52 protein-coding genes and 1 tRNA gene (2 of these 53 running past the window's edge) are annotated in these 57,175 nt (G+C 51.6%); 28 read left to right on the top strand and 25 right to left on the bottom strand.

The features are described from left to right. On the top strand, nt 1–976 hold the 3' portion of the coding sequence (locus PsAD46_RS22730) for an efflux RND transporter periplasmic adaptor subunit (RefSeq protein ID WP_063292752.1). It extends 116 nt beyond the left edge of the window; only the last 976 of its 1,092 coding nucleotides appear in the window; its start codon lies beyond the left edge, outside the window; the stop codon is at nt 974–976. Nucleotides 977–1,000: 24 nt separating this feature from the next. After that, nucleotides 1,001–4,138: an efflux RND transporter permease subunit gene (locus PsAD46_RS22725; RefSeq protein WP_063307933.1), complete on the top strand. Its 3,138-nt coding sequence runs from the start codon at nt 1,001–1,003 to the stop codon at nt 4,136–4,138. Between the two features lie 283 nt (nt 4,139–4,421). Here PsAD46_RS22725 and PsAD46_RS22720 read toward each other — a convergent pair whose 3' ends face one another. Then, nucleotides 4,422–5,444 carry a P1 family peptidase gene (locus tag PsAD46_RS22720; RefSeq protein WP_063292750.1) on the bottom strand — a complete coding sequence of 341 codons (1,023 nt, stop codon included), beginning with the start codon at nt 5,442–5,444 and terminating at the stop codon, nt 4,422–4,424. 188 nt (nt 5,445–5,632) lie between these two features. Continuing rightward, the gene (locus tag PsAD46_RS22715) at nt 5,633–6,082 is read right to left on the bottom strand and encodes a flavin reductase (RefSeq protein ID WP_244271768.1); all 450 of its coding nucleotides are present in this window, start codon (nt 6,080–6,082) and stop codon (nt 5,633–5,635) included. Between the two features lie 715 nt (nt 6,083–6,797). Between PsAD46_RS22715 and PsAD46_RS22710 the strand changes: the two genes are divergently transcribed. From PsAD46_RS22710 to PsAD46_RS22660, 11 genes are all read left to right on the top strand, one after another. Next, entirely contained in the window at nt 6,798–7,733 is a 936-nt protein-coding gene (locus tag PsAD46_RS22710; protein ID WP_057462563.1) for a branched-chain amino acid ABC transporter permease, read from the top strand. After that, nucleotides 7,733–9,067, top strand: a complete 1,335-nt coding sequence (gene livM / locus PsAD46_RS22705) for a high-affinity branched-chain amino acid ABC transporter permease LivM (RefSeq protein ID WP_057462562.1) — start codon at nt 7,733–7,735, stop codon at nt 9,065–9,067. Before PsAD46_RS22710 ends, livM begins: the two co-directional genes overlap by 1 nt. Then, nucleotides 9,064–9,912 carry an ABC transporter ATP-binding protein gene (locus tag PsAD46_RS22700; protein WP_057462561.1) on the top strand — a complete coding sequence of 283 codons (849 nt, stop codon included), beginning with the start codon at nt 9,064–9,066 and terminating at the stop codon, nt 9,910–9,912. Before livM ends, PsAD46_RS22700 begins: the two co-directional genes overlap by 4 nt. Next, nucleotides 9,909–10,640, top strand: a complete 732-nt coding sequence (locus PsAD46_RS22695; RefSeq protein WP_057462560.1) for an ABC transporter ATP-binding protein — start codon at nt 9,909–9,911, stop codon at nt 10,638–10,640. The genes PsAD46_RS22700 and PsAD46_RS22695 overlap by 4 nt, the downstream gene beginning before the upstream one ends. A gap of 12 nt (nt 10,641–10,652) precedes the next feature. Beyond that, nucleotides 10,653–11,012 (top strand): DUF6867 family protein, encoded by a 360-nt coding sequence (locus tag PsAD46_RS22690; protein WP_057462559.1) that lies wholly within the window; start codon nt 10,653–10,655, stop codon nt 11,010–11,012. A gap of 205 nt (nt 11,013–11,217) precedes the next feature. Then, on the top strand, nt 11,218–12,318 hold the full coding sequence (locus PsAD46_RS22685; protein WP_057462558.1) for a branched-chain amino acid ABC transporter substrate-binding protein: 1,101 nt from the start codon (nt 11,218–11,220) through the stop codon (nt 12,316–12,318). 365 nt (nt 12,319–12,683) lie between these two features. Then, nucleotides 12,684–12,989, top strand: a complete 306-nt coding sequence (locus tag PsAD46_RS28470; RefSeq protein ID WP_208981980.1) for a lysozyme inhibitor LprI family protein — start codon at nt 12,684–12,686, stop codon at nt 12,987–12,989. A 6-nt stretch (nt 12,990–12,995) separates the two neighbouring features. After that, nucleotides 12,996–13,550 carry a hypothetical protein gene (locus PsAD46_RS22675; protein WP_063289560.1) on the top strand — a complete coding sequence of 185 codons (555 nt, stop codon included), beginning with the start codon at nt 12,996–12,998 and terminating at the stop codon, nt 13,548–13,550. A 156-nt stretch (nt 13,551–13,706) separates the two neighbouring features. After that, nucleotides 13,707–14,177 (top strand): SRPBCC family protein, encoded by a 471-nt coding sequence (locus tag PsAD46_RS22670; RefSeq protein WP_208981979.1) that lies wholly within the window; start codon nt 13,707–13,709, stop codon nt 14,175–14,177. A 312-nt stretch (nt 14,178–14,489) separates the two neighbouring features. Then, complete coding sequence (locus PsAD46_RS22665) at nt 14,490–14,933, top strand: AprI/Inh family metalloprotease inhibitor (RefSeq protein WP_063307930.1); 444 nt, start codon at nt 14,490–14,492, stop codon at nt 14,931–14,933. 50 nt (nt 14,934–14,983) lie between these two features. Beyond that, entirely contained in the window at nt 14,984–15,589 is a 606-nt protein-coding gene (locus PsAD46_RS22660) for an AprI/Inh family metalloprotease inhibitor (protein WP_063307929.1), read from the top strand. An 11-nt stretch (nt 15,590–15,600) separates the two neighbouring features. Here PsAD46_RS22660 and PsAD46_RS22655 read toward each other — a convergent pair whose 3' ends face one another. After that, nucleotides 15,601–16,458, bottom strand: a complete 858-nt coding sequence (locus PsAD46_RS22655) for a LysR family transcriptional regulator (RefSeq protein WP_063307928.1) — start codon at nt 16,456–16,458, stop codon at nt 15,601–15,603. A gap of 95 nt (nt 16,459–16,553) precedes the next feature. Here PsAD46_RS22655 and PsAD46_RS22650 point away from each other — a divergent pair, with 95 nt between their 5' ends. Continuing rightward, nucleotides 16,554–16,934: a tautomerase family protein gene (locus tag PsAD46_RS22650; protein WP_063307927.1), complete on the top strand. Its 381-nt coding sequence runs from the start codon at nt 16,554–16,556 to the stop codon at nt 16,932–16,934. 78 nt (nt 16,935–17,012) lie between these two features. Here PsAD46_RS22650 and PsAD46_RS22645 read toward each other — a convergent pair whose 3' ends face one another. From PsAD46_RS22645 to PsAD46_RS22625, 5 genes are all read right to left on the bottom strand, one after another. After that, nucleotides 17,013–17,342: a hypothetical protein gene (locus PsAD46_RS22645; protein WP_057462552.1), complete on the bottom strand. Its 330-nt coding sequence runs from the start codon at nt 17,340–17,342 to the stop codon at nt 17,013–17,015. Nucleotides 17,343–17,415: 73 nt separating this feature from the next. After that, nucleotides 17,416–18,657 (bottom strand): VWA domain-containing protein, encoded by a 1,242-nt coding sequence (locus tag PsAD46_RS22640; RefSeq protein ID WP_063307926.1) that lies wholly within the window; start codon nt 18,655–18,657, stop codon nt 17,416–17,418. Between the two features lie 9 nt (nt 18,658–18,666). Continuing rightward, nucleotides 18,667–19,626: a MoxR family ATPase gene (locus tag PsAD46_RS22635; RefSeq protein WP_063307925.1), complete on the bottom strand. Its 960-nt coding sequence runs from the start codon at nt 19,624–19,626 to the stop codon at nt 18,667–18,669. Between the two features lie 115 nt (nt 19,627–19,741). Beyond that, nucleotides 19,742–20,545, bottom strand: a complete 804-nt coding sequence (locus tag PsAD46_RS22630; protein ID WP_063298006.1) for a methyltransferase — start codon at nt 20,543–20,545, stop codon at nt 19,742–19,744. A 91-nt stretch (nt 20,546–20,636) separates the two neighbouring features. Further along, nucleotides 20,637–20,861, bottom strand: coding sequence for a DUF2007 domain-containing protein (locus tag PsAD46_RS22625; RefSeq protein ID WP_057462549.1), 225 nt, complete (start codon nt 20,859–20,861; stop codon nt 20,637–20,639). A gap of 195 nt (nt 20,862–21,056) precedes the next feature. Here PsAD46_RS22625 and PsAD46_RS22620 point away from each other — a divergent pair, with 195 nt between their 5' ends. Continuing rightward, nucleotides 21,057–22,070, top strand: a complete 1,014-nt coding sequence (locus PsAD46_RS22620; RefSeq protein ID WP_063307924.1) for a polyprenyl synthetase family protein — start codon at nt 21,057–21,059, stop codon at nt 22,068–22,070. Nucleotides 22,071–22,286: 216 nt separating this feature from the next. On the opposite strand, the gene PsAD46_RS22615 is transcribed toward PsAD46_RS22620, so the two are convergent. The 4 genes from PsAD46_RS22615 to PsAD46_RS22600 all read right to left on the bottom strand — a co-directional run bounded on the left by PsAD46_RS22615 (nt 22,287) and on the right by PsAD46_RS22600 (nt 27,310). Then, nucleotides 22,287–22,607, bottom strand: coding sequence for a hypothetical protein (locus tag PsAD46_RS22615; protein WP_208981978.1), 321 nt, complete (start codon nt 22,605–22,607; stop codon nt 22,287–22,289). 113 nt (nt 22,608–22,720) lie between these two features. Continuing rightward, on the bottom strand, nt 22,721–24,181 hold the full coding sequence (locus PsAD46_RS22610; RefSeq protein WP_063307923.1) for a catalase: 1,461 nt from the start codon (nt 24,179–24,181) through the stop codon (nt 22,721–22,723). Nucleotides 24,182–24,585: 404 nt separating this feature from the next. Then, nucleotides 24,586–25,467, bottom strand: coding sequence for a 4-(cytidine 5'-diphospho)-2-C-methyl-D-erythritol kinase (locus PsAD46_RS22605; RefSeq protein WP_063307975.1), 882 nt, complete (start codon nt 25,465–25,467; stop codon nt 24,586–24,588). A gap of 22 nt (nt 25,468–25,489) precedes the next feature. Beyond that, on the bottom strand, nt 25,490–27,310 hold the full coding sequence (locus PsAD46_RS22600) for a tetratricopeptide repeat protein (RefSeq protein WP_063307922.1): 1,821 nt from the start codon (nt 27,308–27,310) through the stop codon (nt 25,490–25,492). Nucleotides 27,311–27,636: 326 nt separating this feature from the next. Here PsAD46_RS22600 and ppdK point away from each other — a divergent pair, with 326 nt between their 5' ends. Together ppdK and PsAD46_RS22590 are read left to right on the top strand one after the other, a co-directional pair. Next, nucleotides 27,637–30,309: a pyruvate, phosphate dikinase gene (ppdK, locus tag PsAD46_RS22595; RefSeq protein ID WP_063307921.1), complete on the top strand. Its 2,673-nt coding sequence runs from the start codon at nt 27,637–27,639 to the stop codon at nt 30,307–30,309. 8 nt (nt 30,310–30,317) lie between these two features. Next, entirely contained in the window at nt 30,318–31,298 is a 981-nt protein-coding gene (locus PsAD46_RS22590) for a methylmalonyl Co-A mutase-associated GTPase MeaB (RefSeq protein ID WP_208981976.1), read from the top strand. Nucleotides 31,299–31,331: 33 nt separating this feature from the next. Here the strand turns inward: PsAD46_RS22590 and PsAD46_RS22585 are convergent, their stop codons facing one another. The 3 genes from PsAD46_RS22585 to map all read right to left on the bottom strand — a co-directional run bounded on the left by PsAD46_RS22585 (nt 31,332) and on the right by map (nt 35,509). Next, nucleotides 31,332–33,620 carry a bifunctional diguanylate cyclase/phosphodiesterase gene (locus tag PsAD46_RS22585; protein WP_208981975.1) on the bottom strand — a complete coding sequence of 763 codons (2,289 nt, stop codon included), beginning with the start codon at nt 33,618–33,620 and terminating at the stop codon, nt 31,332–31,334. Nucleotides 33,621–33,813: 193 nt separating this feature from the next. Next, the gene (radC, locus tag PsAD46_RS22580) at nt 33,814–34,641 is read right to left on the bottom strand and encodes a DNA repair protein RadC (RefSeq protein WP_063307919.1); all 828 of its coding nucleotides are present in this window, start codon (nt 34,639–34,641) and stop codon (nt 33,814–33,816) included. Nucleotides 34,642–34,663: 22 nt separating this feature from the next. Further along, complete coding sequence (gene map, locus PsAD46_RS22575; protein ID WP_063292731.1) at nt 34,664–35,509, bottom strand: type I methionyl aminopeptidase; 846 nt, start codon at nt 35,507–35,509, stop codon at nt 34,664–34,666. 378 nt (nt 35,510–35,887) lie between these two features. Here map and PsAD46_RS22570 point away from each other — a divergent pair. Continuing rightward, nucleotides 35,888–35,972: transfer RNA gene (locus PsAD46_RS22570), tRNA-Leu, on the top strand. A gap of 459 nt (nt 35,973–36,431) precedes the next feature. Here the strand turns inward: PsAD46_RS22570 and PsAD46_RS22565 are convergent. Beyond that, nucleotides 36,432–37,175: a murein L,D-transpeptidase family protein gene (locus PsAD46_RS22565; protein WP_082831066.1), complete on the bottom strand. Its 744-nt coding sequence runs from the start codon at nt 37,173–37,175 to the stop codon at nt 36,432–36,434. 350 nt (nt 37,176–37,525) lie between these two features. On the opposite strand from PsAD46_RS22565, the gene PsAD46_RS22560 reads away from it, so the two are divergent. Beyond that, nucleotides 37,526–38,428 carry a LysR family transcriptional regulator gene (locus PsAD46_RS22560; RefSeq protein WP_063292730.1) on the top strand — a complete coding sequence of 301 codons (903 nt, stop codon included), beginning with the start codon at nt 37,526–37,528 and terminating at the stop codon, nt 38,426–38,428. Nucleotides 38,429–38,504: 76 nt separating this feature from the next. Here PsAD46_RS22560 and PsAD46_RS22555 read toward each other — a convergent pair whose 3' ends face one another. Beyond that, nucleotides 38,505–40,283 carry an OFA family MFS transporter gene (locus PsAD46_RS22555; RefSeq protein WP_063292729.1) on the bottom strand — a complete coding sequence of 593 codons (1,779 nt, stop codon included), beginning with the start codon at nt 40,281–40,283 and terminating at the stop codon, nt 38,505–38,507. Nucleotides 40,284–40,775: 492 nt separating this feature from the next. Continuing rightward, complete coding sequence (locus PsAD46_RS22550) at nt 40,776–42,293, bottom strand: DUF3360 family protein (protein WP_208981974.1); 1,518 nt, start codon at nt 42,291–42,293, stop codon at nt 40,776–40,778. A 1,027-nt stretch (nt 42,294–43,320) separates the two neighbouring features. Between PsAD46_RS22550 and PsAD46_RS22545 the strand changes: the two genes are divergently transcribed. The 3 genes from PsAD46_RS22545 to sfsA all read left to right on the top strand — a co-directional run bounded on the left by PsAD46_RS22545 (nt 43,321) and on the right by sfsA (nt 47,212). Then, on the top strand, nt 43,321–44,736 hold the full coding sequence (locus PsAD46_RS22545) for a TrkH family potassium uptake protein (protein ID WP_082830723.1): 1,416 nt from the start codon (nt 43,321–43,323) through the stop codon (nt 44,734–44,736). Between the two features lie 234 nt (nt 44,737–44,970). Beyond that, nucleotides 44,971–46,422 carry a TrkH family potassium uptake protein gene (locus PsAD46_RS22540; protein ID WP_063307918.1) on the top strand — a complete coding sequence of 484 codons (1,452 nt, stop codon included), beginning with the start codon at nt 44,971–44,973 and terminating at the stop codon, nt 46,420–46,422. Between the two features lie 85 nt (nt 46,423–46,507). Next, on the top strand, nt 46,508–47,212 hold the full coding sequence (gene sfsA, locus PsAD46_RS22535; RefSeq protein ID WP_063307917.1) for a DNA/RNA nuclease SfsA: 705 nt from the start codon (nt 46,508–46,510) through the stop codon (nt 47,210–47,212). Nucleotides 47,213–47,910: 698 nt separating this feature from the next. On the opposite strand, the gene gpt is transcribed toward sfsA, so the two are convergent. From gpt to PsAD46_RS22515, 4 genes are all read right to left on the bottom strand, one after another. Then, nucleotides 47,911–48,414, bottom strand: a complete 504-nt coding sequence (gene gpt, locus PsAD46_RS22530) for a xanthine phosphoribosyltransferase (RefSeq protein ID WP_057462537.1) — start codon at nt 48,412–48,414, stop codon at nt 47,911–47,913. 10 nt (nt 48,415–48,424) lie between these two features. Next, entirely contained in the window at nt 48,425–49,165 is a 741-nt protein-coding gene (locus tag PsAD46_RS22525) for a competence/damage-inducible protein A (RefSeq protein ID WP_063307916.1), read from the bottom strand. A gap of 148 nt (nt 49,166–49,313) precedes the next feature. Then, nucleotides 49,314–50,513 (bottom strand): FAD-dependent oxidoreductase, encoded by a 1,200-nt coding sequence (locus tag PsAD46_RS22520; RefSeq protein ID WP_063307915.1) that lies wholly within the window; start codon nt 50,511–50,513, stop codon nt 49,314–49,316. Between the two features lie 98 nt (nt 50,514–50,611). Continuing rightward, nucleotides 50,612–50,857, bottom strand: a complete 246-nt coding sequence (locus PsAD46_RS22515; RefSeq protein ID WP_063307973.1) for a zinc-finger domain-containing protein — start codon at nt 50,855–50,857, stop codon at nt 50,612–50,614. A 290-nt stretch (nt 50,858–51,147) separates the two neighbouring features. On the opposite strand from PsAD46_RS22515, the gene PsAD46_RS22510 reads away from it, so the two are divergent. The 6 genes from PsAD46_RS22510 to PsAD46_RS22485 all read left to right on the top strand — a co-directional run bounded on the left by PsAD46_RS22510 (nt 51,148) and on the right by PsAD46_RS22485 (nt 55,279). Then, nucleotides 51,148–51,900 carry an alpha/beta hydrolase gene (locus tag PsAD46_RS22510; protein WP_063289538.1) on the top strand — a complete coding sequence of 251 codons (753 nt, stop codon included), beginning with the start codon at nt 51,148–51,150 and terminating at the stop codon, nt 51,898–51,900. Next, on the top strand, nt 51,897–52,769 hold the full coding sequence (locus PsAD46_RS22505) for an alpha/beta hydrolase (RefSeq protein ID WP_063307914.1): 873 nt from the start codon (nt 51,897–51,899) through the stop codon (nt 52,767–52,769). The genes PsAD46_RS22510 and PsAD46_RS22505 overlap by 4 nt, the downstream gene beginning before the upstream one ends. Nucleotides 52,770–52,974: 205 nt before the next feature. Further along, nucleotides 52,975–53,823, top strand: a complete 849-nt coding sequence (gene cysE, locus PsAD46_RS22500) for a serine O-acetyltransferase (protein WP_063289536.1) — start codon at nt 52,975–52,977, stop codon at nt 53,821–53,823. An 82-nt stretch (nt 53,824–53,905) separates the two neighbouring features. Beyond that, entirely contained in the window at nt 53,906–54,121 is a 216-nt protein-coding gene (locus PsAD46_RS22495) for a DUF3126 family protein (RefSeq protein ID WP_063289535.1), read from the top strand. Between the two features lie 260 nt (nt 54,122–54,381). Further along, nucleotides 54,382–54,696, top strand: coding sequence for a hypothetical protein (locus tag PsAD46_RS22490; RefSeq protein WP_063289534.1), 315 nt, complete (start codon nt 54,382–54,384; stop codon nt 54,694–54,696). A 55-nt stretch (nt 54,697–54,751) separates the two neighbouring features. Beyond that, nucleotides 54,752–55,279 (top strand): gamma carbonic anhydrase family protein, encoded by a 528-nt coding sequence (locus tag PsAD46_RS22485; RefSeq protein ID WP_063307913.1) that lies wholly within the window; start codon nt 54,752–54,754, stop codon nt 55,277–55,279. Between the two features lie 78 nt (nt 55,280–55,357). Here PsAD46_RS22485 and PsAD46_RS22480 read toward each other — a convergent pair whose 3' ends face one another. The 3 genes from PsAD46_RS22480 to PsAD46_RS22470 all read right to left on the bottom strand — a co-directional run. Further along, the gene (locus tag PsAD46_RS22480) at nt 55,358–55,978 is read right to left on the bottom strand and encodes a transglutaminase-like cysteine peptidase (protein WP_063300844.1); all 621 of its coding nucleotides are present in this window, start codon (nt 55,976–55,978) and stop codon (nt 55,358–55,360) included. A gap of 367 nt (nt 55,979–56,345) precedes the next feature. Beyond that, nucleotides 56,346–56,981: a PilZ domain-containing protein gene (locus PsAD46_RS22475; RefSeq protein WP_063307912.1), complete on the bottom strand. Its 636-nt coding sequence runs from the start codon at nt 56,979–56,981 to the stop codon at nt 56,346–56,348. Between the two features lie 104 nt (nt 56,982–57,085). Continuing rightward, on the bottom strand, nt 57,086–57,175 hold the final stretch of the coding sequence (locus PsAD46_RS22470; RefSeq protein WP_057462525.1) for a PAS domain-containing protein. Its footprint extends 600 nt past the window's final position; 90 of the gene's 690 nt are visible here — the last part of the coding sequence; the start codon falls outside the window, past its right edge; its stop codon occupies nt 57,086–57,088.

Below are 57,175 nucleotides of genomic sequence, written 5' to 3'. Positions count from 1 at the left end.
AACGGTTGCTCCTCGTCCTGCTCGTGTCATGGTCGTTTCTGAGATTGATGATCTCTTTACGCGTAACTTCACTGGTCGTGTCGATGCGGTTCAGACCGTCGATCTGGCCTTTCGTGTGTCTGGTCAGCTTGTTGAAATGCCAATCATTGAAGGGCAGCGTATTGCAAAAGGCGATCTGATTGCGGCGCTTGACCCAACTGACTACGAAAACACTGTTCGTGAAGCTCAGGTCAACTTTGAACAAAAGAAGAAAGACCTGAAGCGCTTTGAAACGCTGAAAGACAAGCAGGTTATTTCTGAAGGTCAGTACGACAATGCAAAAACAGCATTTGATCTTGCCGAAGTGACCCTTGATAAAGCCAAGCAAAACCTTGGTTATACGAAGATCGTTGCGCCTTACGATGCAATCGTGACCTCTCGTTCGCTTGATAATTATGCGATCATCAGTGCTGGTACCAGCATTGCCCGGTTGCAGGATGTGAGTGAAGTTCGCATCGATATCAACGTGCCTGAAACACTGTTTGCTCAGGCGACTGAATCTTCTGTTCTAAAGATGACTGCTGAGTTCCCTTCCCATCCGGGTAAGGTATTCCCATTGGAATATCGTGAGCACAGCACAGAAGCAGACAAGGTTGCTCAGACCTATCGTGTGACTTTGGCGATGAATAACGATGATGGCTACAACATCATTCCTGGCATGACTGCGAGCGTAAAAGTTAAGCTCAATGGTCTTGATAAGTCTCAGACCACCGCCTTCTTCGTGCCGACATCTGCAGTTGGCTCTTCTCCTGACAAGAGCCCGTATGTGTGGGTTGTTGATGAAAGCGAAAAGCGTGTTGGTCGTCGTAAAGTTTTGCTCGGAACTGTGCTTGGCAGCTTCATTCCGGTGCTTTCCGGCTTGAAAGACGGCGAGATGATCGTAACGGCTGGTGTGAGCCACCTGAGCGAAAATCAGCTGATCGTGCCTAAGCTGTAAGAGTAGCGTCTAGGAGTTATTGATATGGATATTGCACGCTACTCGATCGAGAAGCCGGTCAATGTCTGGATGGTTGTTCTGATTGCTCTGCTTGGGGGCATTTGGGCTCTGGGCGGCATTGGACGACTGGAAGATCCGGCATTTACCATTAAAGAAGCGCAGGTGATCACCTCCTATCCGGGTGCCAGCGCTGCTGAAGTTGAGGAAGAAGTTACTGAACGGCTGGAAAGTGCCATTCAGCAGATGCCTCAGCTGAAAGAAGTTCGCAGTACCTCTGAACCGGGTCTCTCCCGTATTCAGGTGGAAATGAAAGACACCTATGATGGCACTGAACTGCCGCAGGTGTGGGATGAGCTGCGTCGTAAAGTAAACGATGAAGTGGCAGACCTGCCAAATGGTGTTCGCACTCCCGTTGTCTATGACAGCTTCGGTGATGTGTTCGGCATGTACTATGCTCTGACGGCTGATGGATACTCCAACCGGGATATCCGTAAGACCGTGAAAGAGCTGCGCCGTGAACTGCTGACTGTCGATAACGTTGCTAAGGTTTCTATTCTTGGTGAGCCTGAGGACGAGATCATCATTGCGATGGATCAGGACCGGTTGGCGCAGCTGGGAATTACCATTGCAGACGTGCAGAATGTGCTGAATGCGGAAAACGCTATCCAGGCTAACGGTACGACCGTATCCGGTGATCTGCGCATTCGTATCTCGACAGTTTCTGCCTTTGACAGTTACCGTAGTATTCAGGATCTTGTGATCGGTAATCCGGGTTCTACAGCGATGGTTCGTTTGTCTGATGTGGCGACGCTTTCTGTGCAAGAGCCTGAAAATCCGAAGGTTCTGGTTCGTCATAACGGCCAGCGCGCGGTTACCCTTGGCGTTGCTGCTGTTGAAGACACAAACGTTGTGGCCGTTGGGCAAGACGTTGAAGCGCATCTGAATGACTTGCGTGCGAACCTGCCTGTTGGCATGGAAGTCATCCCTATCTACGAACAGCACAAAGTGGTTGATCAGGCCGTTGGTTCCTTTGTTTGGAACCTTGTAATGTCTGTTTCCATCGTGATTGTGGTGCTCGGCATCTTCATGGGCTGGCGTGCTGCTGTGGTGGTTGGCTCGGTTCTGTTGCTGACCGTTTTGTCAACGGTCCTGATTATGAAGCTGGGCAGTATTGAGCTTGAGCGTATTTCGCTTGGTGCGCTTGTTATTGCCATGGGTATGTTGGTGGACAACGCCATTGTTGTTGCCGAAGGTATGATGATCAACATGCAACGCGGTATGCGGCCTATCAAAGCTGCGTCGACCGTTGTTGAGCAGACGAAGTGGCCACTTCTGGGTGCGACTGTCATCGGCATCATGGCATTCTCTGGTATTGGTCTTTCCAGTGACAGTACCGGTGAGTTCATGTTCTCGCTGTTTGCTGTGGTTGGCATCTCCCTGTTGATGTCCTGGTTGTTTGCGATCCTTGTTACGCCGCTGTTTGGTAAGTACTTCTTCAAGATGGCTGCCATCTCCGGTGATGAGCATGATCCTTACCGCGGCTTCATGTACACCATGTTCCGTAAGATCCTGGTGCTGACGCTGAAACTGCGTTGGTTGTCTCTGGCAGCTCTGATCGGTGTGACTGTGGTTTGCTTCTGGTCTTTCCAGTTTGTTGCAAACTCCTTCTTCCCGAATTCTGCGACTCCGCTGTTTTACGTGAACTACTGGTTGCCGCATGGTACCGACATTCACGCGACTGCGCGTGATATGGAGAAGCTGGAAAACGAGATCCTGTCTTTGCCAGGTGTCGTTTCAACCAACTCCTTCATTGGTCAGGGTGCAACCCGCTTTATGCTGACTTACTCAGCTCAGGACGGTAGCTCCAACTATGGTCAGGTGATTGTCCGGACTGAAAACACTGATGTTATTAATGATCTTGCATTGAAGATCCGTGCGTTCGGTGTTGCCGAGTTGCCTCAGGGACAAGTGTACACCGAGCGTCTGGTGTTCGGTCCGCCGTCTGGTGCTGATGTTCAGGCTCGTATCACTGGTCCGGATGCTGACGTTCTGCGTGCTATCTCTGAAGAGATGATCCAGATCTTCAAGGATCCTCAGTACCGCTTGAGTGATGTTCGTACCGATTGGCGCGAACGTGAGCTGGTGATGCATCCGAAGTTTGATGAGCAGCGAGCTCGTATTGCTGGCATCACGAGACAGGACCTTTCTACTGCGGTTCAGTTTACCTCTGATGGTATCCGTGCAGGCGACTATCGTGATCTGGATGAAGACATTCCGATCATCGTGAAACGTAAGCGCGGCGAAGGTGAGACTGCGTCCGAAGCCCTTATAAACACACTGGTTTGGAGTTCTCAGCAGCGCAAGTATGTGCCGATTGATCAGGTGACTTCCGGCATCTCTACTGAAGCTGAGGATACTTTGATCCGTCGTCGGGATCGTGTGAAGACGTTGAGTGTGCTTGGGGCGAGTGCTCCGGATGAGTTGGCGTCGGTTGCTCATGCTCGAATTCGGGGTGCGATTGAGAGTGTTCCGCTTCCTGATGGGTATTCCATGGAATGGGGTGGTGAGTATGAGAACTCTCAGGATGCGAATGCGTCGCTGGGTAGTAAGGTACCTGTTACCTTCCTCGTAATGATTGTTATCTCCATCCTGTTGTTCTCTAAGGTGCGGGAACCACTCATCATCTGGCTGATTGTACCGATGTCTATCAACGGTGTTGTGATTGGTTTGCTTGGGACAGGTATGCCGCTTGACTTCATGGCGATCCTTGGTGTGTTGTCGCTGTCAGGTATGTTGATCAAGAATGCGATCGTGCTTCTGGAAGAGATCGACCTGCAGTTGGAGCATGGTGGAGACCGGTTTGAAGCTGTTGTCAGCGCAAGTGTTTCTCGTTTGCGTCCGGTGTCTATGGCAGCGATCACAACGATCCTTGGTATGGCTCCGCTGATTGTTGATCCGATGTTCGCGAGTATGTCTGTGACTATTATGGGTGGTCTGACGTTTGCGACGCTGCTGACATTGCTGGCTGTTCCGCTGCTGTTCATCATCTTCTACCGCATCCATCCAGGTGAGGGTGCAGGGAAAGGTAAGGCAGAGAACTCTTTGAAAGAGCTGGAAGAAAAACCTTCCGTTGATCAGAAGGCTGAGCCGGAACCGGCTTAAGAAAAGGCCTTCCCGGTTACCTAAAACCGGGAAGGCCCATGAGATAAGCAAGGGGCGGCGTATATTTACCGCACACTCCGTCCTTTGCTCCCCCGCGTCGCCTCTGCCCCCAACACCAGAGGCGGCGCATCTTTTTTGCCTTCACGGCACTCCCCACAACAACTTGATCAGGCAGTTTGCGCGAATTTGCGTTGTTTTGCGCAATTCAGCGTTTTTGTGCGTTGGTTCGCGTTGCTATGTGGATCTTTACCTTAACGGAAATTGCGGAATACGGAATTCAAATCTACCGTGATCCGTGTTGACACTTCCAAGTTGGTACAGTGTCACCCGGGTACTTTGAGGCTGAGTAGACTCCGCGGGCGATGGCACGGGAGACTGTCTGAGCTGCGTATGCGCCCAGTTCCAGCAATTCGACCATTGGTTCCTGCATTTTTCGTTTGCCGGTAGAAATCACGAAGAGCAGGTCGCCGTCCATTGGGGTGTGTGCTGGCCAGAGGGCGCGGGCGTAGCCGTCGTGGGCGGCTGTGGCAATGCGTTTGGCTTCTGACTTGGTCAGGATCAGGTCCGTTGCGACAACACCGATGGTGGTGTTTGTGTTCGGGGATAAGTCGATTGTGCCAAGCGTGAACTTGGTTTGCACGGTGCGGTCCATGCCAGGCATTTCAGTTGGCCAGCCCAGTCCGCCGAATTCTTCGTTCTGTTCGCTTGGAGCTGCCCAGAAGTAGGGCGTGTCGCCAATTGTGGTGCGGCCCAGTGCGTTGACGGCGATTAGCGCGCCGACGGTGCCGCCGCGGGGGAGGGCGAGGGAGGCTGAGCCCAATCCGCCTTTCAGATCAGCGGTGGTTGCTCCGAAACCTGCGCCTGCAGTGCCGAGTTCGAATTCGTCGGCTGCATTGTCGACGGCCTCGATGCCCATTTCGCGATAGATTGGATTTCTGCCCCACGATTTATCCCCTCCGTTGAGAAGGTCGAATAGAATGGCTGTGGGGGTAATTGGTATGACAGCACTGCCAACACTGAAACCTTTGCCGAGCTCTGCCAGCCGAACCTGTGCACCGCTGCCTGCATCCAGTCCGAATGCTGAGCCGCCTGACAAGACGAGCGCGTCAATGGCATTGACGGTTTGCTCCGGCTCCAGCAAGGCAACGTCACGTGTGCCGGGGGCTCCGCCCATGATGGCGACTGAGGCAACGGCTTGCTCGTCGGGAATGAGAACGGTGACACCTGATTTGGTCTTTTCGCAATGAGCGTTGCCGACCTTCAATCCCGGAACATCGGTGATCAGGTTGCGCGGTGTTGGGGACATGGTGTTTCCCTAATTTATTATTAAAACGTACAGGAAGCGCCTTAGCGATGAAAAAACGCAGGGCACTCTAACTAATTGTCTTTATGCATATCTTGGTTTGAAAATCTGTAGGCCCTTTCGGGCAAAGATATGTCCGAAGTCCCTGTTTCAAGATAAATCTATTCCGAAAACTGGAATAGGGAACACCCTTAGACTGAATGGTAATTTCGGTCGAGGTAGATCAGAGCGGGTGCAAATTCACCCAGACGTGCAGCGACCACTTCACCAAATAGAACTGAATGGGTGCCGACTTCTGTTACTTCTTTGATATGGCAATCGAAACTGACACGTGCACTTTCCAGAACAGGACTTCCTGTTGCCAGAGTGCCCCAGCTTCCTTTTGCAAAGCGCTCTTCCATTGGCAGGTCGCCCTGGCCAGCGAAGACGTTCGACAAGTCTGTATGATCATGAATGAGTGTGTTGATACAGAACACGCCGTTGTCTTTGACGATCTGATTCACCTTTGCGCTGCGGTTGAGGCAGACAAGCAAGGTGGCGGGATCATCAGAGACGGAACACACAGATGAAACGGTTGCGCCAATGCGCCCTGCAGGGCCAGCACTGGCCAGCAAATGAACAGAAGCGCCTAAACGACTCATTGCCTCTCTAAATTCATGCGAGGCGAGACTTTTATTCGTATTTTCAGTTGGCGCCATGGTTAAAGCTGTCGTCATCCAGTTCGTTCCAAGATATTCCCACAGGTATGATCTGTGTTTCACACTGTACAATATTCATTAGTACTTTTCAGTCGCCCAAAAACGACAGGTATTTGAAATAGAGTAGTTATAGCCATTTGCTGAGAAAAGCTAGTTCTACTGCGAAAAACTGATTAATATACCAAAGGCTATATTCTAGTTTTAGACGCACATTTTGCTGTTCCGGAATTTTCATTGAAAATTGAAGGCCCAACAAGGTCTTCACGCACGGGCAAATTGGAAATCTTCAAAAAATCCTGGGTACCATCTTGCAGTTTTTGTCCGGATATGGTCAGTATACAACAGCTGTGATATATTACAGAATAGGGAAGAGGCTTTCTACGGATGAGGAAAATTCACGTATGGGTTGTGGTGCTCTGGTCTCAGAGACTGTCCTAGTGGATTGTCGGGAGTAGGAATAAGTCCAGATTTTGGATTGTATGAAATAAAAATGCGCCTGACGCGTATAAAGAATAGGAAAATTCCAAAATACGGACTTATAAGTATGGGTAATATACTTACAGGTCGGCTTACCATAAAATATTTGGGGTCTGAATTCGGAGGCATTCAGACTGGACAGCAACTAAAAGCTGATCTCATGCGGGGAACAAAATAAAACATGGATTACTTTCTCCAACAACTTATCAATGGTGTGACGCTGGGGTCCATTTATGGTCTCATTGCCATTGGCTATACAATGGTCTATGGCATTATCGGCATGATTAACTTCGCCCATGGCGATATCTTCATGGTCGGATCTTTCGTTGCACTTATTCTAATTGTTGCACTTGGCATTACAGCCGCTACACCGGTGCTTCTTTTGATTTTGGCTCTGGCCCTCGTTCTTGTTGTGGCCATGGCTTTGACTGCTGTTTGGGGGTGGACAGTAGAGCGCATTGCCTATCGGCCTTTGCGCGGATCATTCCGTCTTGCACCGCTGATTACTGCAATTGGTGCATCAATTGCTCTTCAGAACTTCGTGCAGGTTTCTCAAGGTGCCAAGAATAAGCCATTGCAACCTCTCTTTTCCGGCAGCTTTCAGCTGACTGATGGTGGTGCAGATGGTTCTGGCTTTATCGTAAACCTGTCTTACATCCAGATCTTGATTGTTGTGACGACGGTCATTTTGATGGGTGGCTTTACTTATCTCATCAACAACACCAATCTGGGCCGCTCTCAGCGTGCTTGTGAGCAGGACCGGAAGATGGCGTCCTTGCTGGGTGTGAATGTTGACCGCACAATCTCTCTTACCTTTGTGATGGGTGCGTCTCTGGCTTCGGTCGCAGGTCTGATGTTCCTGCTGTATTACGGTGTGGTAGATTTTTACATCGGCTTCCTGGCTGGTGTGAAGGCCTTTACCGCTGCGGTTCTGGGAGGAATCGGATCGCTGCCGGGTGCAATGCTGGGTGGATTGCTGATCGGGCTTATCGAGACGTTCTGGTCTGGCTACTTCTCCGTTGAGTACAAAGATGTTGCCGCGTTTTCGATTCTGGCGATTGTTCTGATCTTTATGCCGGAAGGACTTCTCGGCCAACCTGAGGTGGAGAAGGTCTGATGCAAGCGAGAAAAAAAGACAGCTTGCTTGTTGCAAGTGTAAAAGACAGTTTGGGTGCTGCGGTTATTACGTTCGCCCTTGCCTGTGTCATGGTTGGTTTGCGCGTTGATGTGGCGTCAGGCCGCGGCGCGGAGCTGTTTCTGGAACACCGCTGGTTAGCGGTTGCAGTTGCAGTACTTGTTGTGTTCGCTGGCCGTCTCGCCATGAACATCTTCTTCTGGAAACGGGAAGACCCGCCGTCTCTCAACCTCTCTGGCCTATTGCCAAAAGGTGGATTGGGAGGAGGCTCCTCTAATGTGCTTAAATATGGCCTGGTCGTTTTGGCTGTTGCGCTTCCATTTGCGCTGATGTTCTGGCTCGGTGCCCGTGGGTCGCGTCAATATATCGACCTTGCTATTTTGGTGATGACCTATGTGATGTTGGGCTGGGGCCTGAACATTGTGGTTGGTTTGGCTGGATTGCTGGATCTGGGCTATGTGGCGTTTTATGCGGTTGGAGCTTACTCCTATGCATTGCTCGCGCATTACTTTGGCTTTTCCTTCTGGCTCTGCCTGCCGCTTGCCGGTATTCTGGCAGCGTTCTGGGGTGTCATTCTCGGTTTCCCGGTTTTGAGGCTTCGAGGTGACTACCTTGCCATTGTGACGCTTGCGTTTGGTGAGATCATTCGTGTTGTGCTGCTGAACTGGTATCAGTTTACAGGCGGACCAGATGGTCTTTCCGGTATTCCACGCCCAAGCTTCTTCGGGTTGGAATTTACCCGTGGTGAAGGCGGGTTTGCGAGCTTCTTTGGTCTGGATTACAGCAGTATTCACCGTATCATCTTCCTGTACTACCTCATCTTTGCAATGGCCTTGTTCACGAACTTCGTGACCATGCGCTTGCGCCGGATGCCGATTGGTCGTGCATGGGAAGCTTTGCGTGAAGATGAGATTGCCTGCCGGGCTCTTGGTATCAACACAACGAATACCAAACTGACAGCCTTTGCTCTTGGTGCGATGTTCGCTGGCTTTGCAGGGTCCTTCTTTGCAACGCGTCAGGGCTTCATCTCTCCTGAGAGTTTCACCTTCCTTGAATCTGCGATCATTCTTGCGATTGTGGTTTTGGGTGGTCTTGGCTCACAGATTGGCGTGGTGATTGCAGCGATTGTGATGATTGGTGGCTTTGAATTCTTCCGTGAGTTTGAAGAATACCGCATGCTTGTCTTCGGTATGATCATGGTGGTTATCATGGTTTGGAAACCGCGTGGATTGATCTCAAGCAGAACGCCAAGTGTGGCGCTTTCCAGAAACGCTAAGGGCATCTCTGCCGATCTCGTTCAGGAGGGCCACGGATGAGCACCTGGGACAACAACCCTGTTCTGAAGGTTGAGCACCTGACCATGCGCTTCGGCGGATTGACGGCGATCAACGACCTGAGCTTCAACATTGGGCGTGGTGACATTACTGCGCTGATCGGGCCAAATGGTGCGGGTAAAACCACAGTGTTTAACTGCATCACCGGTTTTTATAAGCCGACTGAAGGCCGTCTTGTCATGAACCGCTCCAATGGTGAAAAGCACCTTTTGGAACGGATGGCAGACTTCAAAATTACGGCGGACGCGAAAGTTGCCCGTACGTTCCAGAACATCCGTCTGTTTGGCGGTATGACCATTCTGGAAAACCTGATGGTGGCACAGCACAATCCGCTGATGGTTGCTTCCAACTGGACCATTGGTGGTCTGCTGGGGCTTGGTGGTTACAAAAAGTCCAATGTGGACGCGATTGAAACTGCCAAGTACTGGCTGGAGCGCATTGATCTGATTGATCGTGCGGATGCACCTGCGGCTGATCTTTCCTACGGCGATCAGCGCCGGCTGGAGATTGCCCGTGCCATGTGTACCGGCCCTGAACTTCTTTGTCTGGACGAACCAGCTGCTGGTTTGAACCCGAAAGAAAGTCTGGAGCTGAACAATCTGCTTCAATACATCCGCAAAGAGCATGACACTTCGGTTGTTCTGATTGAGCACGACATGTCTGTTGTTATGGAAATCTCCGACCACGTTGTGGTGCTGGATTACGGCGTGAAGATTTCTGATGGCTCTCCTGAGTTCGTCAAAAACGATCCGCATGTGATCGCGGCGTATCTGGGGGTTGAGGATGATGAAGTCGATCAGGTTGAAGAGGAGGTGGGCATAGCATGAACGCTCAACAACCACTCCTGAGCATTCGCGGAGTTAAAACCTTCTACGGCAAGATTCAGGCACTGCATGGTGTTGATCTTGATGTGTATGAAGGTGAGATCGTGACGCTGATTGGTGCGAACGGTGCAGGGAAGTCTACTCTGATGATGACCGTTTGCGGCACGCCGCAGGCTCGTAACGGGTCTGTGACGTATTGCGGTGAGGACATCACCTACAAGCCAACCTACGAGATTATGCGCACCGGTATTGCTCAGTCACCAGAAGGTCGCCGTATCTTCCCACGCATGACGGTTTTAGAGAACCTGATGATGGGCGGTATGGTTGCCGGGAATGAGCATTTTGAGGAAGATCTGCGCCGTGCGTTTGAGCTGTTTCCGCGTTTGAAAGAACGTCAGCAGCAGCGCGGTGGGACTCTGTCGGGCGGTGAACAGCAGATGCTGGCGATTGCCCGTGCCTTGATGAGCCGTCCGCGTCTTCTGTTGCTGGATGAACCGTCTCTGGGGCTTGCTCCGATTATCGTGTCGCAGATTTTTGATGCGATCCGTGAGCTGAACCGGGCTGACGGTTTGACCGTATTCCTTGTTGAGCAGAATGCGTATCACGCACTCAAGCTGGCTCATCGGGGATACGTGATGGTCAACGGTACAATCACCATGACCGGCACCGGTAAGGAGCTTTTGTCTCGTGAAGAGGTGAAGGCAGCTTATCTTGAAGGCGGCGCGCACTAAGGAGGCGAAGAGATGGGTATTCTTTATGGCAGCTCGATGCCTGCCTTTATCATGCTGGTTGTTGTTTTAGGCGGTCTGGCTGCTGCTGCGACGGGGCGTTCTATTGCGACCACGTGGCGGCCTTTGCCGATCCTGTTCTGGTTCATCTTCCTGTTGTCATTGGCCATGCGATTCTTGTCGTTTGCGCTGTTTGAAGAGCCTCTGCTTTCCATTCAGTACCTGGTGGTGGATTACGCCATTCTCATCGGGATTGCGCTGGCGAGTTATCGCATGACACGGACTAAGCAGATGGTGACGCAGTACAGCTGGCTTTATGACAAAACAGGTCCCTTTGGCTGGAAGCTGAAGCCAGGCCAGCAAGATAATTACTAATTCGCAAAATTACTTAGATAATTGTTGCGCATTCGGTCAGTTCTGGGTCACACTGGTGACTGGCTAGGCATCCAGATGATGAGTACGGAGAGGTCTCATTGTCGGAAGCATTGAGCAGGCGAGGGGTTTGCCTGCTCTGGTGGGAGACGATTGCGTTTCCCGCTCAATTTCAATTGAGAAATGCACCTGACTCGGGGAGTTTTTTATGAAAAAGTATCTTTTGGCAAGCGTTGCCGGTGTTGCTGCTATGGCAATCTCTGGCGCAGCTATGGCTGAAATCACTATTGCTACTGCAGGCCCAATGACTGGTCAGTACGCATCGTTTGGTGCGCAGATGAAAGCTGGTGCTGAACAGGCTGTTGCTGACATCAATGCTGCTGGCGGTGTGAACGGCGAGATGCTTGTTTTGGAAGTTGGCGATGATGCATGTGACCCTAAGCAGGCTGTTGCTGTTGCCAACCAGATGGTTGGTAAGAACGTAGCCTTCATGGCTGGTCACTTCTGCTCCGGTTCTTCCATCCCAGCTTCTCAGGTATATGCTGAAGAGGGTATCATCCAGATCACTCCAGCATCGACCAACCCGAAGTACACTGACGAGCGTCCAGGACCTGGTACCTACCGTGTGTGTGGCCGTGATGACCAGCAGGGCAGAGTTGCCGGTACGACGCTTGCGACTGAGTTCGGCGGTCAGAACATTGCTGTGATCCACGACAAGACTGCTTACGGTAAAGGTCTTGCTGATGCGACTAAGGCTGTGATGAACGCTGCGGGTAAGCAGGAAGCGCTTTATGAAGCTTATACCGCTGGTGAAAAAGATTACACCGCGCTGGTTTCCAAGCTGAAGTCTGAAAAAGTCGACGTTCTTTACGTTGGTGGTTACCACACTGAAGCTGGTCTGATGAAGCGTCAGATGGTTGATCAGGGCATGGACACCATTCTGGTTTCCGGTGATGCTCTTGTGACTGATGAGTATTGGTCCATCACTGGCCCGGCTGGTGAAGGCACACTGATGACCTTCCCGCCGGACCCACGTAACAACGCTGAAGCTGCTGCTGTTGTGGCTGCTCTTGAAGCTGCTGGCAAAACCACTGAAGGCTACGCACTTTACACCTATGCTGCGATCCAGACATGGGCGAAAGCTGCGGCTGAAGCTGGTTCTACCGACTATGATGCAGTTGTAGAGAAGCTGAACGCTGGCAAGTTCGACACCGTTCTTGGTGAGCTGTCCTTCAACGAGAAGGGCGATGTGTCTCTGCCAGGTTACGTTTGGTACGAGTGGAAAGACGGTTCCTACGGTTACCGCTAAGATTTAAAGCCTGAGTTTATTCAGGTTTTGTGAGGGTTCCGGGGCGATGCTCCGGGACCCTTTTTTGTTGGAGTTTAGGGAGGTTGGAAGAGCCCTATTAAGGTTGAATGCGCTCTGTTCTTATTGGCTACTTCTGGCTTAAGGTTCCGCGCGTACACTGGCGCCTTGTTTATTGAAGGTGCCCAATGATCATTCGATGTTTGGTGTTGATTGCATTTCTTTGTTCTTCCGGCGCAGCTGCCGCGCAGGGGTCTAACACGCCGCGACCTGAAGAAATAAAGGCGTTTCATGAGTGCCTGCGAAAAGGGGGGCTTGTGTTCAACGACAGAGTTCAGTGCATTGGAAAGGACTTTGAAACTTGCGCCATGAAGTTGCAAGACCAGACCAGCATGGGTATGCGAGAATGCTACTCGCGCGAAACAGCCCTTTGGGAAAAGATGATTTTGAATTCTGAGAAGGAGTTGAGGCGGAATGAGAACAAGCCCACGAAGACCATGCTTGTTGAAGCTGGTCGGAACTGGAAGGCCTTTCGCAACAACACCTGCAATATTCCGTATGCCATGAACCCGAAGGGAACGCTTGCTCCTGTTCTGGGCATGGAATGCTACAACCGTTTAACCGCGCTTTGGGCGCTACAGCTTTCTGAATTTGCGACACCATTAGGGAACTAGGACCATATGAGATTATGGGTATGTGTGATTGTCTTTTCAGTTTTTGGGGTTGGCTCCGTAGAGGCGGCCCAGCAGGTTGACCTGCCACTTTGTAAAGCAGGGGATGGCAAGACGCCTGTCCCGCGTTGGGAGGTGACTGCAATGCCTGTTGACGTGCCTGCCGGCGAAGAGGCGAGGCCGTTTGCTTACAGTGTCACCGCTCCACCACCTGCCTATCATGGTCTGATGGGGCATCTAAGGGTGAAGCTGGGCAATCTGGATGAACAGTATTGTTCTGCTTTGCGTGAGGAGCTTACCCAGATCAAGACCAGTACTGGGCAGTCTACACCACTGGTTATCGAATGGCTGGTTGATGACAATGGCCCGCAGGACGCAGTGCGCTCCCTGGACTTTTACGAGCTGCCTGAGTTTGTGCAGGATGGATGCTGGCTGGATGGTGTCTATCAATTTGTTGCGCTTGGTCACTCAGGTGTGGAAGCCGACCAGTACATGCTGAATCTGGTCCCTCTTGAGGCAATCCAGGAATCCGGATCCTTTTGTCGCCCTGTCCAGGAAGGGTGATCTGCGTTTCAGTCCTGTGCAACTTCCCTAAAGCGTACTTGCGTTTATCGAAGCCCATTTTCGCCTATTTTTACTCGTGAACCGAGTTTCCCTTTTGAGAAAAGCGAGTAGGATTGGTTATCTCTTACGCGATGGCATAAAGGGGCTGTGAGCCAGATGATTACCCATGACACGATAGAGATCAGTGCTGTGCTGGAGGCATCTGCTGCGGATGTGTTCTCAGCATGGGAAGAGCCGAAGGCCCGGATGGTGTGGGGAGTGCCTTCCGATGATGAAGCCATTGAGTTTCTTGAAAATGATTTTCGCGTTGGTGGTCTAGATATTCATCAGTGCGGTCAAAAGGGCGATTTACGGTTTCGCGTTGAGACACGCTATCATGATATCAGAGCTCCGGATTGCTTGCTGTTTACAGAGCTGGTTTCAACCAGTGATATGCTGTTGAGCGTCTCTTTGATCGCTGTTGTCATGGAAGAACAAGGAGGTGCTACCGAGCTTCGCGTGACCATACAGGTGACGTCGATGGTCGGCGCGGACATGATTGAAGCAACGCGCGGAGGCTGGCAGGCTTCTCTGGCTCAGCTGGCGGGGTATCTGGAGAGCTCAAAGCGCGAGAACTCGGAGGTGTGATTGCCTCAGGAAGATGCTTTCTGTGGCCCTGTCAAAGAAGGGTGATATCCCGCTCGCAGTATTATGGTGCACCTTCTTTGTAATTATCTGAAATGCAGTATGTATTCATAGTGTTGACTGTTGTGATGCGTATGAGGAACTCACTTTAATAGTGAATACTTCAGAGTTTGCCCTGTTCAAATCACCTTCAGATTTACTAGGTTAAATTATCAATTTAATTCAATTTTACTATATTGGGAAAATTGGTGGAGTGGGTGCAGGCAGCAAGTGTGGGGCGTTTGAGTGCTTGTCTGTGCATGATCAGAGGTATTCATGCGGTTCAAAACCTTCATTATTTCAATAGGTTTTGCAGTGGCAGGCTGTGTGCCGAACTATGTCGGCGACGCTCCTGATCTCACTGAGGCGGCGGTTAAAAATTCTAACGCAAAACCGACAGTTGTGAGCGCTCAGAAAACGGCTGAAGAGCTGGCAACTGTTGTTGTGCTTGCAGGCAAATGGTCTGTGATGCGCGGTGAGGGGCAAAACCCGTGCGCACTTCAACTGAAAATAGCACAGTTTGGTGGAAATTATGCAGCAAGTTCTGTGTGTTCCGGTACGCCAAATGTATGGGCGTGGAATGTGAGGCAGGACGCTCTGGTTCTGTTCGATCACAGAAATGAAGTGATCGGGTCCTTTCATGAAAGCGGGAATGGCCGCTGGGAGGAAGCGCAAGAAGGTGGGGCCCCTGCGCTTGGTCTTGTTCGCCTGGGAAACTGACAAGACGATAGATTACAGAGATTTGGGGCGTATTCTTTGGGGGGAATGAAATGAAGAGGTTTATTGTTGTCGGGAGTTTGCTGGCGCTTGCAGGTTGTCAAAGTGCCGGGGGAGGTGCTGGACCCTATGCTGCGCCTACGCCTGCTGCGCAACCGCCTGCCAATGCTGCTTCCAACCAGAGTGTTGTCGCGCAGGAACAGACTACGCAAAGTAATATGGAAACTAAGGCAGATGGCACTGTTGTCACAAAGACGACAAGCAGTTCAGCTCAGGCGACTGTTGATCCAGGTACTGCGACGGCGTTTCTGGCTGGTGTGGTTGCAGCTGCAGCTCTTGGAAAGAAAGAGGAACGCAGTTCGCAGCCTATTGTGCAGGTGAAGGATATGGTTGGTGGCTGGACCGTTTATCTCAACTCTGATGAGCGCGTCTGTGAGCTGACACTTGGCACAGAACCTAAGGATGATGGGTACTCTGCCAGTTTCAATCACTGCATGGATGGGGATCTGTTCTTTGTGTCCAACTGGCGCATGAAAGGGCAGGAGCTCGTTTTGTTTGACAACTTCTCCCGCGCCAAAGGCAGTATGCGCATGACAGAATGGAACCGCTGGGAAGGCCAACTGGCAAGCAACAGCAAACCAATCACCATCGCGCGGTAATTGAACCTGGCTTAGTCTGGCACTGCGCTTTTGAGGGCAGTGGTGAGTGCGGTGACCGCTTCGTTCGGTTTTCCGCTGCGAACTCTTGTATGCAGCATGATTGGCAGGGCGGGCAGATCAGGTAGGCCGAGCTTTTCTCCCACATCAATTGCGCCAATTGGCAGCATACGGCGGGTGAGGGCTGCTACGCCCAAACCGGCCATGACGGCGGCTGATACAGCAGTTACGCCGCCGCCAATGAAGACCTCCCTCCATGGAATATCGGCCTGATCGAGCAGGTGTCCGGCCATGATGCGCACGCCGCAGGGTTCCGGCATGGTGGCAACGGGTAGGGGCTCGTTGGCGCGAGGCTGCCAGTCTTGCGAGGCAAACCAGCCGAACTTCTCATTTGCGATCAGCTTGCCATCTTCTCTGCTTTCGTGCTGGCGCACAATCACTGTGTCGAGTTCCTGCCGGTCAAAGCTTTTTAGCAGGTCGCCTGAGGAGCCAATCCGTATTTCAATCAGGAGTTCTGGATCCTGTGCGTTCATGCGGGCGATCAGCATTGGAAGTTCTGGTCCTGCAACATGATCACTGATGCCGATGGTCAATCGCTGACGGGCATTGGTGAGGGAGGCCAGTGCATGGTCGTGTTGTTTTAAAAGTTCCCGCGCATGTTCTAGAAACGTCACGCCTTGTGCAGACAGCTGCACGTAGCGAGGGGTTCGCTCTATGAGCTGGCAACCTAACCGCTTCTCCAGCCGTTTCAGCTTCAGGCTTACAGTTGATTGGGTCGTCTGCATGGTCTCAGCAGCCTGAGTGAAACTGCCAAGTTCTGCAATTTTAACAAATGTGCGCACTGCGTCGAGATCAAGAGAGCGATCAGTCATTTATAGCTTCAATATCTGATATAGTTAGTCATTGTATATTCAAATATTAAAGTCGCGTCTAGAGTTGCCTCAGCGAACCAGAGGAGGAAACGCTGATGCCACTTGTTCATATCTCATTGCGGTCAGGAAAATCTGATGTTTACCGGCAGGCGATTTTTGATGGTGTTTATCATGCCATGCGTGATGCGCTTGAGACGCCAGAGGATAACCAGTTTATGGCGATTACAGAGCATACCAGTGCCAATTTTCGGTTTGGCGGCTCATATCTTGATATTGCCCGCAGTGAGGATCTGGTTTTTATCCAGATTACGCTCAACAACACCCGCAGCTCCGCGCAGAAGAAGGCTCTGTTTCAACGCATTGCCGAGCTGCTTGGAGATAAGCCTCAAATCCGGTCAGAGGATGTCTTTATAAATTTGATTGAGGTGGAAAAGGAGAACTGGTCGCTTGGCAACGGCATTGCTCAATACGCGTGACACCATTGCCTTTCATGGTGAATTTGAAAGCCAATGAAGGAGGTGACAACGCTGAGAGGCGTCTGATGCGTGGGTGTATCAGACCTGCTTGTCCATGATTTCTGCTGGAAGGTGGGCCATCCATTTGCGGCGGATTGCTTTTTCCAGATCGAGATCATTGCGGTCTGCATAAAGCAGAAGGTGGGCCAGCAGGTCTGCTGCTTCATCTTCCTTTTGCATATGTAGTTCTTTTGGAGTTGCTGAACCGGAACGGCCGCGGCGGGTGGCCTTCAAATGGGCTGCCGTCAGCTCTCCGAGCTCTTCCTGAAGTTTCGCAAGATACCAGATCTCGTCACGGTTGATGTTGAACCGTTTGGCGTAGATTGCTGATACTGTTTTTACAATGTGCAGAAGTACTTTGAATGTCATCGGATCTGACAGAAAGGTTGGGCTTTCTGCGTGGTCTCACGCAGGCGAGCCGAAGGTTTGAGCAGGATGTGTGCTAGAGGAATCTCTTGGTGGCATCATATGAACTATTTATGCGCTTGTCATTCAAGGCGAGGCAAAGATCTTTGACTGCATCCATGGAATGGATTGCCCGAAACTCATCGGTATGCGGCAGTATTGCCTGAATTCCGCGTGCTTTGGCCTCAAACTTGTCGTAGCGCAGCAGCGGATTGAGCCAGATGAGCCGTCTGCAAGATCTGTGGAGACGGTCCATCTCAACGGACAATTCATCATAAGCTTCCCGTTCCAGCCCATCCGTGATGAGCAGGACGATTGGTCCGCCGTGGCAGACACGTCTGAGCCAGGTGCGGTTGAAGGTTTGCAGCGAGCTGGCAATGCGGGTGCCGCCAGACCAATCCTCGACCTCATCCGTACAGGCAGCGAGGGCCTCATCAGGGTCTTTCATACGCAGGGCACGGGTGATGTTGGTTAGCCGTGTGCCAAACAGGAAGGTGTGGGTTTTGCGCTTTTCTGACAGAGCATGCAGGAAGTGCAGCATGATGCGTGAATACTGACTCATACTACCGGAGATATCGCAGAGGGCGACCACGGGCGGATGAACCTGCGCGGGCGCTTTGTGCTTGAGATCTATGATGGAGCCGCCCGCCTTGAGCGTGGCGCGCATGGTTCTTCTGGCATCCACCTGTTTGCCCAGAGTGTGCGAATGGACGGGTTTGAAGCGACGGGAACGGACCTGATCTGCTGGCATGGTGAGGCGGGCGAGGGATCTGCGTGCTTCCGCGATCTCCTCAGCTGACATCTGGGCGAAGTCCTTCTTTTGCAGGACTTCCTTTTCTGAGACGGTAAAACGGGCGTCTACCTCCACCAGTGGTTTGGTTTCTTTGGCCTCGCGCTGCTTGTTGGCCTCAAAGGCATTGGCGACGCGGGATTGTGCAGCGCGTGGCTTTTCAGGCTCTCGTTGTCCGGCAGGGGCGACCGGAGACAGCAGCGCCAGCATCTTTTCAACGAGGCCCTTGCTTTGCCAGTAAAGGCGGAAGGCTTCGTCGAAGACCGGTTGCTGGTCGCGTTTGTGGACGAAGACGGAATGCAGGGTCCAATAGAGGTCCTGCTTGTTCTCAATGCCGTTGATGGTGACTGCGCTCACTGCATCCACCACAGAAGATGGGCCAGCAGGCAGGCCCGCTTTGCGCAGGGTTCTGGCAAAGTGGACGATGTTTTCGGTGATGCGCCCGTGTGGGGGGCGCTGAGATGGAGCGGGGGTGAGCGTGTCCTGCATCAGGCAAGGCTATGCTGTTGGGGCAGGCATGCTGCCAGCAATGGTGGCCTGTGAGTTGGCTTCCATGCGGATTTCATCGAGGATCGCACGGGTTCTGGAGCCTTTGATGCGGTCGATGTCCTCCTGATACTTGAGCAGGACGCCGAGTGTGTCTGACACCATTTCCGGATCAAGCGCGACCTCTTGCAGTTCTGTGAGGGCGGTGGCCCAATCCAGGGTTTCAGCGACGCCTGGCTTTTTGAAGAGGGCATCATCCTCTCGCAGCTTTTGCACGAAGGCAACGACCTGAGCGGAGAGAACTGCGGCGGCTGTTGGCAGTTTGGTCTGCACGATTTGCAGCTCGCGCTCTGCTGTTGGGTAATCAACCCAGTGGTAGAGACAGCGGCGCTTCAGAGCATCATGAATCTCGCGGGTGCGGTTGGTGGTGATGATGGTGATCGGTGGTTCATCAGAGGTGATGGTGCCCAGCTCCGGTATGGTCACCTGACTGTCCGCCAGCACTTCCAGCAGGAAGGCCTCAAAGGCTTCGTCGGTGCGGTCCAGTTCGTCGATCAGGAAGATAGGTGCGCCCAACTCTGTGGTTTCCAGCGCCTGTAGTACCGGGCGCTTGATCAGGAAGCGAGGGCTGTAGAGCGCTGTGTTGAGGTTCTCACGGTTCACGCTGCCGGAGGCTTCTGCCATGCGGATTTCGACCATCTGGGCGGCATAGTTCCACTCGTAAACGGCAGAGGACACGTCCAACCCTTCATAACACTGCAAGCGGACAAGCGGGCGGTTGAGCGTGGCTGAGAGGACTTTGGCGATCTCGGTTTTGCCAACGCCTGCCTCGCCTTCGAGGAAGAGGGGGCGTTTCATGCGCAAGGACAGGTGCAGCACGGTTGCGAGTGCGCGATCTGCCAGATACCCGCCAGAACTTAAGAGCGTGAGGGTTTCTTCAATGGAGTTTGGTAGATCAACCTTGCTGCTCATAAATAGTCTGCTCCCGCCTAGTCATCTGCTGCGCTTTGATTTGCGCCTTACGATCATAATAGGGAGAAAAACGTATATTGAAAGCGGATTGTTCTGCGCAGGTTAGCTGTGTTGCTCAACGGTTTGTGAGGCCAAGGCCCATGCCATCGCGCATGACGGTGGTGGCTTGCCGGGTGAAGGTGCCGCCTGCTTCTTCATGCAGGGTGAAGCCCGGCAGAATCTGGAGCGGGGCTTTGCTGGCAGCCACTGCGCGGACAATGATGCGGGTGGCTGGTGCGTCGGCTGTTGGGCGGATCGGGATGATATCGATGGCACCGAAACGGCGTTGCATGGGGTCAAGCAGGTCCTGCAGACCATCTGCTCTGAAGATGATGGAGAGCGTTCCGCCGTCCTTAAGTAAATCTTTCGCGGTTTTGATCCAAGGCTCAATGCCGCGTTCATCCAGCGCGTGGGCTGGCGCACGGTCTGACTTTGGGGTGACGCGAAAGCGGGCGCTGTCGTAGTAAGGCGGGTTCATGATTACATGATCCGCGATGGAAGACCCAAGGCCGCTTTGGTGGCGAATGCTGCCCTTTGCGGTGAGGTTGGATTCTAGAATGGAGACGCGTTCAGCAAAACTTCCGTTTTCCGGCAGGGACAGGCCTTTGCGGGCCAGTGCTGCGGTGACGGGGTCAACCTCCACGCCGACGGCTTTGATGTTTGGCAGGCGGTGGGCGGCGCAAAAAGCTGCAGTGCCGACGCCGGTGCCCAGATCGTAAAGCGTGCCTGTGGTGCTTTGCGGAAGGGATGCGGCCAGATAGACGGCATCAAGCCCGGCTCTATGACGGCCTTTTGCAGGTTGCTCAACCATGACTTTGCCGCCGAGGAACTTGTCCCTGGTGGTTTGCTGCTGAGATTGAGGTGTTTCAGGGTTGGTCATGGCGGCGCCGGATCAAGAAAAGTCGCAATAACGCACTGATACAGGCTGCCGGTTTTCATGCAATCCCTATTGTTTATCTAAAGAGAAGTTTTCACGCGTCTTTTAGGTAGTGCCCCAGGTCAGCATCACGCATAAGTTGACAAGCTTCATCCATACGGTCTGCTTCCACCATGATCCGGCGCGGCAAAAAGCCAAGGGAGCCGTCCAGTATGCTCATGTTGGTGTCGGCGACAAAGTAGATGATCTCGGCATCTCCCAGCAGGGCTTCAAGATGCGAGATGAGGACGGGATCTGTTGTTCTGATGAGTTCTTCCACGATGATGTCCTCTTGAAGAGAGTTGCCTATTTTGCCAGAAAGTATGCAGGTTAGGGTTGGTATTGTGAAAAAAACTAATTGTGATTGGTAAATTATCCCTTCGACACTACTTTATTGGCAGCAAATTCTTACTAAAGCTTGCCCGAGACTATCTACCAACCTATTGTCCCGTTGGAATCAAAATAGAGGTATCCCGTGGGCGTTGTTGGTCTTCAATCTCAGACAGCCAAACCAGCTGGAATTCAGGGGCTCGTAGAGCTCGTTTCAGGTGACATGGAGAAGGTGAACGAGCTGATCCTCTCCAAAGCCGGTTCTAATGTTGAGCTGATCCCGGAAATTGCGCGCCATCTGATCGATTCAGGTGGGAAGCGTTTGCGCCCGATGCTGACACTGGCGTTTGCACAGATGTTTGGCTACGAAGGCGAGGGACATGTCATCCTTGCAGCATCTGTAGAGTTTATGCATACGGCAACTCTGCTGCATGATGATGTTGTCGACGAAAGCGATATGCGCCGCGGTAAGCTGGCTGCTCGCAAGCTTTGGGGCAACCAGGCCAGCGTGCTGGTGGGTGACTATCTGCTTGGTCAGGCTTTCAAGATGATGGTTGATGTGCACTCTTTGGAAGCGCTGCGCATTCTGTCTGAGGCCTCCGCAATCATTGCTGAAGGTGAAGTGCTTCAGCTGGGCGCCGCTCAGGATACCACCACGACCTTTGAGATGTATCTGCGGGTGATTGAGGCTAAAACAGCTGCTCTGTTTGCAGCTGCGTGCGAAGTGAGCCCAGAGATTGCCGATAAAGGTGACGAGATGCGTGCTGCGGCGCGCAAGTTCGGCCTTGAGCTTGGTTATGCCTTCCAGCTTGTTGATGATGCGCTGGATTATGGCGGGGCGACTGTTGATCTTGGCAAGGACGTTGGTGACGACTTCCACGAAGGCAAGATCACACTGCCTGTCATCTACGCGATGGAGCGTGGCAGCGATGAGGACAAGGCGTTCTGGAAACGTTGTCTGGAAGATGGAGACATCAAAGACGGCGATCTGGATCATGCCATCAAGCTGCTGAACGACACTGGCGCTCTGGCTGATACGGTTCAAAAAGCGCGTGATTATGGTGCATCTGCAATTGAAGCTCTGGCCAGCCTGCCAGACGGTCCTGCCAAGCAGGCGCTGAAAGAAGCCGTCGACTTCTGTATTGCCCGTGTGAGCTAATCAGAGAGCAGTTCGAAGAAATTGAAAAGCGCCGCAGCAGAAATGCCCGGCGCTTTTTTGTTGGCTGTACTGGGAGTGAGACTTGTGTACCAAGGGTAAAGTGATGGCAGGCGTTGAAGACGTGCCTTGAGCAAAAAATCTAAATAAAGTAGGAGTTCGCACTGCTGCTCGTTTGAAAATAAAAGTGCAGCAGTGCATTGAAAAAGCTACTTTAAATCATGCCTTTTGCAGCTTGTGGTCGTAATAATCCCGATAATTCTTGTTGTACTCTTCCTGCTCAATAGGCAAATTAAGTGATGCCCGCAATCTGTTCGCGATATGTTGTCTGGACCAGGTAATAGCTGCGAGCTCAGAATTTGTTTCTGCTTCAAGCTCCGATATGACCTGAAGGATTTTGGCGCTTAAGTCTTCCTCATTTTGACTCGCGCTCCAGGCATTGCTCGCAACGACAGATGCTCCTGTGGCGACAGCCATCGTGGAACCGCGCGTTAAAAGCATGCGTCGATTGATATGAGTTTCGTTACCTTTGAAATCCATTGAATTTTCCCCTTAGAATGTACTTCGGCAATTGTGGATCAGGGGCCTTTATTGGTTGGTTGGTTGGTTGGTCGGCTTGGGCAGAGCCCCTGATCTTTGGCTATCAATGTAACTTAGATGTCTTTTACATCTGCGATACTGATGTTGAGCGCAGCTGCAACACCTGTGCCGTAAGCAGGGTCCGCGCGGTAACAGTTGCGGACATGACGGTGTTGGATTTCGATACGTGCGGGGCTAAGCGAGCGGGCTGTGTTTGCAAACAGAGCTTCTTTCTGATCTGCATTCATTGAGCGGAAAAGAGCGCCAGGCTGAGAGTAGTAATCTTCATCCTCCCGATGGTCCCAATGACCCGCAGCTCCTTCTATTGAGAGTGGTGGCTCGGAGAAATCTGGTTGCTGTTGCCATTCGCCAAACATGTTCGGCTCATATCCGATACGTGAACCGTTGTTGCCATCAACTCTCATGGCTCCGTCGCGGTGATAGGAATGGAATGGGCAGCGCGGTGCATTGACCGGGATTTGCGAGTGATTAACTCCAAGACGATACCGCGCAGCATCCCCATAAGAGAACAGGCGGCCCTGAAGCATTTTGTCGGGAGAGAAACTGACGCCGGGCACAATTGTGGACGGCGCAAATGAAGCCTGCTCAACTTCAGCGTAGTAGTTCTCAGGATTTCGGTTCAGTTCAAGCACGCCAACTTCGATCAGCGGATAGTCGGACTTGGGCCAGACTTTGGTTAGATCAAACGGGTTGATGTGATAATTGCCGGCCTCTTTTTCTGGCATAATCTGGACTGACAGTGTCCATTTCGGAAATTCGCCATTCTCAATGCTGTCATAAAGATCTCGCTGGTGACTTTCGCGATCATTTGCAACGATTTGAGCGGCTTCTTGATCTGTCAGGTTTTTGATACCTTGTTGGGTTTCAAAGTGGAACTTAACCCAATAACGCTCGTTGTCTGCGTTGATGAAACTGTAGGTATGACTGCCAAATCCATGCATATGGCGATAAGTCGCTGGGATGCCGCGGTCTGACATGACGATTGTGACCTGATGCAGAGCTTCAGGCAGGTTCGTCCAGAAATCCCAGTTGTTATCCGCACTGCGCATGTTGGTGCGCGGATCTCGTTTTACTGCATGGTTCAGATCTGGAAACTTTAGCGGATCGCGGAGAAAGAAGACTGGTGTGTTGTTGCCCACCAGATCCCAATTGCCTTCCTCAGTATAGAACTTTATGGCGAAGCCGCGAATGTCCCGTTCTGCATCAGCAGCGCCACGTTCTCCTGCCACTGTCGAGAAACGCATAAATAAATCGGATTTTTTGCCAACTTCGGAAAATATCTTAGCGCGAGTGAACTTGGTGATGTCATTGGTTGTTGTGAACGTTCCATAAGCGCCAGAACCTTTGGCATGCATTCTGCGCTCAGGAATAACCTCACGATCAAAGTGGGCCATTTTTTCGAGGAACCAAACATCCTGCAGCAGAGCTGGACCGCGGGGGCCTGCAGTTTGAATGTTCTGATTGTCGGGGACGGGGGAACCAAAAGCAGTGGTCAACTTGGGCTGATTAGTCATATTCTCTCCGCATATTATTATGCCTGAAGGATGATTTCAGAGCGGAGAAAATCAAAATCAAATAAACTTATTGAGTCATAACTTGTCTTGATGATGTTGTAACATCGGCTGAAAAGATACGGTAGATCAGGAGTTTACCTTTTGGAATTTAGCTAGTTGTTGTGGTGTGTATGTGAGGACAACTTTGGATTGAAGGCAAAATTGCAAGGCAAACCAGATCACAGCAGACTGTCCTCGGCTTCTGAATGATCGGGGTAATCTGTGAAGGGTAAAGGCGTGTCTGCTCTAGGTGAAAAGATGGGGAGGTTAGCCCCCATCGTGGAACCGCTTGGCAGCATAGATGGCTTTTAAAAAGAGACTTATGGCAAAGCCTTTCTGCACATAAGTTTGGTTTCCACGCCAGCCTAAACCCGTGCCGCCTTGATCCACCAGTTTCCTTTAGCTTCCTGCAAGTGGGAGGCTATGGCTTGGGCGGCTTCTAGGGTTTCAACGAGGGCAAAGCAGGTGGCGCCGGAGCCGGACATGCGGGCGAGGAGGGTATTTGGCTGGGAGGCCAGCAGGTCGAGGACCTCAGAGATTTCTGGTGCCTGTGAGATCGCTGGTTTTTGTAGGTCGTTGCGGCAGGTTTTGAGCCAGTTGGCGAGGGCTTTCATGCTCTCGAACTCTTCTGGCATTTCCGGCAGCGGGGTGTTGTTTTTCTTTTCCAGTGCGTGGAAAATGGCTGGGGTGGAGACCTCAATCAATGGATTGACCAGAACGATCGCGCCGGATGGGAGATCTGTCAGCGGTTCGATGATCTCCCCAATGCCACGAATGCGGGCAGGTTTTTCTTCCAGACACATAGGCACATCAGCGCCGAGACTGAGGGCAAGTTTGGCAAGGTCTGTTGGAGACGGAGACACGCCCCAGATCCTTGTGAGTGCGCGCAGGGTTGCGGCTGCATCTGCGGATCCGCCACCAATGCCTGCTGCAACGGGGAGCGATTTTTCGAGCTCTATCTGAACTCCTGATGCGGAGGGCAGGTGTTCTGCGAGCATGTTTGCGGCTTTGATGACCAGATTGTCAGCAGGATCGCCCTGTATCTTCGCAGAGAACTCTCCAGTGATCTGGAGTGAAAGGTCGGGGGCTGGTTCAACCGAGATCTGGTCGCCGATTTCAGGGAACACCACAAGGCTGTCGAGCATGTGGTAGCCATCTTCCCGTTGACCGGTGATGTGGAGGGCAAGGTTCACCTTGGCACGGGCTAATTCCTCAACCCGTGCTGCCTTTGTATCTTCCAAAGTCATCATAATATGATCGTGTTATGAGCTATTTGTTGTCAGTGGAACTCGCCAGACCAACCGGAACAGCCTCGTCCATGCCGTTTTCGATTTTGTCGAGAATGCGCTTCAGATCTTCTGGCTCTGGCTCAAGGTCGCGGGCATGGTTCCACTTGAACCGTGCTTCCAGTTTGCGGCCAACTTGCCAGTATGCGTCGCCCAGATGATCGTTGATGATTGGGTCATGTGGACGCAGAGCAACGGCTCGTTCCAGCTTTTCAGCGGCTTCTTCATAGCGACCCAGTCGATAGTAAACCCAGCCGAGACTGTCGACGATGTACCCATCGGTTGGGCGCAGGCGAACAGCGCGTTCAATCATCTTTTGGGCTTCATCCAGCTTCAGACCACGATCCACTAGGGAGTATCCGAGGTAGTTGAGGATCATTGGCTGTTCAGGCTTGAGGGTCAAAGCTTCGCGGAAATCTTTTTCAGCAGCGTCCCACTTGTCCTGACGTTCGCGGGTGATGCCGCGGAAATACAGGATCGTCCAGTGATTTGCCTGAATTTCGCTGAGGGTATCCAAGCCCTGATTGTAAGAGGTTTCAGCCTCTTCAAAGAGGGAATGACCGCGCAACACGTTGCCCAAAGATGTGATGGCTTCCAGATCGCTCGGGTCTGCTTTCACCAGCTTTTCAAGATGGGCGCGGGCTTCTTCCAGATTATCCAGAATGTTGTAATGAAGCGCAATCTGGATTTCAGCTTCGCGTTTCATTGGGGAGCCGTCTGATACCGCTGACAGGTACTCAATGGCGCGCTCGTTGTCGCCAAGCTGCTCAAACAATGAGGCCAGACCAATCAGGGCTGAATCATTCTTCGGATTGAGGTAGGCGGCGAGTTGCAGGTAATTTGCGGAGAGCTCTTCGCCTTCTTTGCTGACTGCGATGCCGAGACCGTGCAAGGCTTCCGCCAGTCCTTCAGCTGGTGATTTGGCGACGGATTCAATAACCTCGCCGCTCTCAATCTTCTCTCTCAGAGTGACAAGAAGCGGATGTTCTGGAATGAGTTGCTCATATTCGGCAACGATGTCCAGCGCTTCTTGCTGTCTGCCGGACGCAGCGAGCATACGGGTGTAGGAAATGGCGTTGCGCAGGGCGCCGCGGTCAATCTCGTAGGCTGCCTTATAAAATTCGGCGGCCTGATGCGGGTTGTTGTTGTATTCAGCCAGCAGGCCCGCATTGAAATTGATGAAGAGGTCAAACCACTTGGCACCTGTGGTGCTTGTCAGATCTGCGATGGCCTCATCTGTTTTGCCCTGACCTGCTTTAACCCAGGCTGAAACAAGAGCGAAGCTCAGACGGGACAGCGGGTTGACGTTTTGCGTGACGGCATCTGGCAGTTCGGTGGTGAAGTCACCTTCATGAATGCGCTGCGCGGCAACGGCCAGCTGCGCAAGGAAGTGCTCGTTGTCTTCTTCCAGAATGCGGTTTGCCAGAGGGAGCGCTTTTTCGACATTGCCGTTTGCCAGTGATGTGACAAATGCGCGGTCGAGAATATAAAAATTATCCGGGTCACCTTGCAGAGCTGAGGTGAAATAGTTGGACGCGGCGGCCAGATCCTGAGCAAGAAGGGCGCTTCTGCCTGACAGGTAACTTCCTGACAGAGAGCTTGCAGCCGGCAAGGACTGGGAATTTGCTTTCGCGCTTTGAGCGGGAACTAATGGCGAGCCCAACAGAACAAACGCCAGCGCAGAGGCCATTAAGGCCCTTTTTGAGAATCTGTTTTTACTAACAGAATGATAGGTCATACGGCCATTGTTCTGAGCAGAAGCAGAATTGGAGCGGAACAGCGCAAAATAGCTTGTCAGGGTCATATATGTCTCTCATTGAGAGCCGATTGCGACTCAATATTACATCAATCTGTTAGTAGCGAAGAATGGCGTTTTTATAGCAGCCGGATAACTCACCGCATGTTGTTAAGTGTATCCGAACATTCTTTCAATTGAACCTACATTTTTTCAAGTATCTGCGGATAAGTAAGTATATTGATATTTCTCAAGAATTCAGAAGTATTTACGCAATAACACTAAGGTCGAGGTCTGAGTCTCTTGCTATAATGACCCTGTTCATTGCAGATAGTGGGCAGTGGTGCAATTCCAAGTGAGATTGGTTGTCGTCTCACTCAATAAAGGGGGGTGTTATGACCAAGTGGGTCTACATCTTTGGAGAAAACAAAACCGAGGGCGATGCTTCTATGAAGGAGCTGCTGGGCGGTAAGGGTGCAAACCTTGCCGAGATGAGCAGACTAGGATTGCCTGTCCCTCCCGGCTTTACCATTACAACGCAAGTTTGCACGCACTATTATGATGATGGTCAGCAGTATCCTTGCGAGCTCAAAGAGCAGGTTCATGCTGCCATTGCGGCTGTTGAAGAGCTGACAGAGCGTAAGTTCAACAGCACGTCCAAACCGCTGCTGTTGTCTGTGCGTTCCGGTGCCCGTGTTTCCATGCCGGGTATGATGGATACGGTTCTGAATCTGGGTCTCAATGACCGGACTGTTGAAGCGCTGGCCAAAGATGCAAACGATGACCGGTTTGCTTATGACAGCTATCGTCGTTTCATCCAGATGTACTCTGATGTGGTGTTGGACGTAGACCACGATCACTTCGAAGAAATTCTGGAGGATTTCAAGGACGAGCACGACTACTCCCTTGATACTGACCTGACCGGCGACGACTGGAAACAGATCGTCGCGGCTTATAAGGACAAGGTTGAAGAAGAGCTTGGTCGTCCTTTCCCTGAGGATCCTGAAGAGCAGCTCTGGGGTGCCGTTGGCGCCGTGTTCAAGAGCTGGATGATCCCACGGGCCAAGACTTACCGCGCCCTGCATGAAATCCCAGAGGACTGGGGTACTGCAGTGAACGTGCAGGCGATGGTGTTTGGTAACACAGGCGAAAATTCTGCGACCGGTGTTGCCTTTACCCGTAACCCGTCCACTGGTGAAAACGCGCTTTATGGTGAGTTCCTCATCAACGCGCAGGGTGAAGATGTTGTTGCGGGTATTCGTACGCCGCAGGACATCACCGAGAAAGCCCGCATTGAGGCGCATTCTGAAAAACCATCTCTTGAAGCGACCATGCCTGAGGTGTTTGCGGAGTTCCAGGCTGTTTGTGACAGGTTGGAGACCCATTACCGCGATATGCAGGATCTGGAGTTTACCGTTGAGCACGGCAAGCTTTGGATGCTTCAGACCCGTAACGGCAAGCGGACGCTGAAAGCTGCGCTGAAGATTGCGGTTGATATGGCTGAGAGCGGCCTGATCACCAAAGAAGAAGCCGTTGCGAGTATTGCGCCGTCTTCTCTGGATCAGCTGCTGCACCCAACCATTGATCCTGCCAGCGAACGAGATGAGCTGACTGTTGGTCTGCCAGCTTCTCCGGGTGCTGCCTGCGGTGCGATCGTGTTCAACTCTGACGATGCTGAAACAGAAAAGGCCAATGGCCGCTCTGTTATTCTGGTTCGTACAGAGACCAGCCCTGAAGACATTCACGGCATGCATGCTGCGGAAGGCATTTTGACAACACGTGGCGGAATGACCAGTCACGCGGCTGTTGTTGCGCGCGGTATGGGTAAACCTTGTGTTGCTGGCGCTGGAACCATTCGTGTTGATGCCCGTAATGAGACCATGACGGTTGACGGTCGCAGCTTTGGCAAGGGTGATACAATCACCATTGATGGCGGCAATGGTCAGGTGCTTGCTGGTAAGGTCCAAATGCAGGAGCCTGAGCTTTCCGGTGATTTCAAAAAGTTGATGGAATGGGCTGATAACATTCGCCGCATGAACATTCGCACCAATGCAGAAACACCTGCTGATGTGAAGGTTGCGCTTTCTTTTGGGGCTGAAGGTATTGGCCTGTGCCGTACCGAGCACATGTTCTTTGAAGGCGAACGTATCCTTGCGGTGCGTGAAATGATCTTGTCTGACACGGTGAAAGAACGCAAAGCTGCGCTTGCGAAGCTGCTTCCGATCCAGCGTCAGGACTTTATCGATATCTTTGAGCTGATGGTTGATCGTCCGGTCACCATTCGTTTGCTTGATCCGCCATTGCATGAATTCCTTCCTAAGACGGAAGAGGACATTGCTGAAGTTGCCAAGCAGATGGACATTGATCCGGAAGAACTGCGTGAGCGTGCGGAAGAGCTGGAAGAGTTCAATCCTATGCTCGGCAATCGTGGTTGCCGTTTGCTGATTTCCTATCCGGAAATTGCAGAGATGCAGGCACGGGCAATCTTTGAAGCTGCGCTGGACGTTTCCAAGCGCCATGGCCGCAAGGTGACACCTGAAATTATGGTGCCGCTGGTTGGCTTGAAGAGCGAGCTGGATATTGTTCGCGAGAGCATTGACGGTACAGCGGCAGTTGTGGCCAAGGAGCTGGGCGAAAAGCCTGAGTACTCTGTTGGCACCATGATTGAGTTGCCACGGGCCGCGCTGCTTTCTGAAGAGATTGCCGCGTCTGCCGAGTTCTTCTCTTTTGGCACCAACGATTTGACGCAAACCACCTTTGGTATCTCTCGTGATGATGCCGCGTCCTTCCTGGGCAAGTATCAGGAACGGAAGGTGATGGAGAAAGATCCGTTCGTTTCTCTGGATGTGGACGGTGTTGGCCAATTGGTGAAGCTTGCAGCCACGAATGGTCGTAAGACGAAAGCTGATATCAAACTTGGTATTTGCGGAGAACATGGGGGTGATCCAGCCTCCATCGCCTTCTGCGAAACTGTTGGTTTGAATTACGTGTCCTGTTCTCCATTCCGTGTTCCTGTTGCGCGTCTTGCTGCTGCTCAGGCAGTGCTGGCACAGCGGAACAAGGGGTGAGTGGCTTTGTGAAAAAAGGGAGGAGCTGGCCTCGGTCGGCTCCTGCCAATCTGGAAGACCTGAGAGCTGGCGGTAAGCCAGCTCTTGCGCGTTTGCTCAGCGCTATTGAGAGCTATGAGGGACATCCTCAGCTGATCTCTTTGCTGGATGAGGCGTTGCAAAACCCAATCGCGCATGTGATCGCGCTGACCGGACCTCCCGGCGTTGGGAAATCCACCCTGACAAATGCAATGATTTCGGAATACCGCAGCGCGGATCAAAGCGTTGGTGTGATTGCGGTTGATCCCTCCTCTCAGGTGACTGGTGGATCGTTGCTGGGTGACCGGACACGGCTTTCAACCGATCCGGAAGATCAGAAGATTTTTGTGCGTTCCATGGCTGCGCGGAACCGGCTTGGTGGGCTTTCTGAACATGCTATTGCTGCAGTGATCCTGATGCGGGCTGTGATGGACCGGGTGATCGTGGAGAGTGTTGGTATTGGCCAATCTGAGGCAGATGTGGCTCTTGTGGCTGATACCTGCGTGCTTTGTATTCAGCCAGGATCTGGTGACAGCCTTCAGTTCATGAAGGCAGGCATCATGGAGCTGCCGGACATTATCTGCGTGACTAAGGCTGATATGGGAGACGTTGCCAGCCGTGCCCGTGCGGATGTGGAAGGTGCCATGAGCTTGAGTGCGAAGCGAGGGGACTGGAAGGTTCCTGTGTTGATGCTGAGTGCAATGGACAACAGAGGCCTTAGTGAGCTGATTGATGCCAGCGACAGACATCACTCTGTGCTGCACGATAATGGTGGTCTTGCGGTTCAACGCCGTGATCAGGTGAAGGCCTGGCTTGTTGACCAGCTTAAGATGCAGTTTGGGCAACAGGGTGTTGCAGTGCTGAAAAATTCCGGTGTGCGCTGGGAGGAAGCGGCCAAGCGACCATTTGCTTTCAAGCATGAAACCAGCGAGACATTTGCTGCGTTCTGGAAGAGTTTTTCTGAAAACTAGTTTGAGATGATAGTCGATCGCGAAGGGCGCAGATTATTCTGCTGCGCCCACTCTGATTTTGCGTGGCTTCTGTTCCACTTCTTCATCCCTGTCATCACGCCATAGACGGAACTTGCCAAGTGGGATTGGGCGGGAGAACAGATAACCCTGCATCATTGGGCAATCCATGGTGAGCAGCAGTTCTTTCTGCTCTTCTTCTTCCACGCCTTCAACACACACATCCATGCCAAGACGGAGCCCCAGCGTGATTGAGCTTGCCAGAATTTCTCTGGCTTTGGCATCAGTCACCGCACCATTGATGAAGGAACGGTCGATCTTGATTTTGTCGAACAGATCGCGGCGCAGGTAGCTGAGAGATGAGAAGCCAGTTCCGAAATCATCCAGCGCAATTTTTACGCCGAGATTACGAAGGCGCTCGATGACTTCAACCACTGTTTCTGAGTAGTTGATGAGAACGTCTTCGGTAACTTCCAGTTCCAGGCGGTTAGGTTCCAGCTGGTATTTTTCCAGCAATGTGTTGACCAGCTCGGGGAATTCCGGATGACGTAACTGAGTTGGAGAAACGTTCACGCACATGGTGACGTCATTCAGGGTTGAGCCATCCTTGATCGCGTTCTCCAGCACCCACTCACCAATGCGATTGATGAGCATGGATTCTTCAGCTACCGGCAAAAATGCAGCTGGTGGCAAAAGACCTTTTTTCGGATGGTTCCAGCGAATGAGGGCCTCGGCTGCCAGAATGTTCTTGCCGGTGTTGTCCATGATCGGCTGGTAGTAGTTCTGGAATTCGTTGGCATTGAGCGCGCGTTTGATATCCTCTTCGATTTCACGGGAGATCTGAAGGGTGTCCTCCATCTCCTTTTCAAAGAGCACATAACGGCCACGGCCAAGTTTCTTCGCCTGATAGAGTGCAATGTCTGCTCTGCGCAAAAGTTCAGTCAGGTCATGACCATGCGACGGGGAGAGTGAAACGCCCATGCTGGCCGTGGTCAGAATTTTGTGTTTCTCAACCTTGAAGGCATCAGAGAGCATTTTCTCGATGTACATACAGGTTTCGATGATCTCATCCATGTTGGTGCGGTGCGCCAGTACGATGAGGAACTCATCTCCACTGACGCGCGCGACCCGGTCTTCCATGTTGATCGACACTTTCAGGCGTTCGGCGACGAGTTTGATGACTTCATCGCCGATGGAGTGGCCCAGACTGTCGTTGATCTGTTTGAAATGGTCCAGATCCAGAAATACAATGCCAGTAATACGCTGTTTTTGTCGGTCGCGTCGCAGCACGTCAGCTGCAAAAATCTCGAACCATGTTCTGTTGGGCAGCCCGCACAAGGCGTCATGGAGTGCTGCATGTGTCGCATCTGCTTCATTTTGCAAGATGCGGTCTGTCATCTTGATGTAGCGGAGCAGAATGAGAATCGTCATCAGCAAGATAGCGATGATGGTTCCCAGAAAATACGGTGATGAGTTGGTGTAGATCGCGCCAGAGGCTGCGGTGGTTTTCCAGCTCAGATTGGCGATGATCTCGCCGTTGCGGCGGAGCAATGGCAGGGATACACGCTGGAAGTCGGCTTTTGGCTTGTTCGTGGTGATGAACATTTCCGACAAGCCCGTTGATTCCTCAAAAGATCTGATGGACCGGATGTCCAGTGATCGTACCCAAAGCAGATAACCGGCAACTGTTGGCATACCTTTTGGCGGTGCTGTTGACGGAGTGATTGCTGCGACAGTGGCGAGGCCGATTGCGCCATCAACCAGAACAACATCGCGCAAACTTAACGCCAGAGGGGCATGGCTGCGCAGTGGTTCAGGTACACGGAACTGCGTTTGCTTCGTGTTGGCCCGTGTTTCCAATTCAGACAGTGTGGCATCAAGCTGGCCGCGGAGCTGATCTTCAAAGACTTCGCTGTGCCATGGCAGATCGCGGCGGTAGGTGTAAAGCGGCTTCATATCCTTGTTGAGAATGACGAAGATATCCCGATCACCACGAGTGCTTGGGGTCGGTGTCAGATCCTCATCCAGCAGGATGTTGGTTTCTTCTGAAAGAACAGAAGCGTATGCCTTGTTTGAGATGGCGATGCGCTCTGCTTCGTTTGCGAGCCCATTGCGGAACACTTTGAGGTTGCTCTGTACGAGGCGAACTTCTTTATCGACCTCGAAGTCGAGCGCACGCTGGGTTGACCAGTAGAACGCCAGATACCCAACAGCCAAAGCTGCAGCTACAACACACAGGATCAACAGAGCCATCATGCGGGCTCCGATTTTTTTGCCTCGTGTAATCGTATTGCCGAAAGTACTGCCCAACACTGCTGAAGTCATGGGAGTTTTCGAACTCGGTTGTCCCGCCATCGGCAATTTACTCATGCTGCCTTTAAAACTCTTGATTGTATGCGAAAACGCACTTGCCCATGCTTATGTTCGGAGGTTTTGCTTGAGTGAGCCTGTACAACCGACGTGTTTTATCGATCACTTGGGAAATTTATGTGAATGGAGTTCTGCTGCTGGGGATAGCTTAGATGAGTTGAAGGCCTCTGAAACTGACGTGACCTGAGCCGGCTATGATGATGTGATCGTGCAGCACTATCCCTAGTGGTTCCAGTGTGTTTGAAATTTTCGTCGTCATTTCAATGTCTTGACGGGATGGTGTTGGATCGCCTGAAGGGTGGTTGTGGACCAGAATGACTGCGCAGGCTGATAACTCCAATGCTCGTTTTGTAACTTCGCGCGGGTAAACGGGCGTGTGGTCAACTGTTCCGGTTTGCTGGACTTCATCTGCGATGAGGCGGTTCTTTTTGTCCAGAAACAGGATGCGGAATTCTTCTTTGTCGTTGTGCGCCATAGCTGCGCGAACGTATTCCAGAACTTTGCTCCAGGAGGAGAGGGGGTCGCGCTCTACAACCTGTGCTTTAGCGTAGAGAATAGATGCGGCCTGCATTTCTTTGAGGAAGCTTGCTGTGCGTGGTCCGCAGCCGGGTACCTCTTCCAGCCGTTGTTTTGGGGCGGCCAGAACTTGTGCAAAGGAGCCAAACTGGGCCAGCAGTGCTTTTGCCAGCGGTTTGGTGTCACCTTGTTTGATGGAGGAGAAGAGGAGCATCTCCAGCAACTCGTAGGATTGGAGGCCGTCCAGGCCTGTTTCCTCAAACCGTTCACGCAAGCGTGCACGATGACCGTGATAGTGTTTGGCGGCTGACTTAGGGGATTTACTCTGTTTAGCAGAGGGCGGAACCGGGAGAGTTGCCGGTTCGTCCAGAGGGATATGGCTCTGGAGTGCAGGCACGGTGGGTGCCTGCTCCTGAGGAGAGGGAGTTACCTCATGAAACCCGAAACTGGTTTGTTTCATTCCCCCTCCTTACTTGGTGCGGCTAAGCAGCGGCTCCGGCTTCCGGTTCCATTGGGTTGAACAGGCCTGCTGGTGATGTTGTGAAGATATCGCACCCTGTTGAGGTGATGCCGATGGAATGCTCAAACTGAGCAGACAATGTTTTGTCTTTGGTTTCAGCCGTCCAGCCGTCCTTCAGTACTTTCACATCTGGCCGACCGAGATTCACCATTGGCTCAATTGTGAAAATCATGCCCGGCTTGAGCTCGATGCCAGAACCTTTCTGGCCGTAATGCAGAATATTTGGCATGTCGTGGAACAGCTTGCCTACTCCGTGACCGCAGAAATCACGGACAACGGAACAGCGCTCTGATTCTACGTATTCCTGGATCGCATGACCAATATCACCTGTGGTGTTGCCCGGCTTGGCAGCTTCCAGAGCACGCATCAGAGATTCGTGGGTGACTTCAATCAGGCGCTTGGCTGCAGGCTTGAGTTTGCCAACCGGATACATGCGGGAGCTGTCGCCGTGCCAGCCATCAACGATGTAGGTGACGTCGATGTTGACGATGTCGCCTTCTTTCAGCTTCTTCTTCGAGTCAGGGATACCGTGACAGATGACGCGGTTGATGGAGGTACAGCAGGATTTGCTGAAGCCACGATAGTTCAGTGTTGCCGGAACGCCGCCGCGCTCCTTGCCAAACTTGAAAACGAAGTCATCAATTTCCTGCGTTGTGACGCCCGGTTGCACCAGCGGCACAAGTGCGTCGAGGCACTGTGCAGTCATCTGGCTTGCTTTGCGCATACCTTCAAAATCTTCCTGGCTGTAGATCTTGATCTGGCCGGTATTTTTCAGGGGCGCGTTGGCAGCGTCTACGTAGTCAATCATTTTCCCGTTTTTTCCTTGTTCCGTTTCGCGCAGGGACGAACGCAGATTACATCATGAGGAACTGTAAAATGCCGTTATGCTTGCTCGCAAGCCCTGCTTCTCCGTAGAAGCTTCTCCTATTTTTTTAGGGGCATTCTAGGGAGTAATCTGGTGTTTCCCCACTTATATCGGGTATTTTTGAAAGGTGTAGCGAAAAAAGAAGGTCAGATCCTTAACTGCGCACGCATTTTATGAAGCCCGTTGTATTCCGTGGTTCCTGTTGGGATTCTATCGATTTTTTGAGGGGCTTAATCCGGGATAAGCTATAGGAACTTCTTGGATAACGGAAAAGAGGCTCTTGCACGAAAGTGGTTTGCTCGTGTACTCAGGTGCCTGCAAGCGGTCGTGGTGGAATTGGTATACACAGCAGACTTAAAATCTGCCGCCCCTGGGCTTGCGGGTTCGAGTCCCGCCGTCCGCACCAAATTACTCTCCCAAAAAATTATATTGTAAACTTGCAATAGTGAGACTGTTGCACAGTTTTTTGCCAAGAATGCGTGATGGTTTTTCAGTGCGGTTCGAAGCAATTTGCTTGTGTTGTCCTCAAAAGAAGATTCGGCAATGCAATGAGTTATATATTTTCACCTGTTCTCTGCACGTTGTTGTTTTACCGAATATGCTGATTTTAAGAAAAATGTAATTTCCGCATTGTTGTAAGAGAACTAATGGAGCGGAAAATGCGGAAAGTTCTTGCTGGTGTATTCCTAGCAATGTTTGCAGTATCTTTAGGAGTTGGGGTCGCTGCGGCGCATAGCGGTGGGACGAATAGTGATGGATGCCATAATGATCGCAAACGTGGGACCTATCACTGCCACTAGGCTTGATGAGTAATCAATGAGGGTAGTTGGAGCATTGCTCTAGCTACCTGCTTTCAGGGTGTAGGCTAAACATCAAATCTGTAACGTTTTCCTTCTGCCGACACATCCGGTGGTATGCGGTTTTCTTCGAAGAGATCGTAGCCCTGTTTGAGGTTGCGCCAGAAGTTCAGCCAGTTTGAGTTGGCGTGCTTGCTGAGGTTTTCCTCTGTCATCTCAAAGGGGAAGATATGGACTGGGACTGCGCCTTGTCCGTTCTGAAGGGCAGCTTCCACGAGCAGATAGATTTCCTCGATATGTTGGTTGGTCATGGCGTAGCAGCCGATGGAGAGGCAGTTACCGTGGACCATCAAGTAAGAGCCTGTGCGGTCCAGTGACTGATCAAAGGCGTTCGGGAAACCGAGATTGAAGGAGAGGTGATATCTGCTGTTCGGGTTCAATTGTCTAGCTGACACATTGTAAAAGCCCTCAGGGGACTGACCGTCGCCTTCTTTCAGCTTTGGCCCCAGATCACCAGAGTATTTGCAAATCTCCCATGACTTGTAGGGCTGATAGGTTTTGCCAGACCGGATCCACGCTTCCAACCGGCTTTCTTCTTTGAAGACACGTAGGAAAACAGGGCTTCCCAAGGACATTCCTTTGAAAGTCAGATCTGCGCGCAGGGCTGGCAAGCGCTCATCTTTAACTTTTGTGAGATTTGCGGAACCGGGCAGATCATAGGGCAGGAGTAAGTACGTGGCGAAGACTGCCAGCATTACGAAAAAGGCCGTGCCGACTGCCCAAAGGAGCGGACGAGAAATGATTTTTGCCATGGAAGGTCCGATTGCAAATCACTGGAAACTGAGAGTGGCAGATAAGAGAGGCAATGTGGCCAAGTCATGGTTCGCACTGGAAACTCTGTGAAAAGGTCACTCCGATATTCCTGTGGCGTAAGAACGCAGCGCATTTGTTTTGCTTTTCTTTGAAAAAACAAATGCTAATGCAGTTCGCGTCTGGGCAGAACCTGGTGCACTGCATTGGCATTTTTTGCTTACGTATCTTTATCCGGAAACCGGCTTCCACTTTTCGGCGATACGCTATAGTGTCCGTGCCCATTCTGATCTGATTGCTCTATTGTGCTATAGGGCGTTTCTATCAAGCGTTGTGTGAAGGGTGATCGTCCTTGGATATTCGGCAGTTACAGTACCTCGTTACTCTGGCTCAGGAGCGACATTTTACGCGTGCCGCTGCGGCTTGTAATGTGACGCAGCCAACGTTGTCAGGCCGAATTCGCCAGTTGGAAATTGAACTGGGCGTACCCATTATTGAACGTGGCAAGAAGTTTCATGGATTGACTGCGGAAGGGGAGCGCATTCTCGTTTGGGCGAAGAAGGTGCTTGCGGACTGTAATAGTTTGCGGAACGAGGTTGCGGGGAAGAGTGCCGAGGTGTTCGGCAAGGTTAATATCGGCGTTATTCCCTCAGCTGATGTTGCGACAGCCTCTCTAATTCTGGATTTGAAGAAGAGCCATCCGCATGCACATGCGACGATCCAGTTGATGAGCCATGATGAAATCCATAAGGCTCTTGAGGATTATCAGATTGATGCAGGCATCACGTACACTCAGTTCAGCGATGCAAAGAAGCACAGCAGTTTCACGCTTTATGAGGAAGACTACCGCCTGTTCATGCCAGTAGGACATCGTTTGCAAGGGGTAGACGCGGTGGAGTGGGAAACGGCTGTGAATGCCGGGGCGATGGTGGCGCTTTCGCCGAAGTTGCAAAACCGGTTGATGGTGGATAGCACGCTTCGCTTCCTCGGTGTTGAGTTGGACCCCGAGATTGAGGCAGAGACAATCCCGTCACTTGGCGGGTTCATCCGTGCGGGGTATTGCGCGATTTTGCCGGAATTTTCTGCCTTGTCGCTTGGGGCAGGAATTGTTTCCGTACCGCTGATCAAGCCAGTTGTTTCGCACAGCATTGGTATGGTGATGACAAAGCGTGAGCTGGAGCCTGCAATTATTACGTCGTTAGCGGATTGTGCGGCTCAGTATAAGAAGCCGCTGATTCCAGAGCAGGTTGATTAGAAAAGTAGCATTGCTTTCGAGTTGCTCATAAAAAAAGCCCGCGACGATCGCGGGCTTAGTTGTTTGGGTTTGCTTTTTATTCAGCAGGCATTGGTGCAGATGTTTGTTTGCCAGATGCTGCCGGTTTTGTTGTTGTGGCCTCTCCTTCGCCCAGTGCGTCCTCAGCCATGTGATACTTGGGGTGGACTGGCTTCATGAGAAGGTTGGAGACGAGTGCTGCGACGAGCAAACCAGCCATCACATACATTGTGGTGTTGTAGAGGCTCGGAGTTGGATCAACCGTGCCTTCCGGAGCTACTTCCATCAGTCTTGAGACAGAGATGGATTTTGCTGCGATGAGCTCAGCCAGTTTCTCTTTGCCTTCACCGAAAGTCTGGAGGAATACGGCTGGATCAACTTTTTCCGCAAGCTCATGGATTTTGGTGTTTACAGACCGTTCGCGCAGGAATGTGATGAGGAATGGACCAGCAACACCTGCTGCAGACCATGCAGTGAGCAGGCGACCATGGATACCGCCGACGAATTTGGTGCCGAAGATATCTGCCAGATAGGCGGGGATTGTAGCGAAGCCACCGCCATACATGGTGAAGATGGTCATGGTGGCTGCGTAGAACATCACCAGCCACATCACGGAGGGGCTTGTACCTGCCTCCGCCGCGATGAGCGGAATGGAAAGGTATAGGAAAGAGCCCAGCACGAAGAAGACTGTGTAGGTGTTCTTGCGGCCAATATAGTCAGAGAGTGTGGACCAGCCGAGGCGACCCATAGCGTTGAAGACGGAGATCATCAAAACGTAGGTTGCGGTGAAGGCTCCGTCTACGATGGTTGGCATGCCGTTGCCGAAGATCTCGTAGATCATGGTTTTGGAAACGGAGATCACGCCAATCCCAGCTGTCACGTTGAAGCAGAGCACGATCCAGAGCTGGTAGAACTGTGGTGTCCGCAATGCTGTATCAATATGCACATGGTTGCGAGTGATAAGACCTTGTTTTGCAGGGTCTTCCTGTGGTGGCTCCCAACCTTCCGGTTTCCAGCCTGGTGCAGGAATGCGGTAGGCGAAGGAAGCTAGGATCATTACGAAGAAGTAGACAATACCCAATGTGAGGAAGGTTGATGCTGCGCCAGTGTTACCTGTGCCTGCGAGGTATACGCCTGCTTGGGCACCGTCAAAGGCTGCTTCTGCTTGAGATGCACTGACGACAATGGCTTCCAGCTTCTGGCCTGCAACCTGTACGTAGCGCACACCGTTTTCTACGGTTGTTTGCACGTCCGCGAGAGGGCCGAGATAGTCAGGTGCTTTGGCATAGAGGCCCAGAAGCCAGCTTTTCAGCGGAACTGCGATGATTGCGCCGCCGCCAAAGCCCATGATAGCCATGCCGGTTGCCAGACCACGACGGTCAGGATACCAGCGGATCAGGGTAGAGACGGGTGAAACATACCCAAGGCCTAAACCACAGCCGCCAATGACGCCATATCCCAGATACAGCAGCCAGAGCTGGTGGGTCATGATGCCAATTGAGCCGATGATGTAACCACCTCCCCAGCAGAAGGCAGCTGTTGTGCCAACGCAGCGCGGGCCAACTTTCTCAAGCCATTTGCCTGCAACAGCGGCAGACAGGCCAAGAAACAGAATTGCGACTGAGAAGATCCAGACCACAGAACTGAGAGACCAATCTTCAGCTGCTGGCGCTATGCCGCCGATTTCTCTTACAAGTGCCGGATTGTAGATACTCCATGCATAGGCGGAGCCGATGCACAGGTGAATTGCAATGGAAGCCGGTGGAACGAACCAACGATTGAAGCCCGGCTTGGCTACGATCGCGTCTTTCAGCATAAAGCTTGGTATTTTAAACATCAGCAAACCCCTAGAGCAATCAAAGCAGTTTGCATTGCCTCGCCCGGCAAACCGCCTCGATCTTTTGTTGCGACTACATTCTGTTTTCCGAAAATCGAGCCCCATTTCGGGAATGCGCCTAGGAGGCAGGCGAGAGGGAGGAAGCCTGCATCCATACGTTGAGTCTGCATCTAACACATGGTTAGTTGAAATCGCCAGAGTCTATCACGTTATAGATGTAATCTATTACAATGTGGGTTTGTGGAGGATAGGGCAAAGCCAAAAGCAGAAAGTGGTGCGGTGAAAAATTTTGCACGCTCTGATTTATTTTGAAATATCAGAGGAGTAGGGCTGCTTGGTGTCTATGAATATGCCAGATGAAGGTGAGGTTGTCATCCGTACTGTGCGTTACTGACGTCAGGTTTTACGCAGGTGCGTATTGTCGCAGTGCCTAAGGAAACGAAAAAAGCGCACCGCTGGGCGATGCGCTTTTAAGATTTGGTGTGGTTTAGCTTACAAGAGAGCTGGAATACCTGGGAGCATGCCAACTGCAGCCATTGCCAGAGTACAGATGATCACTGCACCTGCTGGAATGATGATGCGGTCTGCAAAGCTCAGACGTTCTGCACGTTCCTTGTCGCCAATGAGACCATTGTTGTCGAGGAACATGGTGATTGCCCATGCCAGAACAGGGTTGGTCACGATTGCTGCGAAGATGCAGATACCAGCGGAGTTGGTGTCGTTGCTGGATTTTACCATCTGCAGGCCAGCTTCCAGAAGTGGAAGGAACACACCAACCAGAAGAGCACAGGACATCACGGGCTGCCATACTGCTACGTCCATTGGGTAGCCGATGGTAGCGATAACGATGCACAGTGCGCCGAGCAGGATTGCGCCTGCAGGGATTGGACGCTTCGCGATTGCTGCTGGGATCATGTAGGTGCCCCAAGAGGAGGTGATGTTACCACCGCCGAAGAATGTGCCGGTGAACTGACGCAGGGAGCAGCAGGTCATGGTGTCATCAACGTCCATCAGAACCTTATCTGTGTTCTTAGGGTAGTTGAGTTCCTGGAAGATACGGTGACCTAGGAAGTCCGGGGACCACATTGCGACTGCCAGAATTGCCCAAGGCAGAGATGCAACGAAGTGGTTGAAGCTAGGGATGCCAAGCTGCCAGCCGGTCTCGGTAGATCCCCACCAGTACCATGGGTTCATGTTTGGCAGGCCAGGAGCTGTGGTGAACTGAAGGTCAACACCAGCGCCAAGTGCGAGAGCCAGAACTACCGCGATGACGGAGCAAGCTGGAATTGCGAGCCAGCGCTTACCGACCTTTGCGAGGAAGGCGTAGAGCACGATGTTGACGGCAAAGATCGCCAGAGCGACGTAAGAGAGGCTGTAAGCAAGGTCATGCTTCGCCTGCAGGCCGCCAGCCCAGCTGAAGAGGGATGTGATTTGCCCCTTTGCCCCCATGAAGCCAAGGAACACGAGCAAACCGCCAGCAACACCCTGACTGGTTAGGTTCACCAGACGAGAGCCACCTTTGAAGTAACTGAGGAGGAGGCCGAAGGCACAGACGAGTGCTGCCAGTGCCAGAGGGTGTGCGCCTGCAAGAGCGATGGAGCCAATGAGTGGGATCATTGGACCGTGGTTGCCTGCAAGGTTTGCACGTGGGTTGAGGAAACCAGAGCCGATGATGCAGAAGAGCAGGGCCGGGATGAGCATCTCAACGCGGACCACTTCAATGATCCACTCAGCACCAAGATTGACGTGTGGCCATTTTGCTGTGAGGCCGGTTGCCCATGCTGTCATAACCGCAGAGTACATCACGGAGATGCCGATTGTTCCTGCAATTGCGGGAACAAAATCTTCCATTTCAAAACGGAAGTCGCGGCCCGGCAGGTTGAGACCCCAACGGCGTGGTTTCATGATCTGGAGTTCGTGGTCCAGATAATCAGACCGTTGTTCGAACTTGCTCGCAGGCTTGTGTGCCTCGCTATAGGATTCTTCGTGTTTGTCTGTCTGCTGAAGCATAACAGCCATTCTCCATAAAACTGACGGAGGAAAGGAGAGTGTGGCTTCACGGTGCTTGCTTGGTGAGCGAAGCTGATGAAGGCATCTCACGTCATGGCCTTGATTTCTGGTTTGCTGGGAGGAGTTGGAACCGTCAGGATTTTCGGGTTTTGAGTTGCAGCTTAATGGGAGGTGTTAAAGTGCAACTGCGTCAGCGGCTTCAAACTCGCTGTAACTTTCCTTTCGGGTTCCAGGGTCTTTTCAAGAGACCGTGCAAACCACAAATTCAGACCATGAATACCCTTCCCCTGTTCTTCAGTTCCGAAAGGCCCCTACCTGAAATGACGTAGGGAAGCTTACGGTGTTCAGCGAGAACTTGCAGAAGGACGCAGCTTAAATAAAATCGTATGAGTCTATCGCGTCATTGATGAAATCTATAAGATGAAAAACTGCGACAATATGAGCTATCTAATTGATTTTGTTGAATTGCCTTGTTTTTAGGTGCTGTGAAATTTCAGGCTGCAATATCTTATTTAAAACAACAGTATAATGAAATTAATTCACTTTGAGCGGGTGTTAAGGCTAATGAAAAACGTGATCTGAGGATCACATCCTGTCGCGGTAGAATGACTTATAGGTAGTATTGTCGCAGCGCTGTGGGAACTTGTAATACAAGTGTTTTTCCGAGTTTAAATTGGACTTTGCTGACACCAAGTTGGCTCCACGCCCGGTAAAATTGTACCTCGATGGCTATGCACTTTGCCGGGGTGAGAGCATTCCGGATAAGAAAAAACTTGGCTGCCCCCTACTTTTGGCGTAGATAGGCGATCCATCTTGCCGGACTTATCTACGGGCTCGTTATGAGCCTTCAAATTTTCACTTCCCAGTAACCTCAAAAATCATCGAACCGATTTGTTGTGTCTGTTTGCTGAGAAGTTTAACCGAGTTTCAGTAGGATTTGAGATTAAAGCGTGTTGGTGCGCTCGCCCGAGGCGAAGCCCATCTTGAAATGAGAGATATTATGGCACTGGTGGGTCCCGTATTACGGGTGCTTGGATATTTTCTGGTTGGGCTGGCTATTTTGATGCTGGCACCTGCATTGCTGGACATTTACTTCAGCAATCCAGACTGGATTGCATTTGCACTCTCTTCTCTGTTTGTTGGCTTACTTGGCCTGCTGCTTGCTGTTTCTACGGCCAATTACAAACTTGAGCATCTCACCATTCGACAGGCGTTTTTGCTGACCACAGCATCGTGGATTGTGATGCCAGTCTGCGGCGCTCTGCCCTTTCTCAGCCTTGGGATCGGCTTTGAGAACGCTTTTTTTGAGAGCGTCTCGGGGTTTACGACAACTGGATCCACGGTCCTGATTGGTCTGGATGGTATGCCTCCTGGTTTGTTGTTCTGGCGTTCCCTGACCCAGTGGATCGGCGGTGTTGGCATCATCGTTATGGCGATCTTGCTCATGCCTTTGCTGCGTATTGGCGGGATGCAGCTGTTTCGGACAGAAAGTTCTGACCGTGGAGAGAAGATTGTTGCCCGTGCGACTGATCTGACGCGCTTGATTGGTGGCGTCTACATCATGCTGACGCTGACCTGCACGATCCTTTATGTGTTTTCTGGAATGACGTTGTTTGATGCAGTGAACCATGCAATGACGACATTATCCTCTGGTGGTTTTTCTACTCACGATGCGTCCTTTGCATATTTTGAGAGCACTGCTGCAGAATGGGTGGCTGTGGTCTTTATGCTGGCCTCAGGACTGCCGTTTGTTGTGTTAATCAAATCCTTGACCAAGAATCCGAAAGCACTTCTGCAGGATCCTCAGGCACGAGTCTTTATCTTTGTTATCATTGTCCTTTCCAGTTTGACTGCTCTGTATCTTGGCATTGAAAATAAGTTCACGTTTGGCCGTGCAGTGGTTGAAGCGCTGTTTGTGGTGATTTCAATCATCACCACAACGGGCTATGGACTTGGTGATTATACGGCGTGGGGCCCGCCGATGATGGGCTTCTTCCTGATGTTGACGTTTATTGGTGGCTGTACAGGCTCGACCAGTGGTGGCATCAAGATTTTCCGGTTTATCGTGTTCTTTGGCACTGTTCGTGCGTACATGAATAAGATGATCCGGCCTGATCAGGTGGTTCCTGTCCGGTATGGCGATACAAAGATCACGCCTGAACTGGCGTTCTCGGTTCTTGCGTTTTTAGTGGTCTATATGGCCACTGTGGGGTTGATTACCGTCATTCTTGGTGGACTTGGTCTGGACCTGGTGACGGCTATGAGTGCAGCTACGACTGCGGTTTCTAATGTCGGTCCGGGACTTGGTGATGTGGTTGGCCCCGTTGGAAACTTTGCTGACATCCCCAACAGTGCGAAAATTGTACTTTCTGCGGCAATGTTGCTGGGGAGATTGGAACTCTTTACGGTGCTGGTGCTGTTTAATCCTCAATTCTGGCGTTGACGCTACGTCCCTGAAAGACTAGGGATTCCGTGCATTGAACATGTTTGGGCTATCCGGTTTCATTCTTGTTGTGTGAATAGGTAGTTGCCCGATTAATTCAATTGCCAGATATCACTAAGTGGCCTAAAACCAATGCTTCATAAATGTTTGAGAGCATACCGTTCCAATCTCGTCCGTTAAGGGACAATATGTGACTAGCGGGCGGGTGAAATTGGATTTTATATCGGCGGATTGATGTTGGTTTCCATACGACCGGTTTTAAGTGTGCTTGGGTACCTTTATGTTGGCCTCGCTGCTGCCATGCTTGTCCCTGCATTTGTGGATGTTGTGTCGCGTAATGCTGACTGGCAAGCCTTTATTATTTCATCGTTAATTACCGGTCTGGTTGGCATGTTGCTAATCGTGGCCATGGGTGGTGCGCTGCGTGACGGGCTGGACACACGCCAGACCTTTATCCTGACAACTCTATGCTGGGTCTCGTTACCTGCATTTGGGGCTCTGCCGTTTTTGTGGCTGGGTATTGCGTATGTCGATGCTGCGTTTGAGGCCGTGTCGGGATTCACCACCACCGGCTCTACTGTGCTGACGGGTCTTGATTCACTTCCGCCGGGGCTGCTTGTTTGGCGCTCGCTGATGCAATGGATGGGCGGTGTTGGGATTGTCGTTATGGCGATCGTGCTTTTACCGTTCCTGCGCATTGGTGGAATGCAGCTCTTTCAGACAGAAAGCTCCGATCAGAGCGAGAAGATTGTTAGCCGTTCCATTGAGTTGATCCGCCTGATCAGTTTGACGTACCTGTTTCTGACCAGCCTTTGCATCGTGCTTTACTGGTTCTCTGGCATGACGATGTTTGATGCGTTCAACCATGGTCTCACGACAATTGCGACGGGAGGTTACTCCACGCATGATAATTCCTTCGGGTACTTTACCAATCCTGTGACCGGCTGGATTGCGGTCGTCTTCATGATTGTGGGCGCGCTGCCATTTGTGCTTATCATTCAGGCGTTGCGCGGGCAGCCGCTGTTGCTTTGGCGTGATCCGCAGGTGCGGGCATTTTTGTGGCTGGTTGGTCTGATCTCTCTTGCTCTGACGATTTATCTCGGTACTTCTGGCAATGCTGATAGTTTTGGCAGTGCGATCCTGCAATCTGCGTTTAACGTGATTTCTGTGGTGACGGGCACTGGCTATGCCATGGGGGATTACACCTCCTGGGGTGCTCCGGTGATTGGACTTGCGTTTCTGCTCAAGTTTGTTGGTGGCTGTACAGGCTCGACAACGGGCGGCATCAAGGTCTTCCGTTTTCTCGTGTTCTTCGGAACCGTGATTGCGCATATGCGCCGGATGGTGCGGCCTAACCGCGTGATCTCTGTGAGCTACGGTAACACGCACCTGACACCAGAACTGACGTTCTCCGTTCTTGCGTTCCTTGTGGTTTACATCGGTACTGTTGGTATTCTGACGCTGATCCTTTCTCTGTTCCATCTGGATCTGGTGACTGCTGTGTCTGCCGCCGCGACATCCGTTGGTAACGTTGGCCCGGGCCTTGGCACCATGATCGGGCCATCTGGCAACTTTGCGGCGCTGCCTGATCCAGTGAAATGGATTTTGTGTGCTGCAATGTTGCTGGGGCGTCTGGAACTGTTCACGGTTCTTATTCTTCTGGATCCTGATTTCTGGTCCAAATAATCTTCAGTCTTCATTTTGGCGCGTATTCTTGTCCGAAAACCGGAGCCACTTTTCGGGAATACGCTGAATAATTTGGAAGGTCGCTATGCGATTTGATGTGCCGCTGGTCACTGGCCGGCTGATTAAGCGTTACAAACGGTTTCTGGCTGATGTTACCCTCGATGATGGCGGTGCTGAAATTACAGCGCACTGTGCCAACTCGGGCTCCATGATGGGTTTGAAAGATCCGGGCATTAAGGTCTGGCTGACGCCTAATGATGATCCAAAGCGCAAGTTGAAATACTCCTGGGAAATGCTCGAGATTGACGGTGCGATGGTGGGTATCAATACCAGTCGTCCGAATGGCCTGGTCGAAGAGGCGATTGAAGCAGGGCGTATTCCTGAGCTTGTCGGTTATGAGAAGCTGCGCCGTGAAGTGAAGTACGGCAAGAACTCTCGCATCGATATTCTTCTGGAAGGTGAGGGTGACAAGCGCACCTATGTTGAGGTGAAGAACGTTACGCTGGCCCGCGAAAATGGTGTCGCAGAGTTTCCTGATGCTGTCACAGCGCGTGGGGCAAAGCATCTGGATGAGCTTGCTGATATGGTCCGGGAAGGCCATCGTTCTGCTATGGTGTTTCTGATCCAGCGTGATGATTGCGATGCGCTTGTTCTGGCACGTGATATTGACCCGAAATATGGTGAGGCTTTCGATGCGGCTATAAAGGCAGGTGTTGAAGTCTACGCGATTGGGTGCCGGCTGGATACTGATGAGATCATTGCTGATCGGGTCATCGAGGTGCGGTGTTAAGGGAGGCGAGAGCCTAACGAATAGCATGGTATCTGATGATGGGTGACCTCCTGCACGATAAGCACCGCATAGCCTCCCATGCAGTGTTGGACCAGAGTTCCCGAAGGTCGGGATGAGCAAGGCGGCAGGCAACACCTGCGCTACTTGTTAGAAATGAGTCTTTGGCATTGGCTACGCACCTTGCCCGGGCATTTTGATATGGACAACATCGCCTCTTATCCTGAAAGACACGATAGCCAGTTTCCTGGAAAGACAACGGCTTTGCTTTGGCAAGTTTCCCGGCCTAAACAGGTCCTCTGTCCCTGACATTTATTGCTCTGACCAACAAATGCCACTGCGTGATGCCCCTCAAGCTTGGGCCCTTCCTCTCAGACCATGCAGTCACGTCTGAAAATCGGTTCCACCGGACCTTTGAAAGATGCGTTACCTCTCTCAAAAGCCCCACCCAGCCCACGACATGCTGACGGACGGTCCGCCAACTGCCCGTCACGTGGGCATGAAGTTAGTATGGGGGCACATTTGAGCAAGGGGGATAAGTTTGTCTAAGATAGCCGCTAGTTCGATGTTATTCATCGCTTCGTCTAGTGCTGCCAAAATGCATTCGTGAAGGTTGGATCATTACCGGCTTATGAACGGAAAAAGCCCCGGCGATAAGGCCGAGGCTTTTGAAACTCTTATGCAGAATTCCGGTGGGCTGATTAGCCTGCGGTATCTTTAGAGATTGGCGGCTGGAACTGCATGCCCAGATCCCATGGGAAGTACACCCAGGTATCCTGAGAAACTTCAGTCACAATGGTATCAGCCAGATCGCGACCCATTGGCTTGGCGTAGACGGTTGCAAAGTGTGCTTTTGGCAACATTTCGCGAACAACTTTTGCAGTCTTACCGGTGTCGACCAGATCGTCGATGATGAGAATGCCTTCACCGCCTTCAGAGCCGACCACTTTCGGGTCGATTGGCTTGATGACCTTCAACTCGCCCTGATCGTCGTAGTCGTGGTAAGATGCAATGCAAACTGTTTCGATGGTGCGAACACCCAATTCGCGCGCAATAATGCCAGCTGGAACAAGGCCACCACGTGTGATGGCTACAATCGCTGTAAATTCGCCTTTGTCGGCGAGGCGCCAAGAGAGGGCACGGCAATCGCGGTGGAATTGGTCCCAAGAGACCGGGAATGCTTTGGATTGCTGCTGATTATCCATGTGTCTTCTTTCAAAGAAATTTTGTCTTTGCAGCTTCTACGGCTGCTCGGACGGCTTCACTGGCCTGTTCCAGTACATCATTTGACCTAGATCGCACAACAACCTGTGTGGAAAATACTCCATCTTTTGACTGCGGATAGGAGCCAATTGAGGTTTCGGGGAAGTTTTTCTGGATTTCCCCTAGGTCTGTGGCAATGCGACTCTCAGGAAGAGTAGCTTCAATAGTCACAGAAAGCATCTTTTGACTGGTTTTCAGCGTTGGTGCGATGGCATCGACCATGGATTGCATGATGGCCGGTACGCCTGCCATGACGTGCACGTTTTCCATTCTGAAGCCGGGTGCGATGGACACCTTGTTTTCAATCAGGTCGGCGCCATCAGGAAGACGGGCCATGCGCTTGCGGGCAGGGGTAAAGTTCTCAGCGCCGTAGTGATCTTCCAGAAGCTTGTAAGCGCGTGGGTCCAGATCAATTGAGACACCGAAAGCTTTCGCGATGGCATCTGCTGTGATGTCATCATGTGTCGGGCCGATTCCGCCGGATGTGAACACGTAGGTGTATTCTACGCGTAGAGCGTTGACGGCTTCGACGATCTTTTCTTCCACGTCAGGCACGACACGCACTTCAGACAGGTCGATGCCGATATCTGTGAGATAGCTTGCCAGAAAGCCGATGTTTTTGTCTTTGGTGCGACCAGACAGGATTTCATCGCCAATAACGACATATCCCGCTGTGATGATCTTATTGGTCATGGCTTTCTGTATTCCTGAAATATGGGTGGCTTTAACAGCCAGAGCGTGCCGCGTTCATCTGCATTCACGCGCCAAGCTATAGCTGCTTATTCTTATGCGCATTCTTACTCGAAAACCGGACCCACTTTTCGGGAACATGTATCAGTTTTTAGTCGGTATGGTCTTCCGGCGTCCATTCATAGATCCAGTTAAACCGATCAAGAAGCTGACTTGGGGTGTTGGACCGCATGACGAGATCTCGTGCAATACGAAGAGGGAAGCCCATATGATAGACCCAGTCATTCCACTTCACGAGCTTGCTCATTTTCTCAATGCGTGGACGGCGGGCGGTCTCATAGGCTTGCAGAGCCTGCGGTGTTGCGCCGTGTTTGTCGACCATTTTGGACAGGACTGCAGCATCTTCGATTGCCATTGCAGCGCCTTGAGCTGAAAACGGTAGGATCGCGTGGGCGGCGTCACCAATAAGAGTAACAGGACCCTGGGTCCATGCAGGGCGGGTGTCGACCTCGCACAATGACCAACGGGTCCATGTTTCCGGCAGGTAGACCAGACGCAAGGCCTCTGGAGCCCAGTTGCGAAAGTGCTTGCGGACATGATCACTGCCAACCGGATGGGACCAGCTGTCTTCTTCCCAGTCTTCCTTCGTGATGGCGACGATGTTGAGCAGCTTGCCATTCTTTACTGGATACTGAACCAGATGGGCGTCGCGAGCGAGCCACAGGCCTGAGGTGCTCAGGAGAGGTTCCAGATTGAAGGGTGGTTCTGCTGTTGCTCTGTAGGCTACGAAACCGGTGTGTTTGGCAGGTGCGCCACCCAATGTGGTCTGGCGGATGCTTGAACGGACACCGTCAGCGCCGATGAGCAGGTCAAACTGATCCGGTATACCTGCAAGAGCTTCTGAGAAAGCCGTTCCCTTGAGCGTGACAGTATTACCGTTGATTTCGGCGGATTCTACCTTGGTATCCAGCCGCAGAGTGACTTCCGGTGTGTTCTGGACAGCTTCCAATAACAGCTGTTGCAGATCTGCCCGGTGGATCACATAGTATGGCGCGCCATAGCGGTCTTCGGCAATGCGGCCAAGCGGAACGGTTGCAAGTTGAGACCCATCCTGGCCGGAGCGTATATTGACGCTGGCCGGAGAGACGGCTCTGGACATGAGTGCAGGGCCTAAGCCAAGAGCCTGCAAACATCTCATTGCATTGGGAGATAGCTGAATTCCGGCGCCGACTTCGGAAAGCTCTGGGGCAGCGTCGAACAGGAAAACACTATGGCCCTTACGGGCAAGGTATAACGCAGCTGTAAGTCCGGCGATCCCGGCTCCTGCGATAGCAATATTTTTTGGTATCATTACGCAGCTTGCCTGCCGTGCTTTGCCTGAGGTTATCGGGTTCAGGCAAAGCAATGTGATTACTGTTTATTTGTTTTATCGATCAAATGATGAGGTTGTTAGGCCGTATCAGGTGCCCAGGCGCAGTCAGCCGGATTAGATTCTGCGGAAGCGAGTGCAGCATCGTAGTGGTAAAGCGTTGAGCAGTATGGGCAGATTATGTTGTCATCAGCACCCATGTCGAGGAAGACGTGTGGGTGGTCCTGTGGGGGGCGTGCGCCAATGCACATAAATTCTTTGGCGCCGATTTTAATGGCGTCAACGCCATTGGTGTTGTGAAAGTGGGGTACGACTTTACCGGCCATTTTTTCGCCAAGCTCCATGGAACAAAAATTTGCCGCCGACATTAAATTGGTTCTGGTTAAAAAGACAGTTTTTCTCGCTGATTGATTGCCTTGAGATCGATGCGGTCCACAACTGTACTGCGTTTTTTCACCTAGGACCGAGGTTTTACCGCGGAACTGGTGTTGTCTCAGCCTCTGTGAATAGTTGATGGACTAGTCCAAATTGATAGTTCTTTGGCCTTTTCTTTCTCCACCCTTACATTTACCCTCCCATGATCCCGTAGTTTTCCTTTACGTAAACGTTAGGTAATATGCCAATATTCAATAATAATGATCACCCTATCGCTTATCTTGATGAAGGAGAGGGCGATCCGATCCTGCTGATCCACGGATTCGCATCCAACAAGTTCGTCAACTGGGTGTATCCCGGCTGGGTTGATTTGTTGGTGAAGGATGGCCGCCGTGTGATTGCGATTGATAATCGTGGTCATGGTGAAAGCTATAAGTACTACAATGCAGAGGATTATGGCGCTCCGGTTATGGCCGAAGATGCGCTGAAACTGCTGGATCATCTCTATATCGATAGAGCGGATTTGCTTGGCTATTCCATGGGCACCCGCATTTCTGCGTTTTGTGCGCTGCAAGCACCGGACCGGGTGCGCTCGCTGTCGCTTGGCGGGATGGGGTATGGGTTGATTTCTGGTGTTGGTAATCCTGAACCAATCATTGAAGGGCTGTTGGCTGACAAGATCTCTGATGTGAAAGACCGGACGGGTCGTGCCTTCAGAGCCTTTGCCGAGCAGACCAAATCAGACCGGCGTGCGCTGGCAGCGTGTATGCAGTCAGCCCGGAAGCCTATTTCTGAGGATATGGTATCTAAGATTACAGCGCCGACACTTGTTGCTGTTGGTACAAACGATGATGTGGCCGGTGATCCAAAGGCGCTTGCTGATCTTATGCCGAATGCCAGTTATCTGGAGATTACCAACCGGGACCATATGACCGCTGTTGGCGACAAGATTTTCAAAAAAGGCACATTAGAGTTTTTGGAGCAATTTTCATGAATAGAGGCACCCACGAATTTATCGGAGCCGATGGCAACCGTATTGTTGCAGACCGGTTCGGCTCAAAAGGCCAGCCGGTGATGATGATGCATGGTGGCGGGCAGACGAGACATTCGTGGGGCAAGACTGCTGAGATGATCGCCAATGCAGGTATGCAGGCGTTCTGTCTTGATATGCGTGGACACGGTGACAGTGCGTGGGTTGAAGGGGAGAAGTACTTCTTTTCTGACTTCGGCGCAGATGTTGCTGCAGCTGCCGCGCAAATCTATGAGGAAACCGATTTCAAGCCAATTGCGATCGGTGCCTCATTAGGTGGTCTTGCGTCTATTCTGGCGGAGGGGGCTTTGCGTCCGGGTGTGCTGGCTGGCGTTATTCTGGTTGACGTGACCCCGCGCCTAGACGAAGGCGGAGTGAGTAAGATCCTGTCGTTTATGGCTGAAAAGGTCGAGGACGGGTTTGGTAGCGTTGAAGAAGCGGCGGACATGATTGCCTCTTATCTTCCGCATCGAAAGCGCCCCAAGACATTAGATGGCCTTTCGAAAAACCTGCGTTTACGGGAAGATGGGCGCTATCGCTGGCACTGGGACCCTCGCTTTATCACGCATCATGCTGATCGTGCTGATATGAAAGACAAGGTGCAGAGTGAGCTGTTGGAGGCAGCAGCTAATCTCAAAGTGCCGAGCATGCTTGTTCGTGGAGCGGCGTCAGAGCTTGTGAAACAGAGCCATGTCGATGAATTTCTCGCATTGGTTCCCCATGCACAATTCACAGATGTGAAAGAAGCTGGTCATATGGTGGCAGGCGATGTGAATGATATTTTCACTGCTGCGATCATGCCATTTTTAAAAGAGTACCAAGCGGCAGCTTAAAATTAGAACCAGTTTCTGATTTTTGAAAGAAATGTAGGTTCACTTTCTAATTGCCAGTGCAGGTTTGGTACGCGCTTTCTCTAATGGCAATACTGCGTGATGTACTATAGGCGGATAATTCATAGTGAGTGGGTGGGGCTTGGATCGAGACAGTCTGCACCTATGTAAGGTTGAATAGGTCCTATCCATAAAGGAACGCTCTTTCATGGTGCAATTTTCTTCAAGTAGCCCCAAGGAGTTCGCATCGCATGATCCTGTTTGGGATCGCGTGAAAGCCGAAGCCCAGGCGATGGCCAGCTCTGAGCCAGCACTTGCGTCTTTTGTTTACGAGACGGTGCTGAACCACTCTTCATTAGAGGAAGCGATTGTTCATCGTGTGGCTGACCGGCTAGGCCATGTGGTTGTCTCTTCTTCTCTTATTCGCCAGACCTATCTGGATGTTCTGGATCAGGCTCCTGATATTGTTCAGGCCTTCCGTGTTGATCTGGGTGCTGTTTTTGATCGTGATCCTGCCTGTGACCGATTCCTGGAGCCTCTGCTTTATTTCAAAGGGTTCCATGCGCTGCAGACACACCGGTTAGCCAACTGGTTGTGGAAACAGGGGCGAGAGGATTTCGCGCTTTACCTGCAAAGCCGTTGCTCTGAAGTGTTCCAGATGGATATTCATCCTCAGGTTCCAATTGGGCGTGGTGTTTTCTTTGACCACGGTACCGGCATTGTGGTTGGTGGAACTGCTGTGATTGAAGACGATGTCTCTATTCTGCAAGGTGTGACACTTGGTGGTACGGGCAAGGTCTCTGGCGACCGTCATCCGAAGATCCGTCAGGGCGTGCTGATTGGTGCGGGTGCCAAAGTTCTAGGCAATCTGGAAATTGGCCATTGCTCACGTGTTGCAGCAGGATCTGTGGTTCTTAAAGACGTTGATCCGTGCACGACTGTGGCGGGTGTTCCTGCCAAGGTTGTGGGTGAAGCTGGTTGCGACCAGCCGGCTCGTGCCATGGATCAAATGATCGGTCAAGGTCAAGGACTTTCCTCGCAAAACAAACAAGGATAAGCTAGTTTCCTAGGGTTGGCAGGACGATAAACTTGTATAGTTTGTGCCCCAAGTTTGAAGTAAAATTGGTAAGGAGACGGCTGTGAAGCCTGATGAAATTCGTAAGGTGCAAACCTACATGCGCAATACTTTCAAGTCGCCAGAACTTGAAGTACGTGCGCGTCCTCGTAAAGATGATTCCGCAGAAGTTTATATCAAGGATGAGTTTCTTGGCGTTATCTTCCGCGACGAGGAAGATGGCGAACTGAGCTGGAACTTCCAGATGGCTATCCTTGATATCGACGTGGAAGGCCTCTAAGGCTTCACGCAAAATCTGATTGATTTGAAGGGCTCCGTTTCGGGGCCCTTTTTGCATCGAAATGAGACTCTTGAAGGCTGTGGGCGTCCTGAATTGAAACGGGATGGAGTTTTTTCACCTGCCTGAATTCCCTATGCGGATTTTATATGTAAATATTAACAGGAGGTTAACTCAAGGATAGCACGCGGCATAGGAATTGCTTTCAACTGCACAGTAACGCGTTTGAGCTGGATTGAGCCAGCTGAGAATGGGGGAAGTGCATGCTGGGCGATTTGTTGTTGGCCGCGTTTATAGCGGCTTCTGGTTTTGTGACTGCGGGAATTCTGGGTAGCTTCTATCACTTGGTGACTGGGGAACCGCCGCGATTTTTTGCTGAGATGAAAGGGCCGTTGTCCTGGCTTATTGTCGTCGGGTTATGGCTTGTTGCTGGTCCTTTTATATTTATGCGCAATGCGATCCAAGGTTATTACCGGGAGTCATTTAGCCCGAAGATGCTGGCCGCCGCGGGAGGGCTCACCGCTATGTGGAGCATTCTTTCCGGTACGTTTGTTTTGAGTTTTCTCTTGGCACTTTGAGCAAGCCATATGCTAGATTGCGCGGGATTTGATTTGTGCAATCTAGGAGAACCTTGTGCCTTTTTATAAGCTTGGAGACAGAAGCCCTAATGTTCCTGAAAATGGAAACTACTGGGTCGCGCCATGTGCAAGTCTGATTGGTCATGTGCAGTTGGATGAAGAAGCGAATATTTGGTTTAGCGCTGTTTTGCGTGGCGACAGTGAGCTTATCCATATTGGTGCACGTTCCAACATTCAGGACGGATCAGTTCTTCATACAGATTTGGGGTATCCGCTGGTTGTTGGCGCAAACTGTACGGTTGGTCACAAGGCGATTTTGCATGGGTGCACTGTGGGGGAGGGCTCGCTTATTGGCATGGGCGCGACAATCCTGAACGGTGCTAAGATTGGTAAGGGCTGTATCATCGGCGCAAATGCACTGGTTCCTGAAGGCAAGGTTATTCCAGATGGTTCTCTGGTTGTGGGAATGCCGGGGAAGGTGGTTCGTGAGTTGGATGATGAAGCTCAGGCAATGCTTATCCGCTCAGCAGATGGCTATGTGATGAATGCACAGCGCTTTAAAGAGCAGCTGGTTGAGCTCTGAAGCCATCACGATTTTTGAAAAACAAAACAAGCCGCGGCATTTCCCGCGGCTTTGTTGTTTGCCAAGATCTTGGCAGCTTTATTCTGGAATACTTGCAACGGTGGTGACGCGTTTATCCGAAATAGCAGACCAAGCAGAAGCATGGCGAGCGGACTGGCGTTTCACGTAGCGGTATGGGGTTGAATACCAAGGCAAGATTGAAGAGATCTGATTGTCGAGAATGAGATCTCCCTGATCAGTGCGCACGCTTAAGACAGCGTGCCCGCCGTTACTCAGGTCTTTCACGACCGTTATGAGCAGGGAGCTTGGCGGCCAGCCCAAGGCAATGAGTTGCCGCTGTTTTTCCAGAACGTACTCTTCGCAATCACCAGCACCTTGCGGGTATGTCCAGTATTCAGGCACTCCGAACAGTTGCTCGTCTGTTAGCGGGCGAACTTGTGTGTTGATTGAAGCGTTTACATCCAGCAATTCCTGCCAGCGCTCTTTGGTCAAGCGGACAACCAACGGCGTGTTGGTGCCATAGCGGCACTGTTGCGGGTAGTTTTGACAGAATTCGATATGACCAACGGGGGCAGTGGCTTGTCCGATAATTGGCATAAAGCGTCCTGGAACTTGCTCAGCGTGAGCCTGAGACAGGCTGATTAGCCCACCCAATGCGACCCCCAAAACACTTTTCGCGAACAGCTTATACTCAAACACAAGTAGCGCCCTCCAATCATGGCAGGCTCTACTTTCCTTTGCGCGCTTTTATTTGGTTATAACCTTTAAAGTCAGTATTTAATCAAAATTGAGCAGTATTTAAATCAAGATTGAATATCAGTTAATTCAATATTTCTGAAAATAAGAGTCAATATTAATTCAAATTCTAATTATACTAAGACTCCGCAGGAAACTGGAGTTTCTGATCAGACCTAACGAGAGTTTTATGGTTTAGTTACAGTTAATTAGAGAGTTGGCATGTGAAGCTGTGTCAGTTGCATGTAATTCTCACTGCAAATATTTTTTATAAATTTATCGAAAAGCTGAGGCTTAACCGTTGATAAGACAGGAATCGGTCTGGCTGAGCTTAGCGCTTTTCAGCGTTGGTGATATGGTGCTCCAGCAGTTCCTTATTCTGGACGGTAGCGAATTCGACTGCGACGCCTTCTTCAAAGTGGCGAACGATCCGCGCACGCATCTTACCAAGCGTGATTGGTGTTCCAAGTGCCGGACGTACATCTGTCTTGAGTGCTGCGCCAGAGAGGGAGACATCCACAATGCGGCAGGCGTATTCTCTGCCGTCTGGCAAAATGATCTTCGTAATCGGGTTCTTTGGAGTGAAGCGATCAAATCTGCGATCTTCTGGCAGATTAAGCTCGTCTTTGTTTGCCAGCCAAGTCAGGACGGAAGCCAGCTTATCGCGCTTGCGTGCGCTGGCATTGAGCGTCATCGCGAAGCCGCCATCGATCTCGCGGACGATCTTTCCTTCAACGCGACCAATGTGATCGAGATAAGCGACAACGCGCTCGCCAACTTCGCCCATTACCGGAGAGATAAAGGCGGCGCCACCAGGTGACATGTTGACGGCCTGGCAAGGGTACTCACGTCGGTTTTCCAGCATGAAACGGCCCAGCACGTTGATTTCAACGCGAGAAAAACGGCGTCTGTCAGGTGCTTTTGCTGCTAGTGCAGCAATTCTGTTGGTCGCTGTGCGCCCTGCCATTTTCCTAGGAATCCCGACTACGCGATTATTGACTAGTAGAAACTTGGGTCACACCCTAGGAAAACAAGGTTAACAGAATGGTAACTGTGGTGCGGAGTACAGGTTTATATTTTGCCCCCATCAACAACTCTAAGGTGTCCTACCTGTCGGCTGTTTGGAATTTCGACGGCCTTTGGTACTGCTGACCGTTGCAA

The organism is Pseudovibrio sp. Ad46, assembly GCF_001623065.1.
Taxonomy (GTDB): Bacteria; Pseudomonadota; Alphaproteobacteria; order Rhizobiales; family Stappiaceae; genus Pseudovibrio.
Note: the sequence above shows the minus strand (reverse complement) of the source record. Positions and strands in the feature narration are given on the sequence as shown.

Bases quoted from the DNA above. Each gene is read 5' to 3' on its own strand.
- PsAD46_RS22725 (WP_063307933.1), top strand. From the start codon at position 1,001: ATGGATATTGCACGCTACTCGATCGAGAAGCCGGTCAATGTCTGGATG.
- PsAD46_RS22720 (WP_063292750.1), bottom strand. From the start codon at position 5,444: ATGTCCCCAACACCGCGCAACCTGATCACCGATGTTCCGGGATTGAAG.
- PsAD46_RS22715 (WP_244271768.1), bottom strand. From the start codon at position 6,082: ATGAGTCGTTTAGGCGCTTCTGTTCATTTGCTGGCCAGTGCTGGCCCT.
- PsAD46_RS22710 (WP_057462563.1), top strand. From the start codon at position 6,798: ATGGATTACTTTCTCCAACAACTTATCAATGGTGTGACGCTGGGGTCC.
- livM (WP_057462562.1), top strand. From the start codon at position 7,733: ATGCAAGCGAGAAAAAAAGACAGCTTGCTTGTTGCAAGTGTAAAAGAC.
- PsAD46_RS22700 (WP_057462561.1), top strand. From the start codon at position 9,064: ATGAGCACCTGGGACAACAACCCTGTTCTGAAGGTTGAGCACCTGACC.
- PsAD46_RS22695 (WP_057462560.1), top strand. From the start codon at position 9,909: ATGAACGCTCAACAACCACTCCTGAGCATTCGCGGAGTTAAAACCTTC.
- PsAD46_RS22690 (WP_057462559.1), top strand. From the start codon at position 10,653: ATGGGTATTCTTTATGGCAGCTCGATGCCTGCCTTTATCATGCTGGTT.
- PsAD46_RS22685 (WP_057462558.1), top strand. From the start codon at position 11,218: ATGAAAAAGTATCTTTTGGCAAGCGTTGCCGGTGTTGCTGCTATGGCA.
- PsAD46_RS28470 (WP_208981980.1), top strand. From the start codon at position 12,684: ATGAAGTTGCAAGACCAGACCAGCATGGGTATGCGAGAATGCTACTCG.
- PsAD46_RS22675 (WP_063289560.1), top strand. From the start codon at position 12,996: ATGAGATTATGGGTATGTGTGATTGTCTTTTCAGTTTTTGGGGTTGGC.
- PsAD46_RS22670 (WP_208981979.1), top strand. From the start codon at position 13,707: ATGATTACCCATGACACGATAGAGATCAGTGCTGTGCTGGAGGCATCT.
- PsAD46_RS22665 (WP_063307930.1), top strand. From the start codon at position 14,490: ATGCGGTTCAAAACCTTCATTATTTCAATAGGTTTTGCAGTGGCAGGC.
- PsAD46_RS22660 (WP_063307929.1), top strand. From the start codon at position 14,984: ATGAAGAGGTTTATTGTTGTCGGGAGTTTGCTGGCGCTTGCAGGTTGT.
- PsAD46_RS22655 (WP_063307928.1), bottom strand. From the start codon at position 16,458: ATGACTGATCGCTCTCTTGATCTCGACGCAGTGCGCACATTTGTTAAA.
- PsAD46_RS22650 (WP_063307927.1), top strand. From the start codon at position 16,554: ATGCCACTTGTTCATATCTCATTGCGGTCAGGAAAATCTGATGTTTAC.
- PsAD46_RS22645 (WP_057462552.1), bottom strand. From the start codon at position 17,342: ATGACATTCAAAGTACTTCTGCACATTGTAAAAACAGTATCAGCAATC.
- PsAD46_RS22640 (WP_063307926.1), bottom strand. From the start codon at position 18,657: ATGCAGGACACGCTCACCCCCGCTCCATCTCAGCGCCCCCCACACGGG.
- PsAD46_RS22635 (WP_063307925.1), bottom strand. From the start codon at position 19,626: ATGAGCAGCAAGGTTGATCTACCAAACTCCATTGAAGAAACCCTCACG.
- PsAD46_RS22630 (WP_063298006.1), bottom strand. From the start codon at position 20,545: ATGACCAACCCTGAAACACCTCAATCTCAGCAGCAAACCACCAGGGAC.
- PsAD46_RS22615 (WP_208981978.1), bottom strand. From the start codon at position 22,607: ATGGATTTCAAAGGTAACGAAACTCATATCAATCGACGCATGCTTTTA.
- PsAD46_RS22610 (WP_063307923.1), bottom strand. From the start codon at position 24,181: ATGACTAATCAGCCCAAGTTGACCACTGCTTTTGGTTCCCCCGTCCCC.
- PsAD46_RS22605 (WP_063307975.1), bottom strand. From the start codon at position 25,467: ATGACTTTGGAAGATACAAAGGCAGCACGGGTTGAGGAATTAGCCCGT.
- PsAD46_RS22600 (WP_063307922.1), bottom strand. From the start codon at position 27,310: ATGACCCTGACAAGCTATTTTGCGCTGTTCCGCTCCAATTCTGCTTCT.
- ppdK (WP_063307921.1), top strand. From the start codon at position 27,637: ATGACCAAGTGGGTCTACATCTTTGGAGAAAACAAAACCGAGGGCGAT.
- PsAD46_RS22585 (WP_208981975.1), bottom strand. From the start codon at position 33,620: ATGACTTCAGCAGTGTTGGGCAGTACTTTCGGCAATACGATTACACGA.
- radC (WP_063307919.1), bottom strand. From the start codon at position 34,641: ATGAAACAAACCAGTTTCGGGTTTCATGAGGTAACTCCCTCTCCTCAG.
- map (WP_063292731.1), bottom strand. From the start codon at position 35,509: ATGATTGACTACGTAGACGCTGCCAACGCGCCCCTGAAAAATACCGGC.
- PsAD46_RS22565 (WP_082831066.1), bottom strand. From the start codon at position 37,175: ATGGCAAAAATCATTTCTCGTCCGCTCCTTTGGGCAGTCGGCACGGCC.
- PsAD46_RS22555 (WP_063292729.1), bottom strand. From the start codon at position 40,283: ATGTTTAAAATACCAAGCTTTATGCTGAAAGACGCGATCGTAGCCAAG.
- PsAD46_RS22550 (WP_208981974.1), bottom strand. From the start codon at position 42,293: ATGCTTCAGCAGACAGACAAACACGAAGAATCCTATAGCGAGGCACAC.
- PsAD46_RS22540 (WP_063307918.1), top strand. From the start codon at position 44,971: ATGTTGGTTTCCATACGACCGGTTTTAAGTGTGCTTGGGTACCTTTAT.
- sfsA (WP_063307917.1), top strand. From the start codon at position 46,508: ATGCGATTTGATGTGCCGCTGGTCACTGGCCGGCTGATTAAGCGTTAC.
- gpt (WP_057462537.1), bottom strand. From the start codon at position 48,414: ATGGATAATCAGCAGCAATCCAAAGCATTCCCGGTCTCTTGGGACCAA.
- PsAD46_RS22525 (WP_063307916.1), bottom strand. From the start codon at position 49,165: ATGACCAATAAGATCATCACAGCGGGATATGTCGTTATTGGCGATGAA.
- PsAD46_RS22520 (WP_063307915.1), bottom strand. From the start codon at position 50,513: ATGATACCAAAAAATATTGCTATCGCAGGAGCCGGGATCGCCGGACTT.
- PsAD46_RS22515 (WP_063307973.1), bottom strand. From the start codon at position 50,857: ATGGCCGGTAAAGTCGTACCCCACTTTCACAACACCAATGGCGTTGAC.
- PsAD46_RS22510 (WP_063289538.1), top strand. From the start codon at position 51,148: ATGCCAATATTCAATAATAATGATCACCCTATCGCTTATCTTGATGAA.
- PsAD46_RS22505 (WP_063307914.1), top strand. From the start codon at position 51,897: ATGAATAGAGGCACCCACGAATTTATCGGAGCCGATGGCAACCGTATT.
- cysE (WP_063289536.1), top strand. From the start codon at position 52,975: ATGGTGCAATTTTCTTCAAGTAGCCCCAAGGAGTTCGCATCGCATGAT.
- PsAD46_RS22490 (WP_063289534.1), top strand. From the start codon at position 54,382: ATGCTGGGCGATTTGTTGTTGGCCGCGTTTATAGCGGCTTCTGGTTTT.
- PsAD46_RS22475 (WP_063307912.1), bottom strand. From the start codon at position 56,981: ATGGCAGGGCGCACAGCGACCAACAGAATTGCTGCACTAGCAGCAAAA.